The organism is Ruegeria sp. N11, assembly GCF_056531525.1.
The window spans coordinates 56,273-113,943 of record NZ_JBQFLX010000013.1 but is presented as its reverse complement, the minus strand read 5'-3'; the positions used below and the strand labels follow the sequence as shown (position 1 = coordinate 113,943).

Annotated in this window: 53 protein-coding genes (2 of these 53 running past the window's edge); 25 read left to right on the top strand and 28 right to left on the bottom strand. The window is 58.7% G+C overall.

Annotated features, from left to right (window positions below):
• The 7 genes in view from ACR0J8_RS15005 to ACR0J8_RS14975 are tightly spaced (at most 41 nt apart) and all read right to left on the bottom strand, a layout consistent with a single transcriptional unit that may run on beyond the window.
• Positions 1-266 carry the beginning of a malate dehydrogenase gene (locus tag ACR0J8_RS15005; protein ID WP_480525886.1) on the bottom strand. The gene continues 916 nt to the left of window position 1, outside the view, so only the first 266 of its 1,182 coding nucleotides appear in the window; it begins with the start codon at positions 264-266; the stop codon falls past the left edge of the window.
• Positions 266-889 (bottom strand): BMC domain-containing protein, encoded by a 624-nt coding sequence (locus ACR0J8_RS15000; RefSeq protein ID WP_170611731.1) that lies wholly within the window; start codon positions 887-889, stop codon positions 266-268. The genes ACR0J8_RS15005 and ACR0J8_RS15000 overlap by 1 nt, the downstream gene beginning before the upstream one ends.
• Positions 886-2,265 carry an aldehyde dehydrogenase family protein gene (locus ACR0J8_RS14995; RefSeq protein WP_480525884.1) on the bottom strand — a complete coding sequence of 460 codons (1,380 nt, stop codon included), beginning with the start codon at positions 2,263-2,265 and terminating at the stop codon, positions 886-888. Before ACR0J8_RS14995 ends, ACR0J8_RS15000 begins: the two co-directional genes overlap by 4 nt.
• Complete coding sequence (locus ACR0J8_RS14990) at positions 2,265-3,449, bottom strand: hypothetical protein (RefSeq protein WP_480525882.1); 1,185 nt, start codon at positions 3,447-3,449, stop codon at positions 2,265-2,267. The genes ACR0J8_RS14995 and ACR0J8_RS14990 overlap by 1 nt, the downstream gene beginning before the upstream one ends.
• A gap of 23 nt (positions 3,450-3,472) precedes the next feature.
• Complete coding sequence (locus tag ACR0J8_RS14985) at positions 3,473-3,781, bottom strand: BMC domain-containing protein (protein ID WP_117869464.1); 309 nt, start codon at positions 3,779-3,781, stop codon at positions 3,473-3,475.
• A 41-nt stretch (positions 3,782-3,822) separates the two neighbouring features.
• On the bottom strand, positions 3,823-4,089 hold the full coding sequence (locus ACR0J8_RS14980; protein WP_480525880.1) for a EutN/CcmL family microcompartment protein: 267 nt from the start codon (positions 4,087-4,089) through the stop codon (positions 3,823-3,825).
• Positions 4,089-5,378 (bottom strand): glutamine synthetase family protein, encoded by a 1,290-nt coding sequence (locus ACR0J8_RS14975; RefSeq protein ID WP_480890931.1) that lies wholly within the window; start codon positions 5,376-5,378, stop codon positions 4,089-4,091. The genes ACR0J8_RS14980 and ACR0J8_RS14975 overlap by 1 nt, the downstream gene beginning before the upstream one ends.
• A 92-nt stretch (positions 5,379-5,470) precedes the next feature.
• Here ACR0J8_RS14975 and ACR0J8_RS14970 point away from each other — a divergent pair, with 92 nt between their 5' ends.
• On the top strand, positions 5,471-6,610 hold the full coding sequence (locus ACR0J8_RS14970) for an FAD-dependent oxidoreductase (RefSeq protein WP_480525876.1): 1,140 nt from the start codon (positions 5,471-5,473) through the stop codon (positions 6,608-6,610).
• Here ACR0J8_RS14970 and ACR0J8_RS14965 read toward each other — a convergent pair.
• The 5 genes from ACR0J8_RS14965 to ACR0J8_RS14945 form a co-directional block, all read right to left on the bottom strand.
• Positions 6,607-6,957 carry a hypothetical protein gene (locus tag ACR0J8_RS14965; protein ID WP_170806739.1) on the bottom strand — a complete coding sequence of 117 codons (351 nt, stop codon included), beginning with the start codon at positions 6,955-6,957 and terminating at the stop codon, positions 6,607-6,609. The genes ACR0J8_RS14970 and ACR0J8_RS14965 overlap by 4 nt on opposite strands.
• Positions 6,958-7,041: 84 nt before the next feature.
• On the bottom strand, positions 7,042-7,725 hold the full coding sequence (locus tag ACR0J8_RS14960) for a type 1 glutamine amidotransferase (RefSeq protein ID WP_480890928.1): 684 nt from the start codon (positions 7,723-7,725) through the stop codon (positions 7,042-7,044).
• 17 nt (positions 7,726-7,742) lie between these two features.
• A complete protein-coding gene (locus ACR0J8_RS14955) occupies positions 7,743-9,167 on the bottom strand; it encodes an FMN-binding glutamate synthase family protein (RefSeq protein ID WP_170679065.1) in 1,425 nt (474 codons plus the stop codon).
• Positions 9,152-9,865 carry a GltB/FmdC/FwdC-like GXGXG domain-containing protein gene (locus ACR0J8_RS14950; RefSeq protein WP_170611714.1) on the bottom strand — a complete coding sequence of 238 codons (714 nt, stop codon included), beginning with the start codon at positions 9,863-9,865 and terminating at the stop codon, positions 9,152-9,154. The genes ACR0J8_RS14955 and ACR0J8_RS14950 overlap by 16 nt, the downstream gene beginning before the upstream one ends.
• Positions 9,862-10,806 carry a class II glutamine amidotransferase domain-containing protein gene (locus tag ACR0J8_RS14945; protein WP_480525871.1) on the bottom strand — a complete coding sequence of 315 codons (945 nt, stop codon included), beginning with the start codon at positions 10,804-10,806 and terminating at the stop codon, positions 9,862-9,864. The genes ACR0J8_RS14950 and ACR0J8_RS14945 overlap by 4 nt, the downstream gene beginning before the upstream one ends.
• Positions 10,807-10,934: 128 nt before the next feature.
• Here ACR0J8_RS14945 and ACR0J8_RS14940 point away from each other — a divergent pair, with 128 nt between their 5' ends.
• Complete coding sequence (locus ACR0J8_RS14940) at positions 10,935-11,600, top strand: GntR family transcriptional regulator (protein ID WP_480525869.1); 666 nt, start codon at positions 10,935-10,937, stop codon at positions 11,598-11,600.
• A 21-nt stretch (positions 11,601-11,621) separates the two neighbouring features.
• On the opposite strand, the gene ACR0J8_RS14935 is transcribed toward ACR0J8_RS14940, so the two are convergent.
• Positions 11,622-12,407, bottom strand: a complete 786-nt coding sequence (locus tag ACR0J8_RS14935; RefSeq protein WP_480890924.1) for a DeoR/GlpR family DNA-binding transcription regulator — start codon at positions 12,405-12,407, stop codon at positions 11,622-11,624.
• A 205-nt stretch (positions 12,408-12,612) separates the two neighbouring features.
• On the opposite strand from ACR0J8_RS14935, the gene ACR0J8_RS14930 reads away from it, so the two are divergent.
• The 5 genes from ACR0J8_RS14930 (at position 12,613) to ACR0J8_RS14910 (ending at position 19,982) form a co-directional block, all read left to right on the top strand.
• On the top strand, positions 12,613-13,557 hold the full coding sequence (locus ACR0J8_RS14930; protein WP_480890921.1) for an ABC transporter substrate-binding protein: 945 nt from the start codon (positions 12,613-12,615) through the stop codon (positions 13,555-13,557).
• Positions 13,558-13,635: 78 nt separating this feature from the next.
• Positions 13,636-14,658: a quaternary amine ABC transporter ATP-binding protein gene (locus ACR0J8_RS14925; RefSeq protein ID WP_480525863.1), complete on the top strand. Its 1,023-nt coding sequence runs from the start codon at positions 13,636-13,638 to the stop codon at positions 14,656-14,658.
• Positions 14,655-16,646: an ABC transporter permease subunit gene (locus tag ACR0J8_RS14920; RefSeq protein ID WP_170619626.1), complete on the top strand. Its 1,992-nt coding sequence runs from the start codon at positions 14,655-14,657 to the stop codon at positions 16,644-16,646. Before ACR0J8_RS14925 ends, ACR0J8_RS14920 begins: the two co-directional genes overlap by 4 nt.
• Position 16,647: 1 nt before the next feature.
• Positions 16,648-17,529, top strand: a complete 882-nt coding sequence (locus ACR0J8_RS14915; RefSeq protein WP_480890919.1) for a phosphotransferase — start codon at positions 16,648-16,650, stop codon at positions 17,527-17,529.
• Between the two features lie 8 nt (positions 17,530-17,537).
• Positions 17,538-19,982, top strand: coding sequence for a GcvT family protein (locus ACR0J8_RS14910; protein ID WP_480890916.1), 2,445 nt, complete (start codon positions 17,538-17,540; stop codon positions 19,980-19,982).
• Between the two features lie 207 nt (positions 19,983-20,189).
• On the opposite strand, the gene ACR0J8_RS14905 is transcribed toward ACR0J8_RS14910, so the two are convergent.
• Genes ACR0J8_RS14905 through ACR0J8_RS14890 form a run of 4 tightly spaced genes read right to left on the bottom strand, consistent with a single transcriptional unit; the run spans position 20,190 to position 22,682 of the window.
• On the bottom strand, positions 20,190-20,864 hold the full coding sequence (locus ACR0J8_RS14905; RefSeq protein ID WP_480890913.1) for a DMT family transporter: 675 nt from the start codon (positions 20,862-20,864) through the stop codon (positions 20,190-20,192).
• Positions 20,798-21,079 (bottom strand): hypothetical protein, encoded by a 282-nt coding sequence (locus ACR0J8_RS14900; RefSeq protein WP_480890911.1) that lies wholly within the window; start codon positions 21,077-21,079, stop codon positions 20,798-20,800. Before ACR0J8_RS14900 ends, ACR0J8_RS14905 begins: the two co-directional genes overlap by 67 nt.
• Positions 21,076-21,795 carry a TfuA-like protein gene (locus tag ACR0J8_RS14895; protein WP_480890910.1) on the bottom strand — a complete coding sequence of 240 codons (720 nt, stop codon included), beginning with the start codon at positions 21,793-21,795 and terminating at the stop codon, positions 21,076-21,078. Before ACR0J8_RS14895 ends, ACR0J8_RS14900 begins: the two co-directional genes overlap by 4 nt.
• Positions 21,792-22,682 carry a YcaO-like family protein gene (locus ACR0J8_RS14890; protein ID WP_480890909.1) on the bottom strand — a complete coding sequence of 297 codons (891 nt, stop codon included), beginning with the start codon at positions 22,680-22,682 and terminating at the stop codon, positions 21,792-21,794. Before ACR0J8_RS14890 ends, ACR0J8_RS14895 begins: the two co-directional genes overlap by 4 nt.
• Here ACR0J8_RS14890 and ACR0J8_RS14885 point away from each other — a divergent pair.
• The 5 genes from ACR0J8_RS14885 (at position 22,645) to ACR0J8_RS14865 (ending at position 26,574) form a co-directional block, all read left to right on the top strand.
• Entirely contained in the window at positions 22,645-23,334 is a 690-nt protein-coding gene (locus tag ACR0J8_RS14885; RefSeq protein ID WP_480525850.1) for an AMP-binding protein, read from the top strand. The two genes, ACR0J8_RS14890 and ACR0J8_RS14885, sit on opposite strands and share 38 nt — an antisense overlap.
• 28 nt (positions 23,335-23,362) lie before the next feature.
• Positions 23,363-23,650 carry a hypothetical protein gene (locus ACR0J8_RS14880; protein WP_480525848.1) on the top strand — a complete coding sequence of 96 codons (288 nt, stop codon included), beginning with the start codon at positions 23,363-23,365 and terminating at the stop codon, positions 23,648-23,650.
• A complete protein-coding gene (locus tag ACR0J8_RS14875) occupies positions 23,650-24,963 on the top strand; it encodes a ferric reductase-like transmembrane domain-containing protein (protein ID WP_480890907.1) in 1,314 nt (437 codons plus the stop codon). Before ACR0J8_RS14880 ends, ACR0J8_RS14875 begins: the two co-directional genes overlap by 1 nt.
• A 2-nt stretch (positions 24,964-24,965) precedes the next feature.
• A complete protein-coding gene (locus ACR0J8_RS14870; RefSeq protein ID WP_480890905.1) occupies positions 24,966-25,736 on the top strand; it encodes an enoyl-CoA hydratase-related protein in 771 nt (256 codons plus the stop codon).
• 85 nt (positions 25,737-25,821) lie between these two features.
• Positions 25,822-26,574 (top strand): aspartate/glutamate racemase family protein, encoded by a 753-nt coding sequence (locus ACR0J8_RS14865; RefSeq protein ID WP_480525842.1) that lies wholly within the window; start codon positions 25,822-25,824, stop codon positions 26,572-26,574.
• Positions 26,575-26,626: 52 nt separating this feature from the next.
• Here ACR0J8_RS14865 and ACR0J8_RS14860 read toward each other — a convergent pair whose 3' ends face one another.
• Positions 26,627-27,328, bottom strand: coding sequence for a GntR family transcriptional regulator (locus ACR0J8_RS14860; protein ID WP_480525841.1), 702 nt, complete (start codon positions 27,326-27,328; stop codon positions 26,627-26,629).
• A 141-nt stretch (positions 27,329-27,469) separates the two neighbouring features.
• Between ACR0J8_RS14860 and ACR0J8_RS14855 the strand changes: the two genes are divergently transcribed.
• From ACR0J8_RS14855 to ACR0J8_RS14825, 7 genes are all read left to right on the top strand, one after another.
• Positions 27,470-28,720, top strand: coding sequence for an NAD(P)/FAD-dependent oxidoreductase (locus ACR0J8_RS14855; RefSeq protein ID WP_480890902.1), 1,251 nt, complete (start codon positions 27,470-27,472; stop codon positions 28,718-28,720).
• A gap of 61 nt (positions 28,721-28,781) precedes the next feature.
• Positions 28,782-29,762 carry a TRAP transporter substrate-binding protein gene (locus ACR0J8_RS14850; protein ID WP_170611680.1) on the top strand — a complete coding sequence of 327 codons (981 nt, stop codon included), beginning with the start codon at positions 28,782-28,784 and terminating at the stop codon, positions 29,760-29,762.
• Positions 29,763-29,824: 62 nt separating this feature from the next.
• Positions 29,825-30,352: a TRAP transporter small permease gene (locus ACR0J8_RS14845; protein WP_480441505.1), complete on the top strand. Its 528-nt coding sequence runs from the start codon at positions 29,825-29,827 to the stop codon at positions 30,350-30,352.
• A 5-nt stretch (positions 30,353-30,357) separates the two neighbouring features.
• Positions 30,358-31,671, top strand: coding sequence for a TRAP transporter large permease subunit (locus tag ACR0J8_RS14840; protein ID WP_170611677.1), 1,314 nt, complete (start codon positions 30,358-30,360; stop codon positions 31,669-31,671).
• A gap of 60 nt (positions 31,672-31,731) precedes the next feature.
• The gene (locus ACR0J8_RS14835) at positions 31,732-32,166 is read left to right on the top strand and encodes a universal stress protein (RefSeq protein WP_170679100.1); all 435 of its coding nucleotides are present in this window, start codon (positions 31,732-31,734) and stop codon (positions 32,164-32,166) included.
• A gap of 32 nt (positions 32,167-32,198) precedes the next feature.
• Positions 32,199-33,323: an enolase C-terminal domain-like protein gene (locus tag ACR0J8_RS14830; RefSeq protein WP_480890899.1), complete on the top strand. Its 1,125-nt coding sequence runs from the start codon at positions 32,199-32,201 to the stop codon at positions 33,321-33,323.
• 69 nt (positions 33,324-33,392) lie between these two features.
• Complete coding sequence (locus ACR0J8_RS14825; protein ID WP_480525835.1) at positions 33,393-35,126, top strand: thiamine pyrophosphate-binding protein; 1,734 nt, start codon at positions 33,393-33,395, stop codon at positions 35,124-35,126.
• Positions 35,127-35,246: 120 nt separating this feature from the next.
• Here the strand turns inward: ACR0J8_RS14825 and ACR0J8_RS14820 are convergent, their stop codons facing one another.
• The 4 genes from ACR0J8_RS14820 to ACR0J8_RS14805 form a co-directional block, all read right to left on the bottom strand.
• The gene (locus ACR0J8_RS14820; protein ID WP_480525833.1) at positions 35,247-35,819 is read right to left on the bottom strand and encodes a sarcosine oxidase subunit gamma; all 573 of its coding nucleotides are present in this window, start codon (positions 35,817-35,819) and stop codon (positions 35,247-35,249) included.
• Positions 35,812-38,772, bottom strand: a complete 2,961-nt coding sequence (locus ACR0J8_RS14815) for a sarcosine oxidase subunit alpha family protein (RefSeq protein ID WP_480890897.1) — start codon at positions 38,770-38,772, stop codon at positions 35,812-35,814. Before ACR0J8_RS14815 ends, ACR0J8_RS14820 begins: the two co-directional genes overlap by 8 nt.
• Positions 38,769-39,056 (bottom strand): sarcosine oxidase subunit delta, encoded by a 288-nt coding sequence (locus ACR0J8_RS14810; RefSeq protein WP_170611665.1) that lies wholly within the window; start codon positions 39,054-39,056, stop codon positions 38,769-38,771. Before ACR0J8_RS14810 ends, ACR0J8_RS14815 begins: the two co-directional genes overlap by 4 nt.
• A 72-nt stretch (positions 39,057-39,128) precedes the next feature.
• The gene (locus tag ACR0J8_RS14805; protein WP_170611663.1) at positions 39,129-40,379 is read right to left on the bottom strand and encodes a sarcosine oxidase subunit beta family protein; all 1,251 of its coding nucleotides are present in this window, start codon (positions 40,377-40,379) and stop codon (positions 39,129-39,131) included.
• A gap of 369 nt (positions 40,380-40,748) precedes the next feature.
• Between ACR0J8_RS14805 and ACR0J8_RS14800 the strand changes: the two genes are divergently transcribed.
• The 3 genes from ACR0J8_RS14800 (at position 40,749) to ACR0J8_RS14790 (ending at position 43,333) form a co-directional block, all read left to right on the top strand.
• Complete coding sequence (locus ACR0J8_RS14800; RefSeq protein ID WP_480525829.1) at positions 40,749-41,360, top strand: hypothetical protein; 612 nt, start codon at positions 40,749-40,751, stop codon at positions 41,358-41,360.
• A complete protein-coding gene (locus ACR0J8_RS14795) occupies positions 41,354-42,286 on the top strand; it encodes a M48 family metalloprotease (protein ID WP_480525827.1) in 933 nt (310 codons plus the stop codon). The genes ACR0J8_RS14800 and ACR0J8_RS14795 overlap by 7 nt, the downstream gene beginning before the upstream one ends.
• Before the next feature lie 156 nt (positions 42,287-42,442).
• A complete protein-coding gene (locus ACR0J8_RS14790; protein WP_480890894.1) occupies positions 42,443-43,333 on the top strand; it encodes a LysR substrate-binding domain-containing protein in 891 nt (296 codons plus the stop codon).
• Positions 43,334-43,543: 210 nt separating this feature from the next.
• Here the strand turns inward: ACR0J8_RS14790 and ACR0J8_RS14785 are convergent, their stop codons facing one another.
• The 6 genes from ACR0J8_RS14785 to ACR0J8_RS14760 are packed head-to-tail and all read right to left on the bottom strand — an operon-like array spanning position 43,544 to position 52,315.
• A complete protein-coding gene (locus tag ACR0J8_RS14785) occupies positions 43,544-44,743 on the bottom strand; it encodes a catalase family protein (RefSeq protein WP_480525824.1) in 1,200 nt (399 codons plus the stop codon).
• Positions 44,744-44,752: 9 nt separating this feature from the next.
• Positions 44,753-46,252, bottom strand: a complete 1,500-nt coding sequence (locus tag ACR0J8_RS14780) for a Dyp-type peroxidase (RefSeq protein ID WP_480890892.1) — start codon at positions 46,250-46,252, stop codon at positions 44,753-44,755.
• Complete coding sequence (locus ACR0J8_RS14775; protein WP_480525820.1) at positions 46,249-47,550, bottom strand: hypothetical protein; 1,302 nt, start codon at positions 47,548-47,550, stop codon at positions 46,249-46,251. Before ACR0J8_RS14775 ends, ACR0J8_RS14780 begins: the two co-directional genes overlap by 4 nt.
• A gap of 21 nt (positions 47,551-47,571) precedes the next feature.
• Entirely contained in the window at positions 47,572-48,024 is a 453-nt protein-coding gene (locus ACR0J8_RS14770; RefSeq protein ID WP_170611651.1) for a hypothetical protein, read from the bottom strand.
• A 13-nt stretch (positions 48,025-48,037) separates the two neighbouring features.
• Complete coding sequence (locus tag ACR0J8_RS14765) at positions 48,038-49,894, bottom strand: GMC family oxidoreductase (protein WP_480890891.1); 1,857 nt, start codon at positions 49,892-49,894, stop codon at positions 48,038-48,040.
• A 9-nt stretch (positions 49,895-49,903) separates the two neighbouring features.
• Complete coding sequence (locus ACR0J8_RS14760; RefSeq protein WP_480525816.1) at positions 49,904-52,315, bottom strand: c-type cytochrome; 2,412 nt, start codon at positions 52,313-52,315, stop codon at positions 49,904-49,906.
• Positions 52,316-52,650: 335 nt separating this feature from the next.
• Between ACR0J8_RS14760 and ACR0J8_RS14755 the strand changes: the two genes are divergently transcribed.
• The 3 genes from ACR0J8_RS14755 to ACR0J8_RS14745 all read left to right on the top strand — a co-directional run.
• Positions 52,651-55,047, top strand: coding sequence for a DUF2235 domain-containing protein (locus tag ACR0J8_RS14755; RefSeq protein ID WP_480890888.1), 2,397 nt, complete (start codon positions 52,651-52,653; stop codon positions 55,045-55,047).
• 127 nt (positions 55,048-55,174) lie between these two features.
• Positions 55,175-55,375, top strand: a complete 201-nt coding sequence (locus tag ACR0J8_RS14750; RefSeq protein WP_480525814.1) for a hypothetical protein — start codon at positions 55,175-55,177, stop codon at positions 55,373-55,375.
• Between the two features lie 486 nt (positions 55,376-55,861).
• Positions 55,862-57,671, top strand: partial view of a bifunctional 2',3'-cyclic-nucleotide 2'-phosphodiesterase/3'-nucleotidase gene (locus tag ACR0J8_RS14745; protein WP_480525813.1) — the 5' portion only. 170 nt of this gene lie beyond the right edge of the window; 1,810 of the gene's 1,980 nt are visible here — the first part of the coding sequence; the start codon lies at positions 55,862-55,864; its stop codon lies beyond the right edge, outside the window.

Sequence of the window (57,671 nt, the reverse complement as noted above, 5' to 3'; positions counted from 1 at the left end):
AGCCTGCGGGCCTTGCGCGGTGCCCGCGCAGGCGCAACCCACTTGGGTGAGCGGCGATAAAGCACGCGGCGCATCGAAACGACGCCATCTGTGCGCGGCGCCTGTGGTCGCTCCAGCGGTCCGTCCACCAGGGTGATGCCGATGCGCTCCGCCGTTTCCCGGGCCAGCGCCGTGACGATGTCGCCGGGCAGAACTTCGAACACGATCCTGCCACGGCGGCGCGCGTCCTCGACCGCGTCCGAGCCTATGACCCGCGAAGCAGCCATCAGCCTGCCTGCCCGTCCACCGCCTCGATGGCGCGGGTTGCCGCTTCGACGGCGGTTTTGACCGAGTTTTCCGACCCCGAGATGAACAGGCGGCCAAACCGGCCCACCGCGCGCACTTCGACGATGTCTATCTCGGCTGCCTTTTCCGCCTCGTTCGCGGCGATAGAGATGTAGGCGGCTGGTGCGCATTCGACGATCCCCAGTGTTTGTCCGGGAACGATGAGAGCGCCCTTGCGCCACTTGTTCAGCAATTGCGCCTGATAAGGTTCAACGCTTGTGATGATCTGAGTCGAACTGATTGCGGGCTTCAGACGGTCCGACATCGAAGCCCCAAGTTCGGCCAGCATCGCATCTCGGGCCGCAGACACCTCGGCATTTGAAGGTGAGCGCAGGATAAAAAACCCGAACTCTCGTTCCACCATCTGCGTTGTTGCCTCTACCGAAGACGCCTTGAGCGCGCGATCGATCAGCGAAAACACCCCATTGCCCGGCGCAAACTCTCCGATCAGCACTGTGTCCCCGGACAAAGGCACCGAGCCCTGCACCGTCGCGCCGTTGTAGGCCGCGAATTTCGGTTGCAGGTTGTCGATCTGCATCAGCGCCCGGATCGTGATCTCGCTCATGCGCCATACTCCTCATAAATGTCGCGCCAGGGTCTGCTTTCATAAGCGACCCGCTTGATGTTGATGAGATGCAGGGCCGTCACGTTGTCCGACGTGATCGACCCCGACCACGTGCCAGTGCCCAGCATGAAAGACGGCTCCAGATCTGTGGAATAGCCCATGCCACCCATGATCCCCGGCGTGTTCACCAGCACGCGTCCCGTGGGTACGGTGGCAAAGCGGGCGACAACCTCGGGGTCGTCCGAATGGATGACCGAAGAGTGTCCCCAACCTTCGAACCGCGCGATGGACTGCGCCAGTTCGATGCCGTGGTCAGTGGATTTCGCCTCGTAGAAAGCCAGCACCGGGTTCAGTTTTTCCGCCGATAGCGGGCGTTGCCAACCCACTTCGCTTTCTTCAGAGACCAGACAACGGGTGCGCGGCGGAATCGAGAAACCGGCGGCATCGGCCAGGGCCTGCGGGCTTTGCCCGACCCTATCGGGGTCCATTGCCCGCACACCCTTGAAAATCACTTTCGCCAGTCGATCCGCCTCGGCCGGGGTGCAGAAATAAGCTCCCTTCAGCTTGAGTTCATGCCGCAGGTCACGGGATATTTCCGGGTCGGCCACCACGGCCTGCTCGCTGACACAGGCGGTGCCGTAGTCGAAGCTTTTCGATGTGACGATCATCTCGGCCACTTCCGCCAGATCGCGCGCCTTCGATTTGTGCACATAACACGGCACGTTGCCCGCCCCGACCGCCAATGTCGGCTTGCCGCTGGAATAGGCGGCCTTGACCATAGCCGGGCCACCTGTCGCCATAACAACCGACGTACGGCGGTGCTTCATCAACTCGGCCGTGCCCTGAATGGTCACTGCATCCAGGCATTGGATCAGCCCGTTGGGTGCACCCATCTGTTCGGCCACCCGCGCCATGATGTGGACGGTTTCGATTCCGCACCCCACGCCTCGCGGATGGGGCGCGCAGACAATCGCGTTGCCCGCTTTCACTGCTGACAGCACTTTGTAGATGATGGTTGAGGTCGGGTTGGTGACCGGAATAAGGGCGGCCACCACGCCCATCGGTTCCCCAAAGGCCGCGACCTTTGTGGCATCATCCCGCCACAACAGGCCCAATGTCGTTACATCCCGCAAATAATCCGCAACTGACAAGGCATTGAAAAGGTTCTTGACCCGTTTGTCCGGGACATTGCCGTATCCGGTTTCCTCGACCGCCAGCCGCCCCAGCCGTTCAGCCTCGGGTTCAATGGCGCGGGCCATGGCGTCCACGATGGCATCCACCTGTGCCGGATCGGTCCCGAGAAAGGCCCGGTACGCCTCGAACGCCGTTTCAGCAGCGCGCCGCGCGGCGGCGATGGATTTCAGATCTGCGTCCATCACGAGGCTCCAGTGGCAATAGTGTCAAAGATACGACGCGCCTGATCGACATCGCCTGCGGTTATTCCGATGGTTTCAAGCCTGCGCCCTGCCGCCGCGACGTCAGCGCCAAGAATACGGTCTGTCATGGTGATCAGACTCTCTGTCAAAGGAACGGGCTGACCGGCCAACCTTGCAGCAGACACCAGCGGGACCAGCGAGCCAAGCACACCGTCACGCATCAGGTGGCGTGCGGCCTGTCGATCCGGCACAGGCCGGGAACCCGACCCCCTTTCAGCCCCGGCAAAGGTGGCGATCCAGTCCGACGTTTCCGGCAGGTTTCGGACTCCAAACGCAGCCGCGACCTGTCTCCGTTCCTCGGCCAATCCTTCGATGACGGCGATCTGATCGGCGCCGATGAGCGAGGCAAAAGTCTGGTTTGCCTCCAGCGAAACGCCCCCCATCGGAACATCGGGGCCGCCGTTGCCCATCCCCTGCCCGCCAAGGGTCAGGGCAGGTATTTCCACGGCCGCGGACAGGTCACGAAATCCGGAAGCCAGGACAGAATCCACCGGGTGAAGGTTCGGCAGAATGTTGTTCAAGGCTTCAAGGATGTTGTTGCGGCCGCGTGGCAGCGTTGCCGCCGCCATTGGTGCGGCTGTGGACAGGGTCAGCCCAGCACCTTCGGCGCTGAACCAGTAGGGCAAACCCAGAATTTCAACCAGCGTTACATCCGCCCGACACCCCCCGATGCGCAGCATCCAGGCGGCTTCGACAGCGCCCAGAGACCGCCCGGGGGCCAGTACCAAAACCTGGCCGTCACTCAGGTGATCAGCCAGAACCATGGCATAGGTACGCTGCTTGTGAACGGGTCCGGTCAGAAAGATCACTTGTGCGTCCCGAACAGCGGCATCCAGTTCCGCTGTTGTTTGCACCGATGGCCCGTCCCGGTTCACCTGATAGGTGCCCACAGGACCGTCACCCCGGATACCAATGCCCGAAGATTGGGTCAGCAGCGAAAGCTCGGCTCCATAGGCCGAAAAAAGTGTGACATCGGCCCCTTCAGCCAGACATAGCGCTGCCAAAAGGCGGGCATCCGGTCCGCCGCCCAGCACTGCAAAACGCTCAATGCTGCGCGCGGCAGGGGCGTCGCGGGTGGCGCCCCGCGTCACCGCACGGGTGAAATCCTCAAATCCGGCTGACATAATGTCTCCTTAGCGGCGATGGATCAGGCCGAAGATCCGGCTCCGAGCCCGTCGATAATGGCTTCAAGCTCATCATGCGGGCGCGCAATCACGTGGACCGACACCACTTCACCAACTTTGTTGGCTGCAGTTGCGCCCGCATCTGTTGCGGCTTTGACGGCGCCGACTTCGCCGCGCACAAGGGTTGTCACCAGACCGCCGCCAGCTTTGGTCTGGCCGACAATCGCCACGCTGGCCGCCTTGACCATTGCGTCCGCTGCTTCGATCGCCCCAACAAGACCGCGGGTTTCGATCATGCCCAGGGCCATCTGCCCTGCCACTGGTTTCGCCATTTTTCCTATCCTCCGAAGGCTATTGATTTGTGTGTTGTGTTTCAGTTCGTTGAAACGCGATCGACCACCGCGATAATCGCCAGATCCACCGGAGCGGTGGACAACCCCGCCGCCATTCGTGCGGCCGAGCCTGTCGCGATCAGCACCGTGTCACCCACGCCCGCGCCGCATGTATCCGCTGCAACGCGCGCCGGATCGATCAGATTGCCGTCGCTGTCGATCAGGTCTGTCACCAGCAGTTTCAGACCGACCAATCTGGCGTCCTTTGCCGTTGCCGTAACCGTTCCCGCAACCTTGCCGAGGTGCATCAGAATGTCCTCAGATAGCGGTCAAGCTCGACCTGAGTGACCTGTTGGTTGAAAAACTCCAGCTCGCGTTCGGCCTGCTGCAAGAGCAACTCCCACAGCATCTCGCCCATTGCGTCGCGCAGCCACTCGGACCCACGCGCCAGTTCGATGGCGGTTGGCAGATCGGTCGGAATGGGATCACCAATGCCATCCTCGTATGCATTGCCGGTTGTGGGGTCGGTTGGGGTCAGGCCCTGCTCGATCCCGTCCAGACCTGCGGCGATTTCGGCGGCGAGCAGCAGATAGGGATTGGCATCCGCACCGGCATCGCGTTTTTCGACACGCACAGCGCTGTCGGATCCTTCGATGATACGGATACCGACAGTGCGGTTGTCGTATCCCCAGCTCGCGTTGATCGGACAGAAGGTATACGGTTGGCGGCGACGGTAACCATTGACTGTTCCGCTACCGCAGATCGCACTTTCGCACATCCGCTTCTGCAGCCCGGCGATGAAAGACTTACCTGTGTCGTTGATCTTGCCATTTTCGGCAAAAACGTTCTTTCCGTCCTTCCACAGCGAATAATGTGTGTGAAAGCCGTTGCCGGACTGGTCAAAGAACGGCTTGGGCATGAAGGTCGCCAGATACCCGTGGGCGATGCCCAACTGGCGGATCAGCGACTTGAATAGAACAACGCGATCTGCAGCAGCCAGCGCTTCGCCATAGCGAATGTTCACTTCGATCTGGCCGGCGGCATATTCCGGGTTCGACTGTTCGATCGGAATGCCGCATTCATTGATCTGCTGACGAATGGGCCCAACGATATGCTCCATTCTTGCCGCCCGACCCAATCCATAGACCTGAATTCCGCTGTCACGCGGCTGCCCGGTTTCAGGGTCCAGCAGATAGAATTCCAGCTCGGAGAGATTGACCTCGAAGCCCATGTCGCGCGCGCGCTCGACCTGACGCACCAGAGCCTGGCGCGGATCGATGGGCACCGGCTTGTGGTCCATACCTTCGGCGCGGCCAAAGCAGACCGCCACGCCCGGCTCCCACGGAACAGCGACCGGTTTGGTCATCGGGAAAACATGCATGTCGGGATAGCCGTTGTCGAAATTGACATAGGGCGTGTCCCAGACATCGCAGGTCATATCGATTGCCATCAAAGCAATCGAGAGCGCATTGCCGCTGTTGCACACATGATCCCAATGGCTGGCCGGAATGCGCTTGCCCCGCATGATGCCGTTCAGATCGCCGACGCCAAGAATGACGGTATGCGTGCCCTCGGGCAGATCAAACCCCGAACTCATTGATGCGCTCTCCCTGTTTTTTAGCTTTATAAATGCTGTATTCTGTATACAGTATTCACAAAGACAATCCAGAAACAAGGAAAATCTGCGTCATGTCCAAAAGCTCGGTCATCGTTGTCGGGGGCGGCATCGTCGGCGTCATGACGGCGCTCACACTGCAACGAAGGGGCGAGGCGGTGACATTGATCGACAGGTGGGAACCCGGTCATTCCCGTGCATCTTCAACGGATTACAACCGGGTGATCCGCGCCATATCGGGACGGGATGAGTTCTATACCCGATGGGCGCGCGAAAGCCGCCTGCGCTGGCTCGAGCTTCAGGCCGAAAGCGGACAGAACCTGATGTATGAATGCGGCGCCCTGATTCTGGCCACCGGCGGCCATTGTGACTGGGAAGACGCAACCGCGCAGACTTTCGACAAGGTTGGCGTGCCTTACTACAAGTTCGATCAGCACGAGATCGAATCGCGGTTCCCCCAGTTTCGGGTGTCCGATATCGAATATGCACTGTTCGAGCCCGAAGCCGGAATGCTGATGGCGCATCGCTGCGTGTTGACCGGACTGGATCTGTTCCGGCGCGCTGGGGGAATCGTGCAGCGGGGACGTGTCACCACGGACGGCTATGAGCGTCCGATGCTGGACGGCAAACCGCTTGAGGCTGATCTGATCGTCATTGCGACAGGCCCCTGGATGGCGGACATGTTCCCCAAAACAATCAAGCCGATTTCAACGGTGGTTGGCGTCAATGTCCTTTACACCTCGACGCCAGATGGGTCCGAGGACTTCGATATGAGCCGAATGCCCTGCTGGATCGATCATGGTCAGGGGTCATTTGGCCTGCCCTCGTCCGAGGGGTCTGGTGTCAAGGCGGCTGTTGTGATCCCCGACAAGATCGACCTGGACAACGACGAACGCCTGATCCGTCAGGAAACGCTGGGTCGCACACGCAGCTATATTCGCCACCGTTTGCCGGGCCTGGAAGGCGAGCGTGTCGTAGATTCGAAGTTCAACCAGATCATCCTGACACCGGACACTCATTTTATCGTCGACTGGCACCCGGAACATGACAACGTGTTATTTGCCGGGGGATGCTCAGGGCATCTGTTCAAGCATGCTCCTGTGTTTGCTGAATTCGCTGCAGGTGTCGGCATGAAAGATTTTGGCACGGCTGACCGGTTCAGGGTCGCCGGACGCAGAAAACTCAGCCCAAAAGAAAGCCCAAGCGGCCGCTAAACTTCGGACAAGGCGCGGTACAAGCCAGCATTGGGACATTTTTCCTGCGGCAGCCGGGCTCCGGCCCGAATGGCGTCGCGGCATGTTTCCGCCTGCAGGCAATGGCCGCATTTTTCGGCAAGCTCCAGGCCAAGGTTGGCGTGCGCGTTCAGGTCATCTTCCGTCAACCCGAACTGCCGAGCCATCGCAAGGATGCGCTCGCGTGCCTGTGGCGCACCCGAGCGCAGCATCGCCAAATCCGCGCGGGAAAGCCCCAGATCTGACAACTCGCGATCGTCCACATGTTCCGTGCGGGGCGCGCCAACGATCCGCGCAATGGACTGAAAGAAACCTGAGTAACCGGACATCTGACACCTCCTTTGCCCTGCCTTGTATTCAGTATACATGACAAGCTCGCCGGAGAATTGATCAGGATCAAATGGTGCTGCCGGCTATTCGCGCTGCTGAGTCCGATATGTTCCCCGAAACAAAGCTGCAGCCTGCGACGCGGCCAGATCGCCCGGAACATTCGCTGTCCTGAGCGCTGCCAGGCCGGCATCCGCATCCTCTGGCGTCACAATGATGTCGCGACCCCGAATGAACAGGTCGCGCAAATGTTCCGCCGTGTATTCGGGATGAAACTGAACCGACCGGGCAGGAAACTCGTAATCAAGCGCCCCGACAGGACAGTGATCAGCCGAACCCGTAACCCGAGCCGTCGGAGGCACCTTGGTCACCTGATCCTGATGCCAAACATAAGCGTCCGGATTACCGCCTTCGTAGTCAAAGGCGCGACAACCAACAATGTTGCCGATCAGCGCCTTTTCCGCCTTTCCGCCATAGACATCGGCCATGATCTGATGGCCGAAGCAAATTCCGAAGACAGGTTTGCTCTGGTCCCGACAGTCTTGCAGGAACAAGCGTAGGGGCTGCATCCACTCCGTGTCGTCGTAAACGCCGAACTCGGAACCTCCGACAATGACCCCTTCAAAATCGGACAACGCCGGAAGAGCGGCACCATCCACGACATTCGCCACAAAGAACTCTGCTTCCGGCAAATGCGGTTCGATCCACTCGCGGATCTGCTGCGCGGTTCGCGGCAAACCCTCCAGCAACGGCAGCGGGTGGCTGGTCATCTCAAGCAGAGCGATCCTCACCAGTCGAAAGCCCGGTCTATGCCCGCCATCTTGACCCCGGTGAAGGCCGACGCCTGAAAGCTGAGTGCGCGCAGGTCTTCGGTTTCCAGATTGTGGACCGAGGATTTGCCGCAAGCCTTGGCCAGCGCCGTGATCTCCATCGTCATGGCCGTCAGATACCGGGCGATACGTTCCGCACCGGCATGGGGGTTCATGCGCGCCTCAAGTTCAGGGTCCTGCGTTGCGACGCCAACCGGACAACGGCCTGTATGGCAATGGTGGCATGCACCGGGCGATGTCCCCAAAGCGGTGTAGTCGTCGAGATACCTGGGGCTGTTGCACCCAAGCGCGACCATCGCTGCGTTGCCAATCATCACCGCATCGGCACCCAATGCCAGACATTTGGCTGCATCCACTCCCGAGCGGATACCCCCGGCTGCCACAAGTGAGACCTTGCCGGTCATACCGCAATCGTCCAAAGCCTCGCGCGCGGCGCGAATGGCGCTCATGGTCGGAATGCCGGTGTGATTCAGCAGCAGTTCGGGGGATGCCCCGGTACCGCCCTCTGCCCCGTCAACAACCACGACATCGGCGCCTGCCTTGGCCGCAACCGCCACGTCGAACCTGGGACGTGTCGCGCCCATTTTGATGAAAATCGGCACCTGATAATTGGTCGCGATCCGCAATTCCTCGATCTTCACCGCCAGATCGTCAGCTCCGAGGAAATCCGGGTGGCGGATAGTCGAACGCTGATCCACCCCTTCGGGCAGTGTTCGCATCTGGCTGACCCGCGGGCTGACCTTCATGCCCAGCAGCAGGCCGCCGGTTCCCGGCTTGGCCCCCTGCCCCACGACGATTTCCAGCGCATCCGCGCGGCGCAGGTGATCCAGATCCACACCATAGCGGGCGGGCGACATCTGGTAGAGAAGGCGTTGGGAGGCTTCGCGCTCCTCCTCCAGCATGCCGCCTTCGCCCGTGCAGGTCATGGTGCCCACTTTCGAGGCCCCATAGCCCAGCGATGCCTTGGCTGACGCCGACAACGCGCCGAACGACATGGATGCGATGTAGATGGGAATCTTGAGTTCCAGCGGGCGCTCGACAAGGCCGCGGCCACCACCCAGAACGGTCGTGGTGTCGCAGCTTTCACGATACCCCTCCAACGGCAGACGGGTCATGGTCGCCGGAACAAATGTCAAATCGTCAAAGGTTGGCATCTGCTTGTTGAACGTGTTGTAGCCGCGAACCTGATAGCGTCCCAACTGCGCCAGCGCGTGCACCTCGGAAATCGCCTCGGGCGTCCATCGCGTCGATCCACCTTCGTCATACGAGGACGGCACCCCGGCCGGGCGACCTTCGATTGCGCCCGCGTCGCGAAACCGGATTTCCTCTTCCGGGGCTACATCGAACGGATAGTCATAGGGTTTACTCAGATCATGAGCCATGCGCTTGCATCCCTGCTTTCAAAATACCAAAGACGTTGACCGGACACCATTTTTCTCCAGTTCCGTGAACTGTCGACAAGCCCGAGTGGGTCAAGAATGGCGTCGACCTCGGCGACTTCCTCGGCCGTCGGTTCAAGTACATCGACATCGACGCCAAGGCTGTCGACCTCGCCCGCCACCCAAACCTCTCCTTGCCACAGGGCATCGGCACAGGACTCGCCCGCTCCGCCCAAGGCAATGATCCGCCCGGAATGCGCCATGAAACCGGATTGATACCCGATCTTGCCTTCCACCACGATATTTCCGCCCTTCATGGCAACGCCGACGCGGGGCCCGGCGTCCCCTTTGACATGGATCGTGCCGCCGATCATTGCGGCCCCACAGGACATGCCCGCATAGCCGCCAACGGTTATGTGGCCCTTGGCCATTCCCTCGCCCACGGCCCAGCCGCAGTTGCGTTCGATCGTGATGTTTGCTCCGGTGTTCAACCCGCCGCAGTAGTAGCCAACGGACCCTTCGAACGTGATGTCCACATTGTCCGGCAACCCCACACCCAGATTATGCCGCGACAACGTATCGACCACCCGGATGGGACGCCCTGTGGCACACGCTGCCATGATGTCCTGATTCACTTCGCGAATATGCCGTTTCCCGACTTCGATGACGATCTCATCCATCTGCCTTGCTACCTCGCTCATGCCGCCAGGCTCCGGTTTCCGACACCCCAGATACCTGTCAGCGACGGGCCGTCGTAATTGATCACGTCGCATTCCTCGGTCATCACCCGACGCACCGCCTGCTCCTCCGTCGCGGCGGCAAGATCGCCGTTGCGATTGACGACGACCAGCGGCTTCATGGCGAAGCGATCCTTGGCAAAGCCAATCCCGTTCGGCGTTGCGATCATGTATGTGAAAACCCCGTCGATCGAGGTGATCGACTTCTTCAGCGCCTGCTCCATCGTCAGGCCTGCCTTCATCTGGTCACTGACCCAGACCGCAATCAGTTCGCTGTCATTTTCGGTCAGAAAGCGATAGCCCATCCGGGTAAGTCTGTCACGCCACGTGAAATAGTCCGTGATCTGCCCGTTGTGGACAATCGCCACATCCGAGAAAGGCCGCGCCCAGAACGGGTGCGAAGCGTTTGGCAGAACCGAGCTTTCGGTGGCCAGCCGCGCATGCCCCAGACCATGGGTCCCAACCATGTCGCGCACACCGTGTTTCTCGGACACGGCCTCTGCTCCGCCGATATCCTTGATGATCTCGAGGCTGCGTCCGCAGGACTGAATTTCGATCCGGTCGGTCAATTCATCCGCATCACGGACCCATGCCTGCAAATCCGCAGGGTCCGAGATTTCCATCCGAAAGCAATAGTGCTGATTTTCATCCGTCAAAATTTTTGGGTCGGACAGGAACTCTGAGCCGTGTTCTTTCAATACCGCCTCAAACGCATCCAGATCCGAGCTTTGCCGGGATTTTTTGAACCCCATGCCCCGCAGAACGTATCCTGCTTCCCGTGGTGGCCCATAGATTGCAAACCCGGTGCTGTCCGCGCCGCGATGTTCCTGCGCGTCCATCAGGTCTACCAGGTCCGCCCCGACCTTACCGGGCGCGGCCAGAATCCTTCCAGCGATTCCACACATGAAGAGCTCCCTGTTCATTCGCGTCTGTATACTGTATACAGTACACGAACAATAGCAAGCCCAATCGCCTTGGCACCGGTTGCTTTTTTGAATACAGAATTCACAAAATGCGGAAAGAGAGGCTCCGAGTGGCTCTGAAAGAAATTAAAACTCAACGCAGAAGACTGGCTGACGAGGTTTACGATCAGCTGGTCGAGGCCATCATGAGCCGCGAGATTTCAGCAGAAGACCGGCTGGTGCAGGAAAAGCTGGCGGCCGAACTGAATATCAGCCGTACACCGGTCCGTGAAGCATTGATGCGGCTGGAAACCGAAGGGGTATTGGAAGTTGCCGCCAGCGGCGGCTTCCGTCTGGCGCGCATGGATCAGGCCGAGGTCAGGCAGTTGTATCAGGCGCGTGCAGCCATCGAAGGGCAAGCAGCGCGCATTCTGGCGGTTCACGCAGAACCCGAAGTGCTGGACCGGCTGCGAGACTTGATTCGACGCGAAGAGGATTTGATCAACGGCTCGACCCGGGACTACTTCATTGCAAACCGGCGCATTCACCGTGCCTTCATGATTGAAGCGGGCAACAAATTCCTGCTGGATATGTTCGACATGATCTGGGGCAAGGCGATGGCCTTTCACCTGTTTTCTGCGATTGAAAACGTGGACATTTCGAAATCGCTGGGGGACCATCTGACGCTTGTCGATGCCATCGCAACGGGCGATGCAACCGAAGCGCTCGAGACATTCACAGCGCATATTCAGGCCGGTTTCGATCTGCAGATCGAGGGCCTGAAGGAAGCCAGGTAGGGCTGCGTCACGGGCACAAGCTTAATCGGGAACGACAAGATCAATTTCGTTCAGCGCGAGCATTGAACGAATCTCCTGTGACGGCTGGGTGTCCGTGAAGAACAGATCGATTTTGCCCGATGCTTCCAAAGTGACCGGTGCGCGTTTGCCCAGTTTCTCGCCATCTGCCACCACCACGCGAACTTGTGCCCGGTCAATCGCAATACGGGCCAGGTTGGCCTCTTGCAGATCGTGCAGCATGAAACCCAGATCCGCGTTGACCGCGCCTGCCGACAGAACGGCAAACCTGACGTTCAGCCGCTTGATCAGGTCCTGAGCCTCCACACCAAATGCGCCGCCATCGTGGGGGCGCAGCTCGCCACCGGCCATGAAAACCCTGTTGTTGTTTCTTGAGGCCAGTTCATTGGCGACGAAAACGGAATTGGTGACTATAAACAGACCCTTATGATCCCTGAGAGCCCTTGCGACATAGGCCGTGGTCGATCCGATATCAAGAAACACGGAATCCCCATCGCTGATGATCTTCGCAACGGCCTTGGCCAGTTTTTCCTTGGCGTCGACCTTTTTGTCCAGACGGCTTTCCAGCGTTGGTTCCAGGATGTCTTCGACCAGATGAACACCGCCATGGACCTTTCGCACGATACTGCGCTCTTCCAGATTGCGAACATTGCGTCTGATGGTTTCCAACGTGACGCCCAGTTGATTGGCCAGAAAGCTTACCCGGCACGATCCGCCGGCCTGAAACAGCTCTCGCAGGATCTCTTCTTCGCGTTGATTGGTCGTCTTTAGGTTCATGTTCTCGGGCATTGGATATCGATCTTGAAGTGGCATTCAGGCATATCACAACACCCACAGAAAGCAACGCCACACGAAAAATCAACGGTTTGAGCGGCGTGATTTGAGTATTTATGTGGCTTTACGTGGTTTTTATTGACACAAAACCCCACGTTATGGTCGTCTGGAGGGAATACCACCGATTCACCAGAAAAAACCACGACAGGGAGATGGTATGATGAAACGCAATCTGGGACTCTGTGCACTTGCCTTGGCAGCTGCCGGTGTGACCTCGGCAACATGGGCCGCAGAGTCGACCGACCCGATCAAACTGACACTGCACGACTGGTCCGGTCAGCTGATCAACACCAAGATCATGGGCTCGATCCTGCAAGAGGCTGGATACAACGTCGAATACGTTCAGGCGGACTATATCGCGCAATTCGCAGGCCTGAAGACGGGCGACCTGCATCTGGCGATGGAAATCTGGGAAACCACCGGACGCGAGGCTCTGGACGAGGCGACCGCCACCGGCAATGTCGTCAATGTCGGTGAAACCGGCCTGATGGCGATCGAGGAATGGTGGTATCCGTCCTACATGAAAGACCGCTGCCCGGGTCTGCCCAACTGGGAAGCGCTGAAAGACTGTGCCGAAGAATTCGCAACTGCCGAGACTTCACCAAACGGGCGCTACGTTGGCGGCCCTGTAACCTGGGGCGGATTTGACGAAGAGCGTGTCGAGGCGCTGGAACTGGAGTTCGAAGTTGTCCACGCGGGAACCGATGCAGCCCTGTTTGCAGAATTGGAATCCGCCTATCAGCGGGAAGACCCGATCATGCTGTGGGTTTACGTACCCCATTGGGCGCCCGCGAAATATGACGGCGAGTTCGTGGAGTTTCCGCCTTTCTCGGCCGAATGCTACAGCGATCCGTCGGTCGGTGTGAACCCGAACCTGGCCTACGACTGCGGCAAGCCGCGTGGTCCGATCTGGAAAGCGGCCTGGTCCGGTTTGCAGGAAAAATGGCCCGGGGCTTATGACATCATCGAGGCCTACAATATCAACAACGATGAAATGAGCGCGATGGTCGGAAAGGCCGATCTGGAAGGCGTGGAAATCGATACGGTTGTTGCGGATTGGATGGGCGCCAACAAGGACCGCTGGTCCGGCTGGATCTCCAAGTAATCCGCCTTTTGCCGGAGCGGGCAAGCTCCCTCTCCCCACCCGTTCCGGCCTTTTCCATTCTCTGACTGGACACACCAGATGACCCCCAAGACAAAATTGTCCTGCCGTAATGTATGGAAACTGTACGGTCCAAATGCGGAATCGCTGCTGCGGCAACACCCGAACCCATCGGCGGATGAGATTCGCAACGCAGGCGTCATCGGGGCGGTGCGCAACGCCAACATCGAAATCACCGAGGGAGAGATTTTCGTCATCATGGGCCTGTCCGGATCGGGCAAGTCGACTTTGGTGCGTTGCCTGTCACGGCTGATCGAACCAACGGGCGGAGAAGTTCTGTTCGATGACACCGATCTGCTGCGCGCCAACGAGAAAGAGCTGATAGAAATCCGCCGCCACAAGATGGGCATGGTATTCCAGCACTTTGCCCTATTGCCGCATCTGACCGTTCTGCAAAACGTCATGTTCCCATTGACCATTCAGGCTAAACCAAAAGCCGAGGCAGAGGCCAAGGCGCGCGACGTGGTGGAGCTGGTAGGTCTGAAAGGACGCGAGGATTACTACCCGCGCGAACTTTCTGGCGGACAGCAACAGCGCGTCGGAATCGCCCGCTCGCTGGTGACGGAACCGGACCTGTGGTTTCTGGACGAGCCGTTCTCGGCCCTCGATCCGCTGATCCGGCGCGAGATGCAGGATGAGTTTCTGCGCCTGCAGGAGCGGCTGCATAAAACCATCGTCTTCATTACCCACGACTTCGAAGAGGCCGTGCGTCTGGCCGACCGCATCGCCATCATGAAAGATGGCCAAGTGATCCAGATCGCCACCCCGGAAGAGCTGGTGATGCATCCCGCCACCGACTACGTGGCCGAATTCACCCGCCATATTCCCCGCTCAAAAGTGCTGACCGTCGGCGGCGTCATGCGCGCGGGGGCCAGTGGCGATGGCGATCCCATACCGCAATCAACCCGTGTGTCAGACGTGGCAGAACGGATCATTGCATCGGACACCCCAATCCCGATTTCGGATGAAAACGGCCAGATTGTTGGCGCGATAGATCGCAAGGCCGTGGCGCGTGTGCTGTTCGGCGGCGGAGATGCGGCATGATCCGCCTGAACCGCAGCCAGATTGTCATCCTGACGCTTGTTCTGGTAACGATCCTGCTGGGTTGGTTCGGACGCGATCTGGGCAAGGTGATGGATGCCCGCTGGCTGACCAAGTTCCCCTCGGCCTGGGTGATCCCGTTCAAAACCTATATTTCCTCGGCCATGACCTGGCTGATCGAGGACGCAGCCATCGGGCCGGTTTCGTTCACCGATATCACACGTGCCATCGCCTGGCTGATTGAACAGCCTTACAACTTTGTTCTGGCGCTACTCGCCAATGGGTTCGTCAGCGGTTTGGGCAATGACGCTCAGGTCATTCTGCCCGCCATCAGCTGGATCGTGGTGATCACCGCAGTGATCGCGTTGGGCCAGTATTGCCGCGACTGGGCACTGGCCGCGTTAGTTGGTAGCTGTTTCATCTACCTTGCGGTCTTTGGCCAATGGGACAGCGCAATGGTCACTTTGGCTTCGGTTCTGATTGCAGTTCCGATCGGCGCGGGCGGGGGGCTGCTGACCGGCATCATCGCCTATCGCAACCCGACCTTCGAACGCATCATCTCACCCATTCTCGATCTGATGCAGACAATCCCGATCTTCGCCTATCTGGTGCCGATCCTGTTCATGTTCGGCTTTGGTCCGATCTCGGCTCTGGTCGCGACGATCATCTACGCCACGCCTCCGATGGTTCGGATCACGACGCTGGCACTGAAAGCCGTTGACCCCGAGATTCAGGACTTTGGCCGCATGGCAGGCACGACACAGCGGCAACTGATGTGGCGCGTTCTGGTGCCCTCGGCCAGTCACAGCCTGATGGTGGGTGTCAATCAGGTGATCATGCTGACGCTGAACATGGTCATCATCGCCTCGATGATCGGGGCCGGAGGGCTGGGGTTCGACGTCCTCGCCGCGCTGCGCCGTCTGGACATAGGCGCAGGGTTCGAAGCTGGCATCGCCATCGTTGTTTTGGCCATCGCGGTGGACCGGCTGAGCCAGGCTTTTGCCGAACGGATGGGGCAGGTGCATCATGAGGCGCCGGGCTCGTGGGTCGCCCGCCATCGGCGGACAGTTCTCGTGCTGATCCTGCTGGTCGTTACATGGGTTCTGGGCCAGTTTTCACCCCTGCTGCTGGAATATCCCGAAAGCCAGACGATCACCACGGGTGCCTTCTGGGACAACACTGTCGAATACCTGAACGTCAACTATTTCGACACGTTCGAGGCGATCAAGGTCTTTTTCCTGACCTGGTTCATGATCCCGATCAAGACGGTTCTGCTGGGCATCCCATGGCCCTGGGCCATTGCCATGCTGACGTTGCTGGGCTGGCACGCAGGCGGCTGGAGATTGGCGCTGCTGTGCGGCGGTATGGCGTCGCTGATCCTTGTGTCGGGCCTGTGGTCGAAGGCAATGGTGACGGTATACCTCTGCGGGGCATCGGTCATTCTGGCAACCCTGATCGGAGTGCCTCTGGGCGTGCTGGCGGCCCTGAACAAACGCGCCGGAACGGTGATCAATCTGCTGATCGACACGCTGCAAACTCTGCCCAGCTTTGTCTATCTGATCCCGGTGGTCATGCTGTTTCGGGTCGGCGACTTCACCGCACTGATCGCCATCGTGCTTTACGCATTGGCCCCAGCAGTGCGCTATGCCGCGCACGGTGTGCGTTCGGTCAGCGAAGACCTGATCGAGGCCGGGCTGGTTTCTGGCTGTACCCGCACGCAACTGCTGCGCCATATCCGCCTGCCGATGGCCCTGCCCGAAATTCTGCTGGGCATCAACCAGACGATCATGCTGGCCCTGTCGATGCTGGTCATCACCGCGCTCGTCGGTACCCGCGATCTGGGGCAAGAGGTCTATATCGCACTGACCAAGGCCGACACCGGTCGGGGTCTGGTGGCTGGTCTGTCGATTGCCTTCATCGCCATCATTGCGGACAGGCTGATCAATGCAGGTGCCCGGCAGGCCCGTATCCGCTTTGGACTGGAGAGCTAACATGAGCCATTCCGATCTGATGACCCGCATCCGCGATCTGCCGATCTGGCAAGGAAATATTGAGGCAACGCCTCTGACCGGCGGCATCACCAACATAAACTACAAGATCACCGACGACAGCGGTTCCTACGTGGTGCGTGTCGGAGACGATATCCCCCTGCATCAGGTGATGCGCTTCAATGAACTGGCGGCCAACAGGGCGGCCCATGCGGCTGGGCTTTCGCCTGCAGTGGTTCACGCCTCGGGCGATCTGACGGTATTGGAGTTCGTCGAAAGCCGCACCTTGTCCGAAGAGGACATTCGCCACCCCGACTCGCTGCCGCGTGTTCTGGACCTGGTGAAAGCCTGCCATATCGAGGTCCCCAAGCATCTGCGCGGCCCGTCGCTGGTGTTCTGGGTCTTCCACGTCATCCGTGACTACGCAGCTACACTCAAGGAACGCGGAAGCACCCATTCGGCTTTGCTCCCGGATCTGGTGAAAATCAGTGACGGGCTCGAAGCTGAGGCGGGACCATATGACATGGTTTTTGGCCACAACGATCTGCTTTGCGGCAACTTTCTGGACGACGGTACCCGCCTCTGGTTGATCGATTTCGACTATGCCGGGTTTAACTCGCCGCTCTTTGACTTGGGCGGGCTGGCTTCGAACAACGGCCTTTCGCCCGAACAGGAAGACTGGGTGCTGGAGACCTATTTTGAATCCCCAGTCACTGGCGATCTGCGCCATCGCTACACGGCCATGAAATGCGCCTCGCTGCTGCGCGAAACGATGTGGAGCATGGTGTCCGAAATCACCTCGGATATCGACTTCGACTACGCAGCCTACACAGCCGAAAACCTCGCGCGGTTCCGCGCGGCCCTGACAGACTTCAAAAACACCTGAGGACAGACATGACCGACCTTCCGAAAACAGCCAAAGCCGTCATCATCGGCGGCGGGATCATCGGCTGCTCGACCGCGTATCACCTGGCCAAGCTGGGCTGGACAGATACGGTACTGCTGGAGCGCAAGAAACTGACCTCGGGTACGACATTTCACGCGGCCGGTTTGGTGGGCCAGCTTCGATCGAACGCCAATATCACGCAGTTGCTGGGCTACTCGGTCGATCTGTACAACAAGATCGAAGAGGAAACCGGGCTCGGCACCGGTTGGAAGATGAACGGCGGCCTGCGGCTGGCCTGTAACGAAGAACGTTGGACCGAGGTAAAACGCCAGGCCACAACGGCGCATTCCTTCGGTCTGGACATGCAGCTTCTGACCCCTTCCGAAGCGCAGGACCTGTGGCCGCTTATGGACGTCTCTGATGTGATCGGCGCGGCGTATCTGCCGACGGATGGTCAGGCGAACCCCTCGGACATCACTCAGGCGCTGGCCAAGGGCGCACGCATGGCCGGGGCGAAGATATTCGAGGACACCAAGGTCACCGATATCGAAATCGAAGATGGCAAGATCCGTGCGGTGATCACCGAACATGGCCGGATCGAATGCGAAAAGGTGATCTGCTGTGCCGGTCAGTGGACCCGCACATTTGCCGGACGTTTTGGCGTCAACGTGCCACTGGTGCCGATGGAGCATCAATATATGGTAACGGAACCCTTTGACGTGCCTTCCAACCTGCCGACCCTGCGCGACCCGGACCGGCTGACATACTACAAGGAAGAGGTCGGCGGGCTGGTCATGGGAGGGTACGAGCCAAACCCGATCCCCTGGGCAACCAAAGGCATCCCGCAGGGCTTCCACTACACGCTGCTCGACAGCAACTTCGATCATTTCGAACAACTGATGGAGCTGGCCCTTGGCCGTGTTCCCGCTTTGGAGAATGCGGGTGTCAAAACGCTGACCAACGGGCCGGAAAGCTTCACGCCCGACGGCAATTTCATCATCGGTGAAGCGCCAGAGTTGCGCAACTTCTTCGTCGGCGCGGGTTTCAACGCCTTCGGCATCGCCGCTGGCGGTGGAGCGGGCATGGCGCTGGCGGAATGGGTCCACAAGGGCGAGCCGCCTTTCGATTTGTGGTCCGCCGACATCCGCCGCTTTGGCCGCCCGCATTTCGACACCGACTGGGTGCGCACCCGCACGATCGAGGCATACGGCAAGCACTACACGATGGGCTGGCCGCATGAAGAACACGACTCGGGGCGGCCCTGCCGCAAATCTCCGCTCTATGAAACACTGAAAGATCAGGGCGCGTGCTTTGGTGAGAAACTGGGCTGGGAACGCCCGAACTGGTACGCCGATGCCTCGCTGGGTGAAACACCGAAGGATGAATACAGCTTCGGCCGTCAGAACTGGTTCAGTGCCGTGGGCCGCGAACACAAAGCCGCGCGCGAGGCGGCAGTGCTGTTCGACCAGACCTCTTTCGCCAAATTCGCCCTTAAGGGTCCGGATGCGCTGGCCGCTATGAACTGGATCTGCGCCAATGACGTGGACAAGCCCGTGGGCGCGCTGACCTATACGCAGATGTTGAACGACAAGGGCGGGATCGAGTGCGACCTGACCGTGGGCCGCGTCGCGCATGATGAGTTTTACATCGTCACCGGCACCGGCTTTGCCACCCATGATTTCGACTGGATCAGCCGCAATATCCCCGAAGGTCTCAACTGTCAGCTTTTTGATATCACCTCATCCAATGCCGTGCTGTCGCTGATGGGCCCGAAAGCGCGCGATATTCTGGCGAAGGTCACGCGCGATGACGTTTCGAACGACCGCTTCAAGTTCGGCACGATCCGCACAATCGGCATCGCCGGGTGCCCGGTTAAGGCACTGCGCGTGACCTATGTGGGAGAGCTTGGCTGGGAACTGCACCTGCCGGTGGAATATGCCCAGACGGTTTATTCCGCCCTGATGGCTGCGGGCCAGCCGAACGGTTTGGTGAACGCGGGCTATCGGGCGATAGAATCGCTGCGGCTCGAAAAAGGGTATCGCGCCTGGGGTGCGGAAATCGGCGCTGACCACACGCCATTCGAAAGCGGGCTGGGCTGGGCGGTGAAGCTGCGCAAGAACGTCGACTTCAAAGGCCGGTCTGCGTCGGAAAAACAAAGGGCCGAAGGCGTCAAAAAGATGCTGGCCTGTTTCACCGTCGACCCGGATGTTATTCTGCTGGGCCGCGAGACGATCTATCGCGACGGCAAGCGCGTCGGCTGGCTGACCTCGGGTGGCCATGGCTTCACCGTGGGCAAATCCATCGGTTACGGCTATGTCCGCAACCCCGAGGGGGTCGACCCGGGATTTGTAACATCCGGCAGGTACGAGCTGGAGGTCGCTACCCAACGCGTTCCCTGCGAAGTCACTTTGCAGCCGCTGTACGATCCGAAAATGGAACGTGTCAAAGCATAAAAGCGACGATACCGGAAGGTTAAGACCTTGTGGTACCGGTAACGTAACAACAGAAGGGAACGGCCAAGCGCCGATACTGGCTTCAGACGGCGGAGTAACTTCCGCCGCGACGCCGGAACTTCATACTGAACTTTCGAGGTTGCTGAGCGACCAAAACCGAAAAACCGATACCCGTCCGAACCGGAAAGACAGGCGACAAGTTTTGCATCAGAGTCGGTTCTCCTTCCTGGCGGACTGACCAATTGGAAGCGCTGGCAGCAAGCCGCCAATTGCGATCAGCCCTGCCCCGACCCATCCCCAGAAATCCGGCAGGTTGTTCCAGATCGCATAGCCAAAGATGATGGCCCAGATCATCCCGGAGTACTCTACCGGTGCCATCAAGCTGAGCGGCGAAACCGAGCACGCTTTCGTTCGACAATACACGCATAAGGCGCCGAACAGCCCGAGTAGAACAACAAGCCACAAATCCGGCGTCTCGGGCAGGTGGTCCCCAGCCGGAACCAGAAGGACAGCGACCAGAAAAATCGTCAGATATTCATAGCCCGTGATTGCTTCTGGCGTGTCGCGGCGGGACAGGGCGCGCGCCGCCGCAAGACCGAAAGCACTGCAAAAAGCCGCGGCCAGCGGCAGCAAAGCGGCCATGTTCATGCCGACGCCCGGCGGGCGAATAATGAGACATGCACCCAAAGCTCCGGCAACCACCGCTAAGACCTGCAGGACGCTCGCGTGTTCCCGAAAGAACAGGGAAGACAGACACATTGAAATGATCGGGGAAACCATGAAGATGATCGTCACCTCAGCCAGAGGCAGTACCTTCAGACCTGCGATGAAAAATACATCGTTCCCAAGCTCAGCAAGCCTCGGCCAATCATCAGCGGCCACCGTGGCGACACCATCGAACGCCAGGTCGACGGGGCGATGATCCCGAAGAAAAACAGCAGCCCGAACACGCTTTCGAAGAATATGACCTGGAGCTCAGAATATGTCTGGGCCAGCATTTTTGCGACCGCATCCAGCGCGGACATGAAAAACACGCCCAGCGCAAACAAGATGACCCCGCGCGCGTTCCCTTGAAACTGACGAAGTATGGCGCTCATTGGCCGACCTGGTCGAAAACCGAAGTGCGTTCCAGATAGAACTGCGACGAAAATCTGCCCGGATTCTGCTTCAGGAAGTCCTTCATGAAGGTTAGCATTTCGACCGCATCAGCTTTCTTTACATCGACTTTCCCATGGTCCAGCCAGTCTTCAAAACGGGCGAGTTCCTTAAGATCAAACCCTTTTTGACGACCGTATTCGATCATGTTGCAATAGGAACGGTGTGAGAAATATGTCCGGCTCATATGCGCTTCAAAAGCTGCTGCGGTTTCTTGTGAAATGACCCCGTTTTCCAACGCAGCCGCCAGCGTGGCCTTGATGTTCACCAATGGTTCAGACAATGCGGGATAACCCAGTTCGGCGGGCCCGTGGTTCAGGGCGACTTCGTCGTCCCGTGTAATCCGGCCAGTGCGGTAATCCTCGAAAACGCGCCCGATCCCCTTCATGCCGAAATCGCAAAGCTCAGCGGCTCTTAGCGCTCCCATGCTGGCGCTGCCGAAAACGTGAACACCTTGGTCAAGCGCCCAGAGGATTTCCTTGTGCAAGACCGAAGGTGTCAGCTGAAAGTACCCGTCAATGATACCGATGGCATGGGGGTTGCGCGCTATCATGGCCATGACATCCCCCTGTGCAGCAAGTGGCAGGTATTCAGCGTCAAGAATACGCAATGCTTCACTTTTCCGGATCGTGGGGCCGCAAAACACAAATATGGTCATTGGGCCGGTTCCAGCTGTCTTTGCGCCCGCACCCCCATTGAGTAGCGCGGGTCGTCGCTTGGACCTTCCAGTCCCGGAACAAGCACACGGACCACCGAAATATGTTTGGCCACATAGTCCGCGGTTAAATCGATGATGTATGCGTCGCGAAGTCCAGCATTCTGCAAGCCCGCTAATATCTGATCCAGATCACCATCCGGGGTTGCTGTGTCCTGCGATTTTCTTGACCCGAACTCAAGCTTTCCGGGCCTTTCGATTGTCACGTGAAATTCCATTTCGCGATAGAACTCTTTTGAAAGGTCATCGCGGGAACCGGTGATCAGCGTCAGCCGTTCCTGTGCGGCTTCTGTCAGCGCGCGGGACAATGCGATTTCGCGGCAAGGGTGACACCCCGCACCGACCGAGGGCCGCGGCAGCAGAACCGGCAGGTTTCCTTTCTCGCATGTCCAGACCAGATATGCAGGCACACCAATGTCGGAAGTGACGTCCCAGATCGCCACATCAATATCCGCGTCTTTAAATTTTTCCAGAATCGCAAGAAGTGAGCCGTCGCAATTCGTATCTTGGTCGATGCGCCGCGCGTCACGATCTGTCCAGGGCAATTGCGACCATAGCGCTATGGCGTCGCGTTCAATTACTTCGCACAAGGCGTGGCAGGCGGCTTCGGCAAAGTTGTTTCCTGACGCCAAGCCGTTGGAGCTTGAAAGGAAGAACCCGCTGCCGGGCGGCAAAGGCCGTGTGTAATTTGTGTGTATCAGTTCATATGGCGCCCAGGCCCCGGAATTATCCCAAGCGCTTTCACCTCCAGCCCCGGATACCCGATACCGGGCGCGACCGGAAGATCTTGCGATGATCCTGTTTACATCAGGTACGACAGGTGTGCCCAACGGCGTTCAGGTCAGCCATGCCAATCTGGCGAATATCCTGCTGACCGCGCCCGGTGATCTGGGAATGCGCCCGGGCATGAAGGTTGGACAGGTTCTATCCATCGCTTTCGACATGGCCGCCTGGGAAACACTGGGGGCGCTGTCAAATGGGGCAACTCTGGTCATTCGTGGCAAGTCCATTCAGGAAACGGCTGAACAAGTGGATGTTCTGATCGCCACGCCGTCAATCCTGAACGCGCTAGATCATACACTATGCCAACAGGTCAAAGTCGCCGCCGTGGCCGGAGAACCCTGCCCTCGCCCCCTTGCCGACAGGTGGTCGGCATTCTGCACATTCTACAATTCCTGTGGTCCGACAGAGACGACAATCATCAACACGGCCGAGCCGCATCACCCCGACAAACAGATCCTGTCCATCGGTCGTCCGACACCCAACAACACGGTCTACATTCTGGACGAAAACCTGCGCGCCCTCCCAATCGGCCAGAAGGGTGAGATGTGGGCCGGTGGGGATTGCGTGACAACCGGATACCTCGCCAACCCTGAGCTGACGGATGAGCGTTACCGCCCTGATCCGTTTCGCCCTGGCCATATGATGTTTCGCACCCGCGATCTGGGCCGATGGAGAGCTCGAACATTTCGGCCGCGTTGATGATCTGGTCAAGGTACGCGGCTTTCGGGTGGAACTGGACAGCGTCTCAGGCGCGCTTGAACAGTCGCCCTGCTGCCAACAGGCCGTGACGCTGCAATATGACAGCCGAAATCTGGTAAGTTTCATCTCGCCTGCTTCCGCCTGCCCCAAGCGTGCGGCGCGATCGGTTGCGGACCGTCTGCCCTATTATTGCTGTCCGGCTGTGGTGACGCCGATGGACGCGCTGCCACGGACACCACGCGGCAAACTGGACAAGCGCATGCTGAAGCAACTCGCCCGTGACCACATCGCGCAAACCGGGACGGAGCTGAAGTGATGACAACTCAAACCACAAATCTGCAATCCCGGGGCCTGAACTGGCGGCGGGTCACACGGCACCCGGCGGTGATGGAATACTGGCGACTGGCGGCGCTGGTTGCCGTCGTCAATCTGGGTGTTTTCGTGAAGGGGCTGCACCAGGGCAGGTGGTTTCATGATGGTGAGTACGCGCTGCACCTCATCGCGGACATGGCGTTGATCAACCTGAGCATCGGTATCCTGATCCGGCAGCAAAGGGTGGTCAACGCATTGTTCTGGCTGGCGACCCGGGTTCCGACATCCTGGCCTTTGTGGATTCGCTGGGGTGCCGGCAAGGTCTTTCATTTTGGCGGACTGCATTCAGGATGTACCGTTGCGGGCACGATCTGGTTCGGGTTCTTGCTGTTTGGAATGATCGCGAACAGGGGTGCAGGGGCGGCTTCGCCCTCGGGCCTGACACTGACGCTAAGCGCCGCCATGGTCGTGTTGATGACCATCATGGTGGTTTCGGCGCTGGGACCGATCCGAGCCCGCTTCCATAATATGTTCGAGAAAATCCATCGCTTCATCGGATGGACCGTCCTGGCGCTGTTCTGGGCACAGACGGTATCAATAAGTTCTGACACTGGCGATGCATTGTTGCGCAGCGCTGCGTTCTGGATGCTTTGCCTGATCACGCTGTCGATCCTGTCTCCGTGGCTGACGCTGAAACGGGTGAAGGTTGATATTGTCAAACCGTCGAACCATGCGGTGATTGCCCGGTTCGAATACGGCGACACGCCGTTCCCCGGCAGTTCCAACGCCATCAGTCACACACCGTTTGGAGAGTATCACTCTTTCGCCAATATCCCGGCCCCGAACCAGAAAAGCTACCGGCTGGCAATCAGCCGGGCCGGAGACTGGACAGAACGATTCATCGACAACCCGCCTGACAGGGTCTGGGTCAAAGGCATCACGACATCTGGCGTGGCCCGAATTGAGGTTTTGTTCAAAAAGGTCGTTTATGTCGGCACCGGGTCCGGAATTGGTCCGATCCTGCCTCATCTTCTGGCCGGTGACGTGCCGAACAGGCTGATTTGGTCGACCCGAAGCCCCCGAAAGACCTATGGGAACGCGTTGGTTGACGAGATCGAAGCGCATACTGATACCCCTCTGATCTGGGACACTGATAAACGGGGTAAACCGAACCTTTCCGCATTGGCTTTGCAGTCGGTTCGTGACAGCGACGCCGAGGCTGTCATCGTGATTTCGAACCAGAAGCTTACGCGAAAAGTCGTGCACGACATGGAAAGCCTGGGCATCCCCGCCTATGGCGCAATCTGGGACAGTTGATCATGTATGAGACAATTCAGACGGAAACTCACGGGCGTGTCGCCACAATCCGCTTCAACCGGCCGGATCGACTGAACGCCCTGAATTCGCGGGTCATGCATGAGGCGCTGGACGCGGCAACCAACTTTGAGGCCGATCCGGCAATCGGCTGCCTGATCCTGACCGGAAACGAGCGCGCCTTTGCGGCCGGGGCTGACATCAGCGAGTTGGCGGTTCAGACCTATGCCAGCATGCAGGCCAGTGACTTCTTTGGCGGCTGGGACCGGTTCGCCGCACTGAAACTGCCAAAGATTGCAGCTGTTGGCGGCTACGCGTTGGGCGGCGGGTGCGAGATTGCCCTGATGTGCGACGTCATCCTGGCGTCGGACACCGCAAAATTTGGCCAGCCTGAAATCAAGATCGGCTGTATTCCCGGTATCGGCGGCACGCAGCGCCTTACCCGGCTGGTTGGACGTGCCAGGGCGATGGACATGATCCTGACCGGTCGCATGGTGGATGCGCAGGAGGCGCTTCAGATGGGTCTGATCAGTCGCGTAGTACCTTCCGAAGAACTTGAACAAACCGCACAGGATGTAGGACGAACCATTTCCGGCTATGCACCTGACATCGCAGAAATGGCTCGTGCCTGTGTAAACATGGCCGAACATCGCGCGCTGGATTCCGGTCTTCGCTATGAGCGGCAGATGTACCACGCCCTTTATGGATTGCCGGCGCAACAGGAAGGCATGAACGCGTTTCTGGAAAAGAGAGAACCCCGGTTCCATCCCGTTTGATTTCCATCGAACGGGAAAGATCGGGATTGACTTTCCCAAAATTGTATACAGCTATGCGTACAATTGCATCCAGTGGGGCCACGCCATGCAGACCTGTTACGGTGGAAAAACGGTATACGGAGCCAACCTTGGCATTCTTATGCTTGAAACGCAGTTTCCGCGCATTCCCGGCGACATCGGAAATGCGCTTACCTGGCCTTTCCCGGTACAGTACCGCGTCGTGCGCAGCGCCACGCCCGAGTTGGTGGTGCGCAATGATGCACGGGAACTGGTTGACCTTTTCATCGAAGCCGCAAAAGACCTGGTTGCCTCAGGCTGCGACGGTATCACGACAAATTGCGGTTTTCTGTCGATTGTTCAGGACAGGCTGGCCGAGGCGGTACGGGTTCCTGTTGCCACATCCTCTCTGATGCAGGCCCCCATGATTCAGGCAATGCTTCCCCCCGAAAAACGCGTGGGCATTCTGACGATCTCGAAAGAAACGCTGACGCCGGCCCATCTGGCTGCCGCGAATGTACCGGCTGATACTCCGGTCGTGGGCACCGAGGGTGGTCGGGCGTTTACCCGTGATATACTGGGAGATGCCCCCGAAATCGATTTTGCGGCATGCCGGCTGGATATGCTTGATGCGGCGCGGCAACTGGTGACAGAACATCCGGATGTCGGCGCAATCTTGCTGGAATGCACCAATATGACGCCTTACGCGGCGGACGTCCGCAAACTGACCGGACTGCCAGTGTTCTCGATCTACACTTTCCTGAAATGGTTTCATGAATCGCTTGTACCGGATCGGTTTTCCCCGGAACTGGATGATCCACTGCTGGGGTTGGCGAGGTAGACATCGCACATCCTGACCCAGCTGCGTGACACAGTTGGGCAGGACTGTGGGTCTACAAGTTCCCCGGAACGTAGAGTTGGGAAAACGCCACGCGCACCAATTCGACCGTCTGTTCACTGCGGCGTTCAATGTGACGCCGTAAAGCTACGATCGCGGCGTCTTTGTCCCGTGCCTTTACCGCATTCAGGATGATGCGATGCTGTGACAAGGAAGAGTGATCATAGTCAGGCGTATCCCGGCGATCACGCAGCAGCCGCAAGTTTATCATCCTTACATACCGGATGCGTTCGTTCACGTTGTACAGCAGCCGGACCAGTTCATTGTTGCCCGACAGTGTCGCGAGCTTGACATGAAACTCTTCGTCCATGCGCAAAAGAACATTCAGATCGCTGCAAACAGAATAGGATTTCTCGGCCTCGTCCAGATAGGCGACAACCTCGGCGATTGCGTTGTCATCCGCTCCTTCAATGGTACGGATTAGCGCCTCGGTCTCAAGCGCGCATCGTAGCTGGTAAAGTTCCAGAATCTTGTCGGGGCTGAGTGGGCGGCAAAAAAACCCTTTGCCAAGTTCGAAAGTCAGGAACCCTTCGGCGGCAAGCCGGTTCAATGCCTCGCGCAGTGGGGTGCGGCTGACATCAAGGGTTTTTGTCAACGCGGTCTCATTCAGGCGCTCACCGGGCATGAACTCGAAACTGATCGCCTTCTTGCGTAACGCCTCGTAGGCGCGTTCTACGCTTCCTTCGGATTTGGACATCTCATACCCAACAGTTCGGATTTTGCCCGTTCTATCAAAGCGCACGGGAAAAGAAACATTTGTCTTCACAGATTGCGACAGTACTGTATACAGGCTGGAATACGATGCAAGGGGCGATGATTCTCGCCACAATGGGATGATATGACGTCTGAGGCTCAACAAGTCGTCGTAATTGGCGCCGGAATCGTCGGTGTCTCGACCGCTATCTGGTTGCGTCGCAAGGGCGTCGACGTCACCATTGTGGACCGCAACGCGCCAGGGGATGACAGGGCGACGTCATATGGCAATGCCGGGGTGCTGGCGGCATGCTCAGTCGCCCCTGTCACGGCGCCGGGACTGGTTCTCAAAGGTCCCCGAATGGCCTTGGACCCGAACTTCCCGCTTTTTCTGCGCTGGTCCTATTTGCCACGGCTTGTGCCATGGCTGACAAAATACCTGTCACATGCCAACGACAAGGACACCCGTAGAATTGCTGCCGGGCTTGCTCCGCTGACCTCGGACTCGGTCGAGCAGCACTTTGCCCTGACTAAGGGAACAGAAGCCGCGCAATGGGTCCAAACCTCGGACTACAGTTTCGCCTATCCCGACCGCGCCACCTTCGAAGCGGACAGCTACACGTGGATGCTGCGTCAAACCGCAGGCTTTGAACCCGAGGTTTTGGAAGGGGACGCCGTTCGCGAGTTCGAGCCGAACCTGACGGGAAATCTGAAACTTCTGGCCGTGATGCATGATCACGGATTTTCACGCAGCCCCGGATCATACGTGGCCGCGCTTGCAACCGAAGCCGAAAAACTGGGGGCTTCGATCCGTCGGGCCGAGGTTACAGATTTCGAGTTCACTGAAGGTAAGGCAACGGCCGTGATAACGGACAGCGGCACGCTGCCCTGCTCCAATGTTGTTCTGGCGACCGGTGTCTGGTCCGGACCGTTGGCGAAAAAGCTTGGACTGTCCGTGCCGCTCGAAACCGAGCGCGGTTATCACATTGAATTCGCGGGGGCGGAAAACGGGCCATCGACCCCATTGATGATCACCACCGGCAAATTTGTCGCCACCCCGATGGCAAATGGGCTACGCTGTGCCGGTGTCGTCGAATTTGGCGGGCTGAAAGCCGGGCCTTCAAAGGCGCCGCTTGATTTGCTCAGGCGCAAGGTCGAGGAAAGCTTTCCGCACCTCAGGTTCGAAAACATGAACAGTTGGCTGGGCCATCGCCCTGCCCCGACCGACAGCCTGCCGTTGATCGGAGAGATTGGCCATAGCGGCGTACTGGCCGGGTTCGGGCATCATCATGTTGGCCTGACCGCCGGGCCCAAAACCGGACGCATTCTGGCTGGGCTGGTGACGGGAGAGCGCAGCAATATTGATCTGACCGTCTACGATCCGCAGCGGTTCTGAAGAAACGACCATAAACGCCCCGGAAATCAGGGGCCGAAAATAGGCAACAAGGGAGTTTGAAATGCCAAATACAATCACCAAAATTGCCGCTGGTGTCGCGGTAGCCACCGTATCAGCGGTATCGGCCAATGCTGAAACCTGGGATATGCCGATGGCCTATTCGGCCACCAACTTCCACTCGGCCACCGGTGCGATGTTTGCTGAATGCGTGACCACGGGAACGGCGGGTGAGTTGACCATTCAAACCCATCCGGGCGGCTCGCTCTATGCGGGTGCGGAAATAAAACGCGCAATCCAGACCGGGCAGGTCAACATCGGTGAGCGTCTGTTGTCCGGTCACCAGAACGAAAACGCGCTGTTCGGCTTTGACTCTGTTCCATTCCTTGCGACCTCGTTCGAGGATTCCGAAAAGCTGTGGGATGTGGCCAAGGGCCCGCTGTCCGAACTGCTGGCGGAACAGAACCTTCATCTGCTCTATTCGGTGCCGTGGCCGGGTCAGGGTCTGTATTTCGACCGCGAGGTCAACAAACTGGCCGATGCCGAAGGTCTGAAGTTCCGCGCCTATAACTCTGCCTCGGCCCGCATGGCCGAGCTTGCCGGGATGCTGCCGGTGCAGATCGAAGCCGCAGAAATCAGCCAGGCATTTGCGACGGGTGTGGCACAGGGCATGGTCTCGTCCGGGTCCACCGGTTACGACCGCAAAGTCTGGGAAAGCCTGTCGCATTACTACGGCGTGGATGCCTGGATGCCGCGCAACTATGTTCTGGTGAACATGGATGCCTGGAACGGCCTGGATGACGCGACCAAGAACGTTGTGAACGGCTGCGCCCTTGCCGCGGAATATGCAGGCGACTGGCGTTCGATCCAGTACACCGAGTTCACCGTGAACGAGCTGGGCAAGAACGGCATGACCACCGGCCCCGCAAGCGATGAACTGGCCGCTGAACTGCGCGCCATCGGCGAGACCATGACCGCCGAATGGCTGGAAGCTGCCGGCGAACAAGGTCAGCAAATCGTCGATGCCTTCAAGGCTGCCCAATAATCCTTGACTGAAACATGTCCCGATGCCGATCCGGCGTCGGGGCGCACAAGAGGAGAATTGCCGTGGCGCTGTTCAGTCTGTTGCGCGTTGTTCTGGATGCTCTGTACCGTTGGGCCGGATATGTCGCCGCTGTCTTTCTGATCCTGATCCTGTGTTTCGTCTCGATGCAGATGATCTCTCGATGGGTGGGTGAGGTTGTCGTGGGCGGACCAGATTTCACCGGCTATTGCATGGCCGCCGCGTCGTTTCTGGCGCTGCCCTATGCGCTGAACAGCGGCAGCCATATTCGGGTAAACCTGCTTTTGAACGCGCTTGGACGGTTCCGGCGATTTGGGGAAATCTGGTGCTGGGCAGTTGCCAGTTACCTGACATATCTGTTCGCGCGCTACGCCATCAAGCTGACCTATGAAAGCTATCGTTTCAACGACATCAGCCAGGGGCAGGACGCGTGGCCCATCTGGATCCCGCAGATGTCGATGGTCATCGGCACGGTCCTGCTGGCGATCTGCGCCTTCGACAACCTGATCAGTACCCTGTTCACGGGTAAGGACAACATTCGATCCGCCGGGGTCGATGTGCACGCGGAGTAAGCCCAGTGGAACAATTCTACCTCGTCTCCATCTTTCTGTTCGCGCTGTTTGTGCTTTTGGGCACAGGCGTCTGGGTCGCCCTCGCGCTGTTTGGCGTGGCTTACCTTGGACTTGAGATGTTCACATCACGCCCGGCTGGCGACGCGATGCTGACCCGTATCTGGACCGGATCCTCAAGCTGGACACTGACGGCGCTGCCGCTGTTCATCTGGATGGGCGAAATCCTGTTCCGAAGTCGATTATCGCAGGACATGTTTCGGGGTCTGAGCCCGTGGATGCAGCGTTTGCCGGGTGGCCTGGTCCATGTGAATATCGTCGGCTGCACAATATTTGCTGCCGTGTCCGGTTCTTCAGCGGCTACGCTCACCACCGTCGGCAAAATGTCGATCCCGGAACTGCGCAAACGGGAATACCCTGAATATATGATCATCGGGACCCTGACCGGCGCGGCGACGCTGGGCCTGATGATTCCGCCATCTCTGACCCTGATTGTGTACGGGGTCGCCGTCGAGCAATCGATTTCGAAACTGTTCATGGCAGGCATCCTGCCCGGTATCGTGCTGGCCAGCATGTTCATGGCCTATGTCGCTGGCTGGTCCTTTCTGCGCCGTGATGAAGTACCGGAAATCTCCGACCGTATGACCTTTGGGCAGAAACTGAACGAAAGCCGGTTTCTCATCCCGATCATCCTGCTGATCCTGGTGGTCATCGGCTCGATGTATGGCGGCTTTGCCACGGCAACAGAGGCTGCCGCCATTGGGGTCATCGGATCGTTCATACTGGCGGCCATGCAGGGATCGCTGACGAAGGAGGCCTTCATAGAAAGCCTTTTGGGTGCCACCCGAACCTCGGCCATGATCGCCTTTATCCTCATGGGTGCCATCGCCCTGACACTGGCGATGGGCTTTACCGGACTGCCGCGCGCGCTGGCGGAATATATCGAAGGGTTGCAACTGTCGCGCTTCTCTCTGCTGCTGGCGCTGATGCTGTTCTATATCATTCTCGGCATGTTTCTTGACGGCATCTCGTCGGTCGTCCTGACCATGGCGATTGTACAACCGATGGTCGAGGGCGCGGGCATAGATCTTATCTGGTTCGGAATCTTCATCGTGGTGGTTGTGGAAATGGCGCAGATTACACCCCCGATCGGTTTCAACCTGTTTGTCATGCAGGGGATCACTCGGCACGAGATGGGATATATCGCAAAGACCGCCCTGCCGCTGTTCCTGATCATGGTGGTGATGGTCTTCGTGATGATCGCTTTCCCGGAACTGGCCACCTGGCTGCCTGACAATATGCGGAACTCGGCAGGCCGGTAATCGGCCGGCCCCTTCCACACTTTATATTCACCTGTCACAGCAGGGGGGGGGACCCACGTCATGACCCGATCCAAAATACTCGCAGCCGTTGACCTTGTGCACAAAGACAGCGACGCCCACGTCGTTCACGAAGCAATTTCGCTGGCCCGATCCCATGACAGCACGGTCGAGGTGATCTTTGTCATACCGGATCAGGAGCTCAGCTATGTTCAGGGTTACATCCCGGCAGAAATGCACCAGCAGGTACTGATCGAGGCAGAGAATGATCTGGCCGCGTATTGCGCCGACTTCAATTGGCACGGCGTCGCACACAAAACCAGGGTGCTGCGCGGTGTCGTTTACGAGCAATTGATCAACCACGCCGACGATCAGTCAGCAAGTTTCGTCGTGATCGGTGCCAGCAAACCATCGGTCCGGGATTTTCTGATCGGACCAAACGCTGCCCGGGTGTCGCGATACGCCCGTTGCAGCGTGCTGGTCGTGCGGCCGAACTGACCATCTGCCAACTCTCACTTTCGGAGACATACGTGAGCGACCATAAAATCGAAACTCTGCGCGTTCATCGCATTTCGATCCCCGCCAAAGCTGTCCATTCGCATGGCAGCGGCGACGTAGCAGGTATTAACGTTGCGATATTGGAAATGGTAACGGATACCGGCCTTACAGGCTGGGGCGAAGCCTCACCCTGGCCTGTCTTCACCGGAACCGCCGAGGCGAACGCCGCCGCCTTGCACGTGCACCTGCGCCCGCATCTGATCGGTCAGGACCCGGTCCAGGTCGAAAAGCACATGAACATGGCGGAGAAGGTGCTGATCGGCCACCCCGAGGCCAAGGCCGCGCTGGAAATGGCGCTGCTGGACATCACCGGCCAGATCACCGGCCTTTCGGTCTGCGAACTGGTCGGCGGTAAAATGCGTGGCAGCATGGGGATGAGCTTTTCGGTCGCCAACCCAGATTTCGACGCTGACCTCGATGACATCGCCGCGATGTGGGAAGACGGCGTGCGCATCTTCAAGTTCAAGACCGGTTTTGCCGACCATAGGTTCGACCTTATACGCTGTGAAAAACTGCGTGATATCTATGGCGACGAGGCGGACATCCGCATTGACTACAATCAGGGTCTTCCGGCCTATGACGCCGTGCGCTGCATCCGGGATCTCGAGGCGTTTCGCCCGACATTTGTCGAACAGCCCGTCAAGATGCACGAACGTGAAGCCCTGGCCCACATTGCGCATGTAATCGATACCCCGATCATGGCGGACGAGGGCGTGTTTGACCCCAAAGGCGCGCTTTACGGGGCGCAGATCCGGATCGCGGACATTTTCTCGCTCAAGATCATGAAATCCGGTGGTATTCGGCGGGCGCTGGAGGTGGCGGCAATCGCCCGTGCTGCCGGAATCGAGATCTATGGCGGCTGCATGTTCGAAACGGGACTGGCCCATGCCGCCGGTGCCCATCTGATGGCCGCCGTACCGGACCTGGTCCTGCAATGCGAATTCTACATGGCGACCTACTACGCCGCGGAAGACATTCTGACCGAACCCTTCCCTGTCAAAAACGGGCGGGTACACGTTCCGACCGGGCCGGGTCTGGGCGTTCAGGTCAATCCTGACATGCTGACAAAATACGCTGTCGCAGAACCTTTGACGTAATCTCAAAAACTTCGGACCGGCTGCATACAGCACTGTGTGCGGTGGTTGATCGGGAAAGGGAACCTACCCATGGAACACCAAGACACAAAGCGCATGAACGGCGCCCAGATCATCCTGAAGATGCTCGAATTGCTCGGCGTCCGCCATGTTTTCGGCCTGCCGGGGGAAACCACCATCGGCTGGTACAAGGAATGGCGTGAACACAGCAATATCGAGTTCGTCCTGACCCGCGATGAACGAACCGCATCCTACGCCGCCGAGGCCTATGCGAAGATCACTGGGCGCCCATGCGTTCTCGAAGCGCCCAGCCCCGGTGTCACCCATTGTTCGCCCGGCATCACCGAAGCATTCCTCAGCTCGGTTCCGGTGATCTTTTTCAGTTCGGACATTCCGATCAATCAGGACAAAAAACACGGCCTGACCGGGATCGATCAGACCAAACTCTACGACAGTATCTGCAAGGAAAGCTTTGTGCTGACCAACGCAAGGGAAATCCCGTTCCTGCTTCGCCGGGCCTTTCGTGTCGCAACCTCCGGTCGCCCGGCACCGGTGCATATCCGGGTGCCGATCAACATCTTCGGAGAAGAGGCGGAGATTGACGATCTCTATGCCGAGGCGGAATACAGCCAATACCCGGCGCACCGGCCAGTTGCCGACCACGGCAAAATTCGCTCTGCAATCGACATTCTTCTGGCTGCCAAAAAACCGGCCATTGTCTGCGGTCAGGGCGGGCTGATCTCAAAGGCCTCTGACGCAATTCTGGAACTGGCGGAACTTCTGCAAATCCCCGTCGGCACAACAACGCCCGGCAAAGGCACCATTCCAGAAGATCACCCACTGGCGCTGCGCGTCATCGGGGGGCGCGGCGGAATGGAATATTCCAACCAGTACGTGTTCGAAGCTGACACGATCTTCTTTGTCGGGTCAAACACCGACAGCGCTGCGACCGACCACTGGAAGCTGTACGGGGACCCGAAATCCAAGACCTTTCTGCATCTGGATATTGCCGAGGCGCATGTCGGCAACAACTTTCCCGTCAAAGTGGGCATGGTCGGCGACGCACGGGCCAGCATTGAATACATGGTCGAGATCATCAGGGCCGAGCACCCGAACCTGAAGCGCGACAGGATCGATCTGAACCCGGTGAAGAAAACCGCGCTCGACAATGTCTTCAACTCGAACATCCCGATGCCCGAAGGGACGATCTCGCCGGTCAAGCTCAGCCAAGCGCTGGACAAAATCATGCCGGACGACGCCGTGATCACGTCGGAGCCGGGCGTCAGCGCGATCTACCCGTCTGCCCTTCTGACGTTCAAAAAGCCGGGCCGCCGTTACATCACCAACTACTCCATGGGGGCGCTGGGATATTCGGTGCCTGCCTGTCTGGGGGCGTCCTATGCCAATGACGGTCCGGTGATTTCCTTTACCGGTGACGGGTCGTTCGGATTTGTCATTGGCGACATGGAGTCGATCAAGCGTTCCGGCAAAAACGTTACGATCATCCTGACCCGCAACGACACATTCGGCTGGATCCGGGGCGAAGCTATCCTTCTGGACGAAATAGATGAACCGTGGTCCACCGACTTCGGCCGTGTGGATTACTGCAAGGTTGCCGAGGGGTTTGGTTTCCGTACCGCGAAAATCACAAGTGAGTCAGAAATAGAGGCTGTTCTGTCTGAGGCGATCGCCAACCCCGGAGCGAACTTCATCGAAATCATGGTTCCGTCGCAGGACAAGATCGTCCCGTTTGTACCGAACTGGGTACGCGCTGCGCGGGCCAAAAACCTGCCGCACTTCTACTGACTCAAGCCGCAGCCCCATTGGCCGGGGGCCGTGCAAAACCCTTCTTATTCCGACAGGGACAGTAGGAAAGGTATTAGGTTGCGCGTGCTGACACGCGCCAACACGGACAACGAAATCGCCTCAGCCCCGGCACACGGCCTGAGCTATTTCAGTAATGGCATGATGGAGTGATTTGGCCGAGGACCGAGGGCCAAGGGCCGAGAAGGACGTTCCGGTCTCGTGGCACCACAGGTAGCAACCGATGTGGTGGATCGAGCATCGTGTTGCGGCACCGGATTGCATGGTTCGGATATCAACATTGCAAAGCCGTTCGAACAGATCGCAGGCGGCCGGGCCGGTAATGTCAAACCGGCACCAGCCGTCGGTTTGTTCGACAACGGAAGCAGTGTTTCCGACAGCGGCCTTGACCTCAGCTGCCAGCATCTCTTGGCTTGCGTGATCGGCATCGATCATCCAACTGTCCGGACCAATCCAGAATGCCGAAAAGGCCGATGTCGCCACCGATTGGCCGGGCGCAGGCAGAGCCGCACCGATCAACTCATTTGCCTTGGTGACACACGCTGCCTCATGCCCTTGACGTGCGGTCAGTGACGCCAGCGCCCGCGAGGTGTTTTCCGTGATCGTCAAGCCGGGAAAGCCGTCTGATCGGGGCTCGGCACCTCCAAGCGGTGTGAGCGGTTTCAGTTTATGCACGCTGACGTCCTCCATCGGGATCGACAAAATGGGCGCTGACCACCTCGACCTTCACTTCGCTGCCCTCCAGCGGGTTGACCAGACGCAGAACCTCGCCCATCCGATCTGCACCGTTCTTCAGGAACCCGATGCCGATCGAACTGTGCAGGACCGGTGAATAGGCGGCCGAAGTGACATAGCCCTGGTCGTGGGCCGCATCGACCGGACCATCACTGGTCATCAAATGGCCCCCTGCGACCACGGGGTCGTCGGCATCCACCGGTTTGAAGCCCACCAGACGCAGAGCGTCTTCCTCGTTCAGCCCAGCGCGCTCGCTCAGGGTGTTGCCGATGCAGTCCTTCTTTTTACTGACCATCCGGCCCATACCAAGGTTCAGCGCCGTGGTAGTGCCGTTCAGCTCATTGCCGGTGGCATGCCCCTTTTCGATCCGCATGACGCCCAAGGCTTCTGTGCCATAGGGAACCACACCGAATTCCTCTCCCGCCTCCATCAGCGCGCGGATCATCGCATCGCCATAGCGTGTGGGCACGGCGATTTCATAGGCCAGCTCGCCGCTGAAAGAGATACGGAACAAACGCGCCCGGCAACCGCCGCAAACGGTGACCTCGGCGCAGGCCATGAACGGGAACGCTTTGTTCGATAGATCGAAACCCGGATCGACAATCTTTTCCAGCAACTTGCGGGAATTCGGTCCGGCCACTGCATACTGGGCCCAGGCCTCGGTGGTCGAGATCAACTGCACGTCCAGATCGGGCCACAGACATTGCCGCGCAAACTCCATCTGGCGGTAAACCAGAACGGCGTTGGCGGTGGTTGTCGTGACCACTAAGTGGTCGTCGGCCAGTCGCGCAGCGGTGCCGTCGTCATAGGCGATGCCGTCTTCACGCAGCATCAGGCCATAGCGTACCTTGCCAACCGGCAGTTTTGCGAACCCGTTGGCATAGATTCTGTTCAGGAACTCCGCCGCGTCCGTTCCCTGCACGTCGATCTTGCCCAGGGTGGTAACATCGCAGACACCAACCGATTTGCGGGTCTGCAGAACCTCGCGATCCACCGATTGCCGCCAGTGCGTCTCACCCTTTTGCGGGAACCATTGTGCCCGCAGCCAATCGCCGACTTCGGTGAACACCGCGCCCTGTTCCGTTGCCCATTTGTGGCTGGGCGTCTCTCGGGTCGGATGGAAATGTTTGCCGACCGACCGGCCAGCCAGAGCACCCATGGCAACCGGCGTATAGGGCGGGCGGAAGATGGTGGTGCCGGTTTCCGGGATCGACTTGCCTGTCATCTCGGCCATCACCGCCAGGCCACCCATATTCGACGTCTTGCCCTGGTCGGTGGCCATACCCAGCGTGGTATAGCGTTTCAGATGTTCGACCGAGACATAGTTCTCCTGATGCGCCAGTTTGACATCCTTGACGGTCACGTCGTTCTGCTGGTCGATCCAGGCGCGGCCCTTGCCCTCTTTCACATACCAGAAGGGTTGCAGGTTCACCGGTGCGTCCTCGGCCTGCGGTATATCCCCGACCTGCGCCGCAATCCCGAGGCCCGACAGTGCTGCCGCCGCCCCTTCTGCGCCGGATTTCAGCGCGCCGTGGGTCGACATCAAGCCAGCCGCGGCCCCGGCGACCGACATTCCGACCGGTAACACGTCACCCGGAACAAACGCTGCAAGACCCTCGTTCCATTGCGGGCGCCCGCGCTGATGGCATGTCAGGTGCACATTGGGGTTCCAACCGCCTGAGACAGCCAGACCGCCGCATATGATATCGCGGGTGAACCCTTTCGCTGTACGGACCGTCACCGACCCCAGACCCAGTCTGCCCTTGCTGTTGATCACCTGCGCACCGGCGAACAGTTCCGTCCCTTCGATGGCGGGTGCGTCGGCCCGCGTGTCGATCACGGCGGTGACATGTACACCTTTGGATATCAGGTCGGCAGCCGTGCGATGACCGTCATCGTTGTTGGTAAACACCGCCATGTGTTCGTGCGGTGTCACTGCCCAGCGATTGGCATAGGCCCGGGTTGCCCCGGCCAGCATCACGCCGGGGCGATCATTGTTGGCAAATGCGATGGGCCGCTCGGTTGCGCCGGCACATAACAGCGCCCGTTTCGAATAAATCCGCCACATGATCTGCCGGGGCTGCCCGACACCGGGCGTCAGTACGTGATCGGCCACCCGCTCGACAGCGCCATAGGTGCCATGATCGAAAGCCCCGATCACGGTGGTGCGCGACAGCAGGCGTACATTGTCCATTGCCGACAACTCTGCCACGGCCTGCGCTGCCCAGTCCGATCCGGCCATTCGGCCGACCTCGTAACTTTCGGCGTTAAGGCGCCCGCCCAGAACAAAATCCTCGTCCGCCAGAATGACCCGAGCACCTGCTCGGCCAGCTGTCAGCGCGGCCATCAGGCCCGCCGGACCGGCCCCGATCACCAGCAGATCGCAATGCAGAAAGCCCTTGTCGTATAAATCAGGGTCGTCCTGTCCGGACACGCTGCCCAAACCGGCCGCGCGCCGGATCGCCGGTTCATAGAGCTTTTCCCAGAACGCCTTCGGCCACATGAATGTCTTGTAATAAAAGCCTGCGGTCAGGAAGTTGCTGAACATGTCATTGACCGACAACACATCCCGCTTCAGCGACGGCCAGCGGTTTTGCGATTTTGCCTCGAGCCCGTCAAAAAGCTCGGCCACGGTGGCACGGGTGTTGGGCTCCTGCCGCGCGCCCGAGCGGAGTTCGACCAGCGCGTTGGGCTCTTCTGATCCGGACGTCAACGGCCCGCGTGGACGGTGATACTTGAACGACCGACTCATCAGCTGCACGCCATTGGCCAGCAGGGCCGAGGCCAGTGTGTCGCCAGGGTGACCCTGATATCTTTTACCGTCAAAGCTGAAGCTCAGGGGTTGGGTCTGATCGACAAGCCCACCATTCAACCGGTTGGTCTGTACACTCATTTGCTGCGCCCCCTTGCCCGGGCCACATCACGGGCCAGTTCGACGGATGTGATCTCATGCGTCAAGGTGTTGCGCGTCACCACCAACCAGGACCGGTCGCCTTGCTCGTGATACCACAACTCACGATGCTCTCCGGCCGGGTTGTCGCGCAGATAGAGATAGTCGTGAAAGGCGTCAGCAGCATTTTCGGCCTGCCAGTCGGGGCGGTCGATCAGGGCAGCGTCGCCGAGATAGACAAACTCCTGCGCATCGCGGGGCCCAAGAAGCGGATGGTTGATAATCAAGGCATTGGCTCCTGTCGCATTTTCGAACCGCGGAACCGGTTACCGGTTTTGCAGAAAATGCTCATGTCTTCTTCAGTGCAGGTTGGGCTGCGCGCCCACCCCCTTCTCATCGATCATGTGGCCGGTGCGGAACCGGTCCAGGCGATAGGCGGTCGCGACATCATGCGGCCGGTCTGTGGACAGCAGATGCGCAAAGCACCAGCCCGAGGCCGGGGTCGCCTTGAACCCGCCGTAACACCAGCCGCCGTTGAAATAGAGCCCATCAATATGTGTCCGGTCGATGAACGGAGACCCATCCATCGACATGTCCATAACACCGCCCCAGGCGCGCAGCAGACGCACCCGGCCTAGCGCCGGTATCAGCGCCACGCCGCTTTCCACAACATCCTCGATCACCGGCAGGTTCCCCCGCTGGGCATAAGTGTTGTACATGTCGATATCGCCACCAAAGACCAGTCCACCTTTGTCGGACTGGCTGCAATAGAAGTGGCCCGCGCCAAAGGTGATCACACCGTCAATCACCGGCTTCAGCCCTTCGGACACAAACGCCTGCAACACATGGCTTTCGATTGGCAGGCGCATCCCCGCCTTTTCCATCACGCGGCCTGAAGACCCGGCCACAGCCACGCCAACTTTCTTGGCCCCGATGAACCCACGCGAGGTCTCGACCCCCAGAACCTTGCCGTTCTCGATGCGAAAGCCAGTGACCTCGCAGTTCTGGATGATGTCCACGCCACGCTGATCCGCGCCACGCGCATAGCCCCAGGCCACCGCGTCGTGGCGCACCGTGCCGCCGCGCCGGTGCAGAAGGCCGCCCTTGATCGGAAAGCGGCCGTTGTCGAAGTTCAGAAATGGATACATCGCCCTGACACCCGCTGTATCCAGCAGTTCAGCGTCCGAGCCGTTCAGAATCATCGCGTTGCCCCGGCGCCGTGCCGCATCGCGCTGCGCATCCGTATGCACAAGATTAAGAATGCCGCGCTGGCTGACCATGGCGTTGAAATTGAAATCCTGCTCCAGCCCTTCCCAAAGCTTCAGGGAAAACTCGTAGAACGGCTCGTTCCCGTCCAGCAGGTAGTTCGAACGAATGATCGTCGTGTTCCGCCCGACATTTCCACCGCCGATCCAGCCCTTTTCCAGAACTGCAATCCGCGCCTCGCCGAACTCTTTAGCCAGATAGTAGGCTGTGGCCAGACCGTGGCCGCCGCCGCCTACGACAACAATATCGTATTGGCCCTGAGGTTCAGGGTCGCGCCACGCCGGTTCCCAGCCCTTGTGCCCGGTCAGAGCCTCTTTGATGACCCGAAAGCCGGAATATCGCATGCTTTGCCTCGTTCTCGTTTGGAACGCCGTCTGGCGTTCCGCTTGGCCATACTCATCGAATCTAAGACCAACACATGTCATTCCGCGACATTGTTTTTCGTTTTCGGGTCAAAATTCAGAGAAGTCGGTTAGGAGGCTTGACCTCCCGAGTATTCTAAATCGAGTGCTCGAACACAAGAAGCGGGCAATCGCACATGCGTCGTCAAGATGCTTGGTTCCATTCCGATCTGCAGATCTTAGCGCCAGAAACTGCGTTCGCTGATGTTCGACCTGTGTTTCGGCACGGTTCGCAGTAGCCGGGGAACATGAGCGTTTTTGAGAAGGGCGGGAGCTGTGGTATGATTTCACAATAAGACAAAGGATTTAGACATGTTTGAAGGTTTAAACCCCATAATTGCCTTCCGAATGTCCGAACGATTGCTGCTGACCGCAATAGTCATTGTCGTCGCTCTGGTTGTTCTTGTCGGATTCTGGAAAACCGTTCAAAAAATTACGGTGACTGACAGTGGCCCGCTGGGTGTTGCCGGGTCAATGGCCCTGTCCACCCCGGTTTTCGCGCTGTTGGCGGTGATACTGTATGCGTGGGTCAGTCTTTCGCATCCCATTTCCTATTCCGACGCGGCACCGCAGAGCGCTGCGGAAGAACAAGTTGCCGAAGCATCAGGCAGCGCCCCCAGCAGTTTCACAGGATCTCTGAGCCAGCAGTCCCATCAAGTCGCGGCGTCCGAGATCGACGCCTATGCGCGCCAGCAGGCCCGCCATCAGATCTGGACCCTGAACTGCCTTGCGGATTCGACAACCGTTCGCCCTTCGGCACAGAGCGACCTGATCAGCATCAAGCTGGCGTTGATGAAACAGGTCTGGCAGGACGATTGGGGCAATCCGGTGCAATTCGAACGCTGGGCGCAAAATCCATCAGAAGGCGTTCGCCCTTCCGATTCGGCGCTTGAGGTATTTGAAGGCAGGCACACGGGATGTTGAGGCTGGTTATTCTCATCTACGTCCTGATGACCGGCAGTCTTGCGGCCGAAGTCGTCTACAGTCCCGCCGATCTTCAGCGCGTTCGAGACCGCGCAATTCCCACGATTCAATCCGTCATGTGGCAGGACATCGTGCCACGCCTGCCTGATCCGTTTCGAGACCGCGCCAGTGACGTGCAGCTGTTTTTCCCGGAACGCGGTCCGGGGCCCATGTCATTCTATGCGTCACCCGCAAATGGCGAAATCTACATGCCATTGACCTCGTTACGGTTTTTCGATGATATCACGACTCTTCATGCCTGGTTTGAATCCCAGGACTGCCCGACGGAATACATTCAGACCTACCTCGCAGGACTTCTACGGGCGGGCGAGGATCTGCCGGCCCCGTTTGTCGCTTTTGGTCTGGATCGTGACCGGCTCTTTGCCGACAACTACACCTATGACCTGAGCGGCAAAATTTATTCTTCGGCAATTCAGTTCATTCTGGTTCATGAACTGGGGCATGTTCTGCTGGATCATCAGGCCGGTGTTGAAGGCGCAGAAAGCCGTCAACAGGAAGCCGAAGCCGACAGTTTCGCACTGGATCATTTCGCACGGTTGGGTGGAAACCCCATGGGAATATTCTGGTACTATCAGGCCGCATGGTGGCACGACCCGGCCAGTGACCGTGGAAGGCGCGAAAACACCCATCCGGTTTCAGCGGAACGCATCCGGTCGATGGCGAACCGGTTGATCGAGAACCCGGGCGATTTCGCCCATGGCGAGGCCAACCCCGAGCGTGAAGCGGGCTTTGTCAGGCAGCTTGGCGTCATGACGGCCGCATTTGCCGATCTGATTGACGATGACACTTTTCTGACCTGGATGGCTCCGGCGATGTTCAACGACTATCCGCTGTCCAATCTGCGTCAGGCCTGCCCCCACCAATAGGTGCGGATCAAAACCTTGCCAGACCGCACAAATCCCGTTTGCGTTACTCGTGTTTCGCGGGCGATGTTCGATTGCGGAACCTGCGTCATCGCAACGTCGATATCATCGTTTTGAATATCCTTGCGAAAACAGATCTGATGGTGGCACACGTAGGATATGAAAATAACGTTCAAACAAATCGATGCGTTCCGGACAGTGATTTCAACCGGAACTGTGACCGAAGCCGCCGAGGTGTTGGGGATTTCGCAGCCTGCGGTCAGCCGGCTTGTCTCGGATCTGGAATCCGAAGTTGGATTTAGCCTTTTTCAGCGCTCTGGCAGGGCGCTTGTTCCGACGGAAGAGGCGCGGCTACTGGTAAACGAAGTCCGCCAGGCCGTTAGCGGCATGGAACATATCAAGCAATCTGCGACGGCGATCCGTCATTTCGGCCACGCACGCCTCAGCCTGGTTACCACCCCGTCATTTGCGTCACAATTGGCACCGGATCTTATCAAGGAATTTTCGGAAACCTGCCCCGAAGCGATGGCGCGCATGGAATTCGAAGCCAATGACGACACTGTCGAGTGGCAGGTGTCGCAGAACTATGATTTCGGCATCAAGACAAGCCCGCCATCAAACCCGTCCTTTGAAAGCCTGAAGCTGTATGACGACGATGCCTATTGCGTGCTGCCCAAAGGTCATCCGCTTGCGGCCAAGGAAATCATCAAAGCCCGCGATCTGCAGGACGAAAGCTTTATCTCATACATGGGCCTGTCCCGCTTTCGCTTTGAAGTGGATCGGTTTTTTGAGGCTAATTCTGTTACGCGACGAATGAAATACGAAGCCCGGACAACGGACGGGATCTGCCGTCTGGTCGCGCGCGGCCTGGGCGTATCCATTGTCGGATCGTCCAGAGATTACCTAAAATCGATGCCCGGGTGCATTGCCCTGCCCTTTGCGGCGCCGCTTAGCTTTCAGGCCATCCTGTTCTGGTCCAAAAACGAGCCTTTGTCGGCGGTTGCAAAGATCTTCCTGGACCTCGCCCGCCAGAAGGCAAACTCAGCCTAGATCATGCTGCAATTGGCGACGACATGGTCAGGTTGCGGAAATGATGACCTTTCGGAAGGTGGTCACGGCTCGGACCGCCTGAGTAAGGAAAGCAAAGAACGCATTCCTCGTCCGACATCAGGGTTCCAACCAACCTGGTCTCCAAGGCAAACACCCGGCCAAAGCTTGTTCGATTAGGCGCTCATCGACAGTGCCGCTAACAGACGACCTTCATTCAAACGTCTCCGATCCGTCCGGTTCGATGTGAGCGGCCTTGTTCATTTGCTGACGAAAGACTGCCAGTTCCTGATACATTCGCCGCCGCGCCCGGCTCTGGTTGCCTAGCGGGCGGTGGTCGGCCAGCGAATGCCAGGGATTGATCCGCAAGTTCCGCGCAAAAGACATCTGGGCCGGAGTATCAAATTCCTGCTGCGGGATATGAATACGCGCGACGGGTATCCAGGGCGATTTGTCCTCGGGCCACAGCACCGAAGCATCCTCGACCGGCATCAGGTGCGGGTCGGTCTGGACCTGCACCAGCATCTCAAATTCGGCCGGGCCCGCGCGCAGCGCGCGGGACATGTTGTCCCGTAAGTAGTTCGGCGGCACGCGCCCGAACGGAACGCCGGGGATGGTCATCGGCACATCGGTCAATGGTTTGTAAGAGTACAGCATTGCCTGCCCTTCGCCCAAAAGGTACGGCACGCAACTGAAGTAGCGCTGGCCCAGCGGATTGTACTGGGTCTCGTTCCACAGACCCTGCATGAGGAAGTCGATCAGGTGTGAATCCTTTGGGTTCAGGAAATACCAGATCGGCTCGTCAATTGTGCTCCAGTATTGCAGCTTGGCATTCTCGCGCACGTCCGGCGTCACGAATGTCGGCGTGACGACGGCGGGCCAGTCCTGAGTGAATTTCTCCTCCTCCATCAGCTTCGGCCCCGGCACGTCCATCAGCTTGACGGACATCGACCCGAACCCGACATCCCGAATGTCTTCAGGCACATCCGGGCCGGGCCCGGCAAAGCGAATATAGGCCGGATAGCTTCGTTCGGTTGCAAATACGCCTTTACGCAGGTTTTCGGGCAAATCGGGATTCACCGAAAAGGTTGCGCGTACCAGCCCGTGTGTTTTGGTATTGCCACCGCGTTCGTAGGCACCGGGTTGAAAATGCAGGTTCATCTGCTCACGCATCTCATCGATGATTGTCTGCAGCGCCTCCTCTTCCCAGTCGAATATCTTCTCCTCGGCCAGGCCAAGCCCAAGGTTCGGACGCTTGCGGTTCTTGAGACGCTGAAGAAAGCGCGCCGCAGGTGCACGCACCAGGCGGTTTAGCTGCGGGCGGTAAAATGGCTCCAACCTGCGTTCGAAGTGCAGCCCGATCTGAAGCAGTGAATGCAGAAAACGGCGGATGAAAAGAAGGATAGCGCGCATGAGGATCTCCTATTCCTTCTGTTCTGCGAGCAAGCGTAACGCGCGCAAGCCGGGCAGGAAGAAATAGCCGCCGCCCCTGACGGTCACGAATTGCGGCAGGTGGTCCAACCGCTCGGCGATACCGGTCGCACGCTGGATACTGAAACTGTCTGATGCCGCGCCGCCGACGGGCTCGCGGCTTCCGACGATCGGATCCGCCTCACCGTGCAAACCATCGAAGGAAGGCGAAGACATCCAGGCGTTCTGCACAAATTCGAACTGGCGCGTGATATCGGCGCAAAGGCAGACAAAATGCAGCCCCCTTGCCTCTTGATCGACCCCTTCGTCTGACAGCGCCTGTTCAGGCGACAGTGGCGGCCCGTAGGCGCGCCCGCGACGGACAAGCCGGTGAAAGCGGGTCGACGCAACCAGATCATGCCGTCCCGGCAGCTTGTCCCGCCTGCGGCGGAACCCAAGCGTGCTGGTGATCCAGGCCAATCGACTGGTGACACCGGGTGGCTGATCACCGGTTCTCGGATTGGCCCGCCTGATATGGGCGCCGACCGGGCAGACCACGCCATCGATGTCATCCTCGTAGGTGAAATTGTTTCCCTCACGCCCGCCCTCGATCTCGCGCCTGCCCTTTATCAGCGGTGTGCCGTCCCGCGCGCGACCCACCATCGCCGTTGCCAGCGCTTCGCGGTGCGCGGCGTCGCCATGCGCCACCGAGTCGAGATGTCGCCAGAACCCCGGCACGTCCTGTTCAAGCTGGCGCATGACCAGATAGCTGCCATTGTGCCCAAAGCCGTTGTCCCCCGAGGCCGCGCCGGCATGCGCCGTTGATCCATCTTCGGCGGTGATCAGCGGACCGGAGGAGACTTCCTTGTATTCATTGACATGGCCCAGAACGACCTCGCCGGGTGCGATAAGATTGGAATACGTCTCTCGACCATGCTTGGGTGGGGGGCTTTTTCGGTCCCAATCCACTTTCGGCTCGCTGATACCATCGGCAAAACCGAAAGGCTCGATGCCGTCATTCAGGCGCGTCGGCAGTTCTTGGATGATGTCGAATGCATCGTGAAATGCGCGTTCAAGAATTGTCGACTTGAAAGGGCCGAGCCCGCGCTCGCGCGCATAGAGCATCAGCAGCACATGGACTTTACCGCCTTCCCACATCCAGTTTTCCGGCGCGTTTCCACCGGAATCACCAAGCCTTCGGATGCGGCTGTCTTCGCCCGCCATTCCGGCCAGAAATGGTTGCGAAAACTGCGCCAGAATCTCGTCCGGCAAACCAAGTGTGCGCAATCCGCCAGCCGTGAACGCAACCTGAAGCGCGACCTCGGGCGGGGTATCCAACCACTCGGCCGACGTTATGGGTGCGGATGCCAGCCAATCCCGAGCGGTCCGAGCATCCGAAACGGTCAGCAGCAGAAACTCGGCCTCGGGCAGCTTGCCATAACCAAACCGGATCAAGCCCTGCATGTCCGCGAAATCGACCGGTGTGGTCTGGATATCCCTGTTTTTGCTCATATCTTGGCCAGCCATTTGCGCAGCGCGCGAAGCCCGGGCGGCCGCCGTTCCAGCCCGGCGCGTATTTGCGAGTGCCTGTAGAGATCGACCGCAGTAAGACCGGGGTAGGCCTTGTACCAGACAAGGGTGGCTTGCTGGCGGTTCCGCAGGAAGCGTTTGAACTTGTGCTCCTGCTCGGCCCCATCCTTGATCAGAAACCGCGTACTGGGATAACCCACGCCGTTCGAAAACACGAGGTTGAGCCCCCAGGCAACTTTGTTGACGAAATCGTCCATGTAGCTTTCCAATGCACCATCGTAATTGCTGCAGAACATCACACGGCGCTTGTCATCGAAATAGACCCAACGCGCGAAATGGATTGTCTGAACGCGGGTGAGGTAGCCACGCGAGAAGATGTGCCTTGCTGCGTAATTCAACAGATACAGCGCAACCGTCGTCACCGCGCGCCGGAATCCACCGGGCTTGAGATCGCCAACCGCCGAAAAGGGGTTGGTGACGTCATGGTCTTCATAAGTGCCCATCGCAGCGATATGCGTGTCATCCGGGCGCGGCAGGATTTCGGGATCCGAACGCTCAAGCCGGCGCAGGCGCCAGATCAATAGCGGCGAGGCCAGCAGAACGAGCGGCGATATCGCCAAGAGCACCAACGGCACACCGAATTTTTCGGTCCAGTCGATGAAAACCCGCCGTAACGAAGGTGACCGCCTCGGCGTCAGGCGCAGGCGTCCTTCGCGCCGTTCGGCCGAGACAAATTCCTGCAACCGCTCGTGCAGCAGGATGGCATCTTTTGCCCCGTGGGCCTCAATAAGCGCGTGCAATTCCAATTTCAGAGCGTGCGCAAGCGCGGCTTCCTCGTGAATCTGCTGCACCGTGCGACCGCGCCTGTTTACGTAATTGGCGGCCTCGACCACATTGTGCCGGGCCATCCAATCACGCAGGTCCGTACCTTCACGGAAGTCCTCGCAATGCGAAAAGATGCGACGCAACCCTTCGCCCGCGTGATTTGCCATCTCAACCAGAAAGCTGTCCCGGTCTCCGTCCATATCGCCCAGAAACGCCAGATGCGGCGGGAAGGCGCGCGCTTCGACGCCATAAGCTTCAATGTCCCGCCATGTGTCGACTTGCGGAAGAAATAACCGCGCGACGTGCAAACGATCGAAATCAGCGAAGGGCACGATCGGGTTCTTGGGATCCGCAAGCCCCGGTTTAAGCACCATCTCGGACAGCAGCGCGCGCAAATCCTCGATGCGTCCCTCCGCAATGGGGGCCAAAATCAGAAAGGTGCTCTGCTGTGTCATGGCGGGGCCAGTCTACCAGATTTAGGACGATATCGCGTCGGCATTGAAATCCAGCGCGAAGTCGATCAGGCGATTGTCGTCCCAATAGACCTTGCCCAGATAGAGGCCAGGACCGATGGCCCGGATTTCGTCGCGGATCCATTGTGCGAGAAGCGATGTGTCGGAATAGTCCAGCACGATGCATTCCTTTCCATCGAGCCAGCTCTTGTCCTTGTAAACCTTGGCCAGAATGGCGTTAAGCCCAAACGGCAAGATACGATTGCGCAGCACCCCTTTCGACTGGTCGAAGACTTTGCCCTGCCAGGCAAAACTGTTGATAAAGCGCGAGATCAGCGGTGTGAATTTCGTGCCCGGGGCCACGATGGCGGTTCCTTCGGCTTCGCCGTCGGGAATGTCCCCGGCCGGTACGCTGGAAAACAGTTCGTCCAGTTCTTCCTGACTCATATCCATGAGCGACTCGATGCTATGTGCCATAATGGCCCCCTTTCTAGACAGTGACGTGTTTTGCATCCTCCAGAATGTCCTGGGCGGCTTTTTCGCCGACCATGTAAACAGAGGATGCGATGAAAAATCCCGGAATTCGCGGAAAGACCGAGGCGTCGGCTACCCGTAGCCCCTTTGTACCGTGTACGCGCAGGCGGCTGTCCAACACGCCGCTGTCGGGCGGCCCGATGGCGCAACTGCACGACGCGTGATGCCCCCAACACTCGTCACTTACAAACTGGGCGATTTCCGTATCCGTTTTGACATCCGGGCCGGGAATTTCCTCGGCCTCGATCTGGCCGTTGCGGCGCAGCGGCTCGGTCAGGTTGCGAACAAATTTCACCCCTTCGACAACCGCTTGCAGGTCGTCGTCGCCGCCTTGCTTAAAGTAGTTGAACTCGATGAGGGGCCGGTCGCGCGGATCAGCCGAGGCCAGCCGCACGCGCCCCGTCGCATTTGCTGTATGGGCCTTCAGGACGGCCCAGCTCAGATGGTTGCGGCTGCGCGCCAGATCAGCAGCATAGCCGGGGTAGTAGCCAGCGAACCGCCCTAACAATGCCATGCAAAACAAATCAGGCAGCTTCTTGTCCGGGCTCGAACGCCGAATAACGCCCAGCGCTGCGCCGTTGGTTGAATACAGACCCTTACCGGTGTCCTGCCATTCCCGCCATAGCGGATCGCCGGATTCATAACGGCAGTCGGTCAAGCTTTCCCAGCAATCCACCGCCATGCGGTTTACGACGGCAACTTCGTAGCGATCCTGCAGGTTGCGACCAACGCCGTCCAGCGCGATGCGTTGCGGAATACCCGCCCGAGCCAGTTCGTCGGCCGGACCAATTCCCGACAGCATCAGCAATTGCGGAGTGTTGAAGGCGCCACCCGCAAGAATTACTTCGTGTTTAGCCTGCACGCGCCGTCGAATTCCCTGACTGTCGCTTGGGGTTGCATGCGCACGATAAAGCCGCTCTCCCTTGAGGTATTCGACCCCGGTCGCGCGGTTCTGATCATCAAACAGAACCCGGGTCGCCAGTGCGTCCAGCTCGACCGTCAGACAATCCGGATAACGCCGTGCGGTTTCGAGCACCCGCTCTCGTGTGCCGATACGCCGTCCGTTTTGCGTGGTAAGCGGCGTGTAAACCAGGCCCTCGGCATTGTCGTCGATCCGGTCAAGGTCATTTGGATCTGCGGCACTCTTGAGCTGCCAGCGCAGGCGCCGTCGCACCTCGCCTGCATCACCCAGCATTTCGCGAACGGACGTGCGCACCATGTCCATGAGGTCGTCGTCGCGAAAGGCCGCCCGCGGGATCGCCTTTTCCGTCGAAAGCCAACCGCGATAGCCGTGGCCGGTCCGGTCGATGCCAATTGCATTCAGCGCCTTTTGCATCGGGCGATGGCGGCAGTTTTCGATCCGGCGGAAAATCTGATGCATCGCCTTCGGCGACCAACCGGCGTCGCCGGTAATCTTCTCGATGTGGCGCCAGTCTTCGTGATGCGGGTATACGAATATCATTGCGTTGTGTGCCGTGCAGCCACCCAGCGTACCCGCCCGTGGGTACAGTACGCCATCCGGCCCCGCCTTTGGATCGCGCGCCTGCAGGGCCGGGTCGGCATAGTGGCTGACATGAAAGTCCCAGCGCAGTGCTTCATTCTCGGTGGCGAAGGGATGAAATGCCGGCACGTCGTAGTCATCGGGCAACCGGTTTTCCGCGCTCATTCCTCGTACTCCACCTTGCGCCGAACGGGGATCGCTACCGGCCTCCAGAAGCAGCACGCGCATTCCCGCTTCGGCCAGTCGGGCCGCAACCGTGCCGCCGCCCGCGCCCGAGCCGACGACGACATAGTCATAAATGGGCGCGTCCACGCTCATACCTCAGAAACGTTTGAGGTAGGCGATCAGATCCTCCTTCTGCGGATCCGTCAGCCGGGTTCCGAAATAATGACCACGATTGACGACGAAGTCGGGGCATTTGCTGAGTTCGAGAAGCGGTTCGACCAGATCAGCGAACATGGCCCGCACTTGAGTATTGCTGGCATTGTCGGGCAAATCCTTCAGGTTCCGCTTGATCATGATGACAAGCCGGGCGAGCCTGAAATCGTGCTCGATCCGTTCCAACAAGTCGGCGTTGTCGAGCCGTATGTTGAGATTGGCAAGCAGGTTGATCGGTGTCCCCGCGGGGATCGGGCCCAGTTCGATGTCGCCGTTTTCGCTGAAAAGCCAGGGCAGTTCGTCCCGGAAGGGTTCGAACAGGCGCACCAGGAAGTCGGGCTGGAAACCACGCGGGATCATCAGGTAGCTTTGCTCGGTCGTGCGATCGATTAGTCCGGGCACCTTGTCGCCCAGTTCGCTGTCACGCAGCCGGCGTTCTGGCCACAGCATCTTGCGAATACCATCGTCGAAGGTGCGCATCCTGGCTGCGACCGACGGGTCGGGTTCATAATAGCCCACCGTGTTGTTCAACAGATACGGCGCCGTCGACCAGAGACTGATCAGCGAAGGTACACGCGTGTAACCACGACCGCCTGCAGGCATTTCGTACTTGAAGGGTTCGCCGGTCACCGGATGGTGCACCTCGATCTCGCCGACCGACGGCAGCGCCTTGTAAGTCGAGGACGAAAAATTGTCCCAGATGTTACCCTCGATGGCGTTTGTCGCCAGCGGGCTGCAGGCGTTTGTCTCAAGTAGCGTGACCGGAATCCGCATCTCATTCGACAGATAGTTATTTTCCAGAAAATCGTCGGCGTTGACGATTTCGGTTATCTCTGCCTTGAATTGATCCGTCTTGGTCAGCTCCCAGTAGTTCGACCAGCACTGCAGGTATCCCGGCCCCGAACATCCGCCTGGCATGGCCGCAAAGGCCGTTTCGGGCAACTTGGAGGAATGGCAGCGGGCGCAGTTTTCGGCAAACAGCATCTTGCCCCGGTTCACCGTCTCGTCATCTTCGGTCAGGTGCTCTGCCCCGCCCGGCGCGTCAGCCAAGTAATCCGGACGTCCGGCCTTGAGGAAATAGAGCGCAGTCAGCGGGGACTGCAGTTCCGTCGCGCGCCAATAGGCCGAATTCTTCTGCGCGGTTTCAATCTCGATGGGCGTGATCGTGCGGCCTCCGACAATCGGGTTGAAGTGCCGCGTCCATTCTTCACTGAAAAGACCGATATTGAGATAAACCCGGTTTAGCGCCCCAAGCGCGCCAACCGAATCCGCGCCGTCCTTCAGGACGCGCGGGCTGAAGCTGATATCGGGCGGCTCAAAAAGCTGGGTCAGCGGACCCTGATCCACGAAATCCTGAAACTGCATGTTGTCGCGCTCGCCCCCGGTCAGGCGTTCCTCGCCCAACCTTTCGGCTATGCGCAGACGTTCCTCCAGCAGATAGATCGCGTTCATTGTGCGCGGGTTGTTGATGTAGTCAGGCGACACCAGCGACGTATCAAGCGATCCGGGCCGCGCTGTGTGAATCAACTGGACCATGTATTGCCGGTCGTCCGGCTTCCACGCGAACACCCTGTCGAACCAGAAATACTGGGCGCCCACCGTCGCATTGAGATTGCGCATCTCGGGGTTTTCGGGGTCCTCCGGCGGGTCGATCGGGCTTGGACCGACATGGCAGAAAGCGCAAGACATGCCAACGCGATAAGGCCGGACCAGATCCTTGTCGAAATAGTAATCGGGGTCGTTGTAGAAACGCTCGGGATCCCAACGCCGCTCAGCGCGTTCGTCGAAATCCGGGTTGGGGAATAACCGAAGACCCAGAACGCCGGTTGGTTCACCGTAATATGAGCCGACAGGCATGTTGCGGCCCCGCGCACCGATTTCAACGCCCGGATATTTTTCGGCGTTGTCAAATGGGTCGGCGGCGCAATCGTCACGCCGTTTGTCCAGCCAGAGCCCATAGCGTTCGGGATCCGGGCCAGTCGCCTGATCGAAACACGGTTCGTTTATCAGACCCAGATATTCGAACCGATTGGCGCGTTGCGCTGGCAGATCAGGATGCGAAGACAGGGTCTTGAGAAGATCAAATTGACCGAACGTGTCGCGCGTCAGGCGATCCCAAAGCAAATCGTTGCCGCCGGTCCAGACCATCCACATGTTGCGACCCTTGATTTCATCCGGGCCAAGCGGAATGCCGTTGTCGATCTTGGCGAAATAGTCCTCGTCCGCGGGTGGAAAAGTCGTTTCGTCTCGCCCGACCAGCATTGCCTCGTCAAGCGGGCCTGAAAAAAGCTGCGCCAGGGCGGCAACGGGCAGAAGTGCGACCGGAAAAGTCAGCGAAATAATGCGACAAAACATCAGGCAAACTCCAATCTTCAGCTAGAAATTGGCATCAACCTCTCAGTTGGTACTGTCATATCAGTGTTGGTCCGAATCGAATTTATTGCAACCATGAAGGGAAAGCCGGGTATTTGCGCCTGGATCAAAGGGTTGGTTTTTGCGGCTGACGCGTTTTGGCGACCAGTTTGTGGGACCGTATGACGGTGTGCTCCGGTCGTCTGACCAGTAAACCGGATGAGGCTTTTATTGTTTTATTTCAAAGTCGTAATGACATGATAGTTTTTCACCGATGAGCCTACTGCCTCCTTCTGGCCACCGGTGCGCGAGGGAATTGATTAGTCCGAAGGTGCGTTATGGATGACCATAAAGACACAAAGACGGCAGCGGGCCTTCCTGAAGGGCGCAAACCGCGCACACGACCGAACAAGCGGCTCATTGTGTTCGCTGACGGTACAGGCAACGCATTCGGTGGTCAGGCATCGAACATCTGGCGACTTTATGAAGCCATCGACAAACGCGGGCTTAGTCCCCTGAAGTCCAGCCCGCAACTGGCGCGTTATATCCCGGGTGTCGGAACGTCATCGATTGGACTGGTGCGCTTGTTTGACGGTGCCACGGGGCTGGGCGTGCCGGGCAACGTGCAAAAGCTGTATCGATTCCTGTGCTGGAACTGGGAACCCGGTGACGAAATCTGGATGTTCGGCTTCAGCCGTGGAGCCTTTACTGTGCGTACGCTGGCTGGACTTATCAGCTCCCAAGGGTTGATGCCCCGGGAAGTCGACGGGACCACCGTTTCCGTCGCGGAAATGCATCGAAACTCGAAAGGCGCGTGGCGTGCCTACAGACGGCAGACCGCGCCATTTCGCGACCCGCGCACAGGCAAGGTTCGCATGAGCCCGACCGTCTCGATCGGGCGCTTCATCCGGGATGCTTGCGTATGGGCAAAACGGACCATCAGCAGACAGAAGAAACATGTCCAGGTGACAGAGATTCTGCAAAGCAAGCAACCAGAACGTTGCGCCGGCCAGATCAAAATCAGGTTCCTGGGCCTGTTTGATACGGTCGAAGCTTATGGAGTGCCGCTGGAAGAGCTGCGCGCGGTGTTCGATTTCTGGATATGGCCCATCAGTTTTCGCAACCGCGTCTGCAGCCAGGTTGTAGAACATGTCTGCCACGCCCTGTCCCTTGATGATGAGAGACGCACCTATCACCCGCTGCGATTTGATCAGACTCCACAACTCGATCTCAAGGGCTCAGGCAATCAGAAGGACGGGCCAAGGATCAAGGAGGTTTGGTTTGCCGGTGTCCACGCCGACATTGGTGGCGGATATCCCGACGATGAAGCTTCGCTTGAGCCGCTGATCTGGATGATTGAGGAAGCCAGAAAGGATGGCCTGATCTTCATTGACGAAAAGGTCCACGAACTTGACAGCCGGCGCTCGAAAAATGCGTTGATTCACGATTCACGCAGCGGATTGAAATCGGCCTACCGCTACACGCCCCGACCCGTTGAAAGTGGTGAGGCATTTGGTGGCAAGCCTGTCGTGCACAGCTCGGTCGTCCAAAAAATCCTGACTGGCCGCGATGGCTATGCGCCAGTGATGATGAACGACGATTTCCAGCCGCACGATCAACCACAACAGGTTTCACTGCACCACAACGCGGAAGTTGCCGAGCAGGTCAAGGCACTGGTCTTGTGGCGCAGGATCGCAAATATCTCGTTCATCAGCCTGCTTTTGTTCGCATTGGTCCTGCCATGGGCGGGCGAGCCCGTCCGGGCCATGTTGCAGCCCGGCCGACCGCCGGTCGGGTCAGATGGCGTCGTGCTGCCCGACGCTATATCGTCCGTCGCACCCGGCATCGTTCAGCCCTGGATACAGTCTCTGTGGAAGCATCCAGTGCTTTCGATACCGCTCATCGTGGCAATTGTGGCGCTGTTTCTGTCCGGCGCGGCGCTTCGGGACCGGATAAAGGATACCGCCCGTCAGGCCTGGACCTCGGATCGCAAAACCAATTTGCAAAAACCGGCAGACCGGTTTCTGGTTCGAACGGGCAATTTGCTGCAATCCAGCCGAACGTTGAATGCGGCTTATGCATTTCTGGGTACCAAGCTGGTGCAGGGCGTCTTGGCTGTGTTGATCTTGCTCGGCGTGTTCAAGCTTTTGCATGTCGTCAGCCTGATGTTCACCACCGTCAGCGGCAGTCTGTGCCCAGACACTGACCCCGGACATGTGATCGAACCGGGAAGCACTTTTGTTCTGCAAGATGAGTTCTCGACCCAATCTGTTTGCTGGCCGACTGGTGTCGATCTTGTCGAAGGGCAAACATACTGGATAAGGCTCGAGGAAACAGAGCCATTCACCGACAGAGGCGCACGCGTTCCGATGACCGGGTTCCAGACCAACAAACGGGTGTATGTACTGGGCAGCCTGATACGACGTTCGAGCGCAAACTGGTTTCAACCGGTCGCGCAAATCGGGGCGAAGGGCCAATCGATTTTACCGCTTTTTGACTACACAGACAAAACCACGGCGTTCATTTCGTGCTTTGATGACATGGCCGCCGAAGACGGACACAAATGCGATCCGATTGATGCACCCAAGGCGATGACGGCGCGTATCCGGGCAGAGAGAAGCGGACCGCTGTTTCTGTACGTGAACGACGCGATCATCTGGCCCTTTGACGGTTTCTATGCAAACAACGGTGGCTCCGCCCGTGTCAGCATCCTTGCAGAGAAACCGCCGCTATAACTCGTGATGCAGCGGAACTGTTTCAAAGCTCTGACCGTCAACATGCGCTCCCTCCGCTTTTGCAGAAGTGCAGCAATCAAGACTGTCGCCTAATGCCTGGGTGCAGTGCAATCAGCCGCGAAAGGCAATGTCCCAACTGAGTTACCGAGAACCCATTGCCTTTACAAACTGGTTCTGGCACCAGCCCGACAACTATGACGGAAACGAGCATTTCGGAAGGTTTCGCCAGTTTTCAGACCAACCAGGGATCAAATGGGATGATGCCCGGCATGTCTCGACCGCGCGAGGGTATCTGGTCGAATTCGAAGGTTCCTCGATCCAGAACTGATGAGTTGGAGTTTTTTCAGCAGAAACTGGTTTTCTGTCTCAGGGAACTTTGACGGCATGCACCATATTTCGAGATCGTCGTAGCACACAGAAATGCGCTCCAGAAGCCTAACCATTGGGGCGACTTCAGTTCTGCTACCGCGCCCGTCTTTGAAACCTCAGGCGCGACTTCGCTCGGGAAACGGACGGATGGTTCTCACGGCTGACTTGCCAGTTCTCCCTCTCAACGAAAATCAACAGGCAACACGTCGCATGGTGCGTTCGCATCGGAGTTTCTGGGTCCAGGTCAGATTGCCGAAGAGAAAAAGTTGAGCACGGATCGGTGGCAGTCGATTCTACATCACACAAGCGTAATTTTTTGCATTAAGCTGTCTGGAGGTCTCCGGCCATTAGCTCTGACTATTTTCGACTGACCCGGGCCGCTGTCACAAGACTGTAGCCAATACCTTGCAGAAGACCTTCGAAACACGAACCCAACAGGTGTCCCATGACTATGAAAAACACAACGGCCCTTTCTCGCCGTCAGTTTCTTGCCACGACCACGGCTGGCGCAGCGCTTGTCGTGCTGCATCCCTACTCGGCAGCGGCAAGTGGAAATCAGGCGCACCTGCGGATTATGGAAACCACGGATATTCACGTCCACGTGTTCCCATATGATTACTATGCCGATAAGCCCCGCGACACGGTGGGTCTGTCGCGCACCGCTTCGATCATCAATCAGATTCGGTCAGAAGCCACGAACTCCCTCCTGGTCGACAACGGCGATTTTCTCCAAGGCAACCCCATGGGCGACTACATCGCCTATGAGCGTGGAATGAACGAGGGCGACAGCCATCCGATCATAACGGCGTTCAACACCGTCGGCTATGACGCGGCCACCTTAGGCAACCACGAATTCAACTACGGCTTGAGCTTTTTAGAGAAAGCACTTGCAGGCGCGGAATTCCCGGTTGTTCTGGCCAACGTGGCCAAGGAAAAGGGTGCCGGCCCGCTCGGGGACAAGACGTTGGTTCAGCCGTACACCATCCTCGACCGCGAGATTGAGATGGGCGACGGCACCAAACACCCGATCAAGATCGGCGTCATCGGCTTTACCCCGCCGCAGATCATGAACTGGGACCGCAAGCATCTGGATGGCAATGTCGAGACGCGCGACATCGTTGAAACCGCCAAAGCCTACGTCCCCGAAATGCAGGAACAGGGCTGCGATCTGATTATCGCCCTATCGCATTCGGGGATTGGCGAAGCCGACCATACAGACGGTATGGAAAACGCCTCGGTCGCACTCGCAGGGGTTGACGGGATCGACGCACTTGTGACCGGGCACAATCACCTGGTCTTCCCGTCACCGACCTTTGCGGATCGCCCCGGTATCGATGTCGAGAAAGGGACGCTGATGGGGAAACCAGCCGTCATGGGCGGATTTTGGGGCTCGCATCTGGGCATTTTGGACCTGCTGCTGGAACGCGACGGATCCGAATGGCGTGTCGTCACCACCACCTCCGAAGCGCGCCCGATCTCGAAGCGGAACGAAGACCGCTCGATTACGGCTCTTGTCGGTGACGATCAGAAAGTGCTGGATTCGGTTGCCGTAGAACATGAAGAGACGCTGGCCTATGTCCGCCGCGCGGTGGGCAAAACCTCAGCTCCGCTGCACAGTTATTTTGCGCTTGTGGCGGATGACCCTTCGGTCCAGATCGTCTCGATCGCGCAGAAATGGTATATTGATCAGATGTTGAGGGGGACCGAGCACGAAGGGCTGCCGATCCTGTCGGCAGCGGCACCTTTCAAGGCCGGGGGTCGGGGTGGACCAGATTACTACACCGATGTCCCGGTTGGTGATGTCGCAATCAAGAACGTGGCAGACCTGTATCTGTACCCCAACACCGTGCGGGCCGTGCGGGTCAACGGGGCGCAGGTGCGCGGTTGGCTGGAACGGTCGGCAGGCATGTTCAATCAGATCGTGCCCGGTTCCAAGGACGCGATCCTGCTGGACCCAAGCTTCCCGTCCTACAACTTCGACGTCATGGACGGTGTGACGTATCAGATCGACCTGTCTCAACCCTCACGCTTTGGCCCCAAGGGGGAAGAGGTCAATCCCGACGCTGCGCGGATTGTGAACCTTCAGTTCAACGGCGAGCCAGTGACAGACGACATGGAGTTCGTCATCGCCACCAACAACTACCGCGCCTCGGGCGGTGGATCCTTCCCGGGCGCCTTGGGGGACACGGTTGTTTTCGAGGCCCCTGATACAAACCGCGATGTGATCGTTCGCTATATCGTCGAGCAGGGAACAA

Excerpts from the sequence above, each read along its gene's own strand:
- ACR0J8_RS14860 (WP_480525841.1), bottom strand. The coding sequence starts at position 27,328 with ATGTCCAAATCCGAAGGAAGCGTAGAACGCGCCTACGAGGCGTTACGC.
- ACR0J8_RS14850 (WP_170611680.1), top strand. The coding sequence starts at position 28,782 with ATGCCAAATACAATCACCAAAATTGCCGCTGGTGTCGCGGTAGCCACC.
- ACR0J8_RS14805 (WP_170611663.1), bottom strand. The coding sequence starts at position 40,379 with ATGCGATATTCCGGCTTTCGGGTCATCAAAGAGGCTCTGACCGGGCAC.
- ACR0J8_RS14885 (WP_480525850.1), top strand. The coding sequence starts at position 22,645 with ATGATCCTGTTTACATCAGGTACGACAGGTGTGCCCAACGGCGTTCAG.
- ACR0J8_RS14985 (WP_117869464.1), bottom strand. The coding sequence starts at position 3,781 with ATGGCGAAACCAGTGGCAGGGCAGATGGCCCTGGGCATGATCGAAACC.
- ACR0J8_RS14970 (WP_480525876.1), top strand. The coding sequence starts at position 5,471 with ATGTCCAAAAGCTCGGTCATCGTTGTCGGGGGCGGCATCGTCGGCGTC.
- ACR0J8_RS14750 (WP_480525814.1), top strand. The coding sequence starts at position 55,175 with ATGTCCCAACTGAGTTACCGAGAACCCATTGCCTTTACAAACTGGTTC.
- ACR0J8_RS14760 (WP_480525816.1), bottom strand. The coding sequence starts at position 52,315 with ATGTTTTGTCGCATTATTTCGCTGACTTTTCCGGTCGCACTTCTGCCC.
- ACR0J8_RS14900 (WP_480890911.1), bottom strand. The coding sequence starts at position 21,079 with ATGAGCGCCATACTTCGTCAGTTTCAAGGGAACGCGCGCGGGGTCATC.
- ACR0J8_RS14920 (WP_170619626.1), top strand. The coding sequence starts at position 14,655 with ATGATCCGCCTGAACCGCAGCCAGATTGTCATCCTGACGCTTGTTCTG.
- ACR0J8_RS14800 (WP_480525829.1), top strand. The coding sequence starts at position 40,749 with ATGTTTGAAGGTTTAAACCCCATAATTGCCTTCCGAATGTCCGAACGA.
- ACR0J8_RS14975 (WP_480890931.1), bottom strand. The coding sequence starts at position 5,378 with ATGAGTTCGGGGTTTGATCTGCCCGAGGGCACGCATACCGTCATTCTT.
- ACR0J8_RS14995 (WP_480525884.1), bottom strand. The coding sequence starts at position 2,265 with ATGGACGCAGATCTGAAATCCATCGCCGCCGCGCGGCGCGCTGCTGAA.
- ACR0J8_RS14815 (WP_480890897.1), bottom strand. The coding sequence starts at position 38,772 with ATGAGTGTACAGACCAACCGGTTGAATGGTGGGCTTGTCGATCAGACC.
- ACR0J8_RS14990 (WP_480525882.1), bottom strand. The coding sequence starts at position 3,449 with ATGTCAGCCGGATTTGAGGATTTCACCCGTGCGGTGACGCGGGGCGCC.
- ACR0J8_RS14960 (WP_480890928.1), bottom strand. The coding sequence starts at position 7,725 with ATGACCAGCCACCCGCTGCCGTTGCTGGAGGGTTTGCCGCGAACCGCG.
- ACR0J8_RS14775 (WP_480525820.1), bottom strand. The coding sequence starts at position 47,550 with ATGACACAGCAGAGCACCTTTCTGATTTTGGCCCCCATTGCGGAGGGA.
- ACR0J8_RS14755 (WP_480890888.1), top strand. The coding sequence starts at position 52,651 with ATGGATGACCATAAAGACACAAAGACGGCAGCGGGCCTTCCTGAAGGG.
- ACR0J8_RS14925 (WP_480525863.1), top strand. The coding sequence starts at position 13,636 with ATGACCCCCAAGACAAAATTGTCCTGCCGTAATGTATGGAAACTGTAC.
- ACR0J8_RS14870 (WP_480890905.1), top strand. The coding sequence starts at position 24,966 with ATGTATGAGACAATTCAGACGGAAACTCACGGGCGTGTCGCCACAATC.
- ACR0J8_RS14780 (WP_480890892.1), bottom strand. The coding sequence starts at position 46,252 with ATGAGCAAAAACAGGGATATCCAGACCACACCGGTCGATTTCGCGGAC.
- ACR0J8_RS14770 (WP_170611651.1), bottom strand. The coding sequence starts at position 48,024 with ATGGCACATAGCATCGAGTCGCTCATGGATATGAGTCAGGAAGAACTG.
- ACR0J8_RS14915 (WP_480890919.1), top strand. The coding sequence starts at position 16,648 with ATGAGCCATTCCGATCTGATGACCCGCATCCGCGATCTGCCGATCTGG.
- ACR0J8_RS14910 (WP_480890916.1), top strand. The coding sequence starts at position 17,538 with ATGACCGACCTTCCGAAAACAGCCAAAGCCGTCATCATCGGCGGCGGG.
- ACR0J8_RS14795 (WP_480525827.1), top strand. The coding sequence starts at position 41,354 with ATGTTGAGGCTGGTTATTCTCATCTACGTCCTGATGACCGGCAGTCTT.
- ACR0J8_RS14790 (WP_480890894.1), top strand. The coding sequence starts at position 42,443 with ATGAAAATAACGTTCAAACAAATCGATGCGTTCCGGACAGTGATTTCA.
- ACR0J8_RS15000 (WP_170611731.1), bottom strand. The coding sequence starts at position 889 with ATGAGCGAGATCACGATCCGGGCGCTGATGCAGATCGACAACCTGCAA.
- ACR0J8_RS14935 (WP_480890924.1), bottom strand. The coding sequence starts at position 12,407 with ATGCCCGAGAACATGAACCTAAAGACGACCAATCAACGCGAAGAAGAG.
- ACR0J8_RS14835 (WP_170679100.1), top strand. The coding sequence starts at position 31,732 with ATGACCCGATCCAAAATACTCGCAGCCGTTGACCTTGTGCACAAAGAC.
- ACR0J8_RS14980 (WP_480525880.1), bottom strand. The coding sequence starts at position 4,089 with ATGCACCTCGGCAAGGTTGCGGGAACGGTTACGGCAACGGCAAAGGAC.
- ACR0J8_RS14785 (WP_480525824.1), bottom strand. The coding sequence starts at position 44,743 with ATGCGCGCTATCCTTCTTTTCATCCGCCGTTTTCTGCATTCACTGCTT.
- ACR0J8_RS14865 (WP_480525842.1), top strand. The coding sequence starts at position 25,822 with ATGCAGACCTGTTACGGTGGAAAAACGGTATACGGAGCCAACCTTGGC.
- ACR0J8_RS14945 (WP_480525871.1), bottom strand. The coding sequence starts at position 10,806 with ATGTGTGGAATCGCTGGAAGGATTCTGGCCGCGCCCGGTAAGGTCGGG.
- ACR0J8_RS14895 (WP_480890910.1), bottom strand. The coding sequence starts at position 21,795 with ATGACCATATTTGTGTTTTGCGGCCCCACGATCCGGAAAAGTGAAGCA.
- ACR0J8_RS14875 (WP_480890907.1), top strand. The coding sequence starts at position 23,650 with ATGACAACTCAAACCACAAATCTGCAATCCCGGGGCCTGAACTGGCGG.
- ACR0J8_RS14855 (WP_480890902.1), top strand. The coding sequence starts at position 27,470 with ATGACGTCTGAGGCTCAACAAGTCGTCGTAATTGGCGCCGGAATCGTC.
- ACR0J8_RS14825 (WP_480525835.1), top strand. The coding sequence starts at position 33,393 with ATGGAACACCAAGACACAAAGCGCATGAACGGCGCCCAGATCATCCTG.
- ACR0J8_RS14950 (WP_170611714.1), bottom strand. The coding sequence starts at position 9,865 with ATGAGCGAGGTAGCAAGGCAGATGGATGAGATCGTCATCGAAGTCGGG.
- ACR0J8_RS14930 (WP_480890921.1), top strand. The coding sequence starts at position 12,613 with ATGAAACGCAATCTGGGACTCTGTGCACTTGCCTTGGCAGCTGCCGGT.
- ACR0J8_RS14955 (WP_170679065.1), bottom strand. The coding sequence starts at position 9,167 with ATGGCTCATGATCTGAGTAAACCCTATGACTATCCGTTCGATGTAGCC.
- ACR0J8_RS14965 (WP_170806739.1), bottom strand. The coding sequence starts at position 6,957 with ATGTCCGGTTACTCAGGTTTCTTTCAGTCCATTGCGCGGATCGTTGGC.